The organism is Mesorhizobium sp. WSM4815, from assembly GCF_055811575.1.
Genome location: NZ_JBVVQS010000101.1, coordinates 456,558 through 513,675, shown reverse-complemented (window position 1 = coordinate 513,675; position 57,118 = coordinate 456,558). Strand labels below are relative to the sequence as shown.

The following is a 57,118-nucleotide window of genomic DNA, read 5'->3' as shown; positions in this document are numbered from 1 at the left end:
CGCTACCGCCGAGCTACACCATCTGTGGGGACGCGACCGTGATCAGTATCTCTTCATCGAAGCAAGCCTCCCGGAACCGGGATGACCGCTGGTCTTTCAAGACCTGGAAAGATTGATGCGTTGGTCCGTCGCTTCGACCAGACCTATCGTGACAAAGTCGCCTGGTGGCGGGATTACCTTGCAACGCGGGATCCGGAGCAGACCGTGGTCTGGGGTGCGGGATCAAAGGGCGTCACTTTCGTCAAGGTCGTCCCGAGGGCGCGCGGATGAGCGCTCTCGTCGACGTCAACCCGCACAAGCAAGGGCGCTTTTCTCCAGGCACAGGCACAACTGTGGTTGGGCCGGAGAGCCTGCGCGGCCGACCCGTGCGGTCAATCATCGTGATGAACCCGCTCTATCGAGACGAAGTTGCCCAGGCGGCACACAAGCTTGGTCTTGCGCCCGATATCATCCTTGCCTGATCCTGCGATCCACCCTTTGCGGCTGATGGCCTGACTTTATCACTCCATCGACGTCGATCCGTTGCAGGTTGACCGGCCTCAGCCAGCAGTGTCGCGTATAGTCGGTCGAGCGGCGCATAAACTGCGGCCATCTAAGTGGCGTCTTGGACAGCGCCCGCCAAAGGGACAGGGAGTTAAGGCCGATCAGAAAACGAGACTGGATGAGCTGCCCGCGCCGGTCCACCGCTGCATAGGTTACGAACCCGCGAAACGCAGCGCCGAACCTCTTCAGCACCGCATCCATCTGCACGTCATAACGCTCGTTGGCGGCGAAACCTTGAAGCGTCTTTGTCGTCCCGACCGGCCGCGTGTGTCTTACAACGACATCGTCAACGATGGCGTACCGCAACCAAGGCATGTCAGTCAGGCGGGTCCAAAGAAGGTCTATTCCCGTCTCGTAGCCGAGCCCGAACAATTTCAACGCCGTTTGCAGGCACCTGGCGCTGAACACCGGGCACATCATCTCGACCGTGTTGGTATATCGCAACAAGTATCGCTTGCCGCTGACAAGCGTCGCTGCGTAGGAGAAATAGCTGTCCCAAGACAGTGCTGGCTGAAACAGATCAAGTTTATAGCGGCGGCCGATGGCGAACAGACGATTCAAGTCCAGCTTCGTCGTCTCGATGTCATCGTCGATCAGTGCAATGAGATCATATCGCGTCACAATTTCAGGGTAGCATTGAAACAAGGCATGATAGCCGGCGATCTTGCGCCCCGGGAGAAATACACTGAAATCGTTCTGTCCATGGGAGACGCCAGCCTCGTAGGCGGCGACGAGAAGATCGAAGTCGGCGTCGCCCGCCCCCTCAGTCCAGCCGGCATGCAACGAGCTACGCCCCGCCCGGACGATCACCAGATTTCTCTTGCCCGAACCCTCTGGCAATTTTCGGAAGGCTGACACTGCTGCGGCCGCGGGCGTGACTTGGCGAAGGTTCATACAAGGCCTCCCGGCGGGTCACGTTTCTAGACAGGCGATCGGTTGGACGCGGCATCAATGCGCTTCAGCGCTCCCAAGCCAGCGCCGCGGAGCTTGGTACGAAGCTGCGGAGAAACAGCGCCTACAAGTTCCAGGAACAGTCTCGCGATAAGCAGCGGATCCAAGATCCACGCAACCAGATGAAGCAGTGTCATGCCCAACGGTGCTTTGCGCCTGTGCCGATAGGCAATTGCGACGAGGTGTTTTAGCCGCCTCGACAACTCAAAGGCATTCGCCGTGGAGTCACCAGGATTTTGCCAAGCCAGTCGCTCGGAGCTTGGCAATCGCACCGAGCGCGTCGGATGATCACGGCTGTATAGTATCGCGCTGGGCGCATGAACAAACGTCCCGAGAAGAGCCATCTCGGCCAGAAGCGCACAATCCGAGCCGTAGTAGGGCTCGTGCAGTGTCGTTTTAGCTAACGACGCCCGGCGCCAGAGGCCGAACATCGCAGCATCCCAACCGTGCGCAGCAACCATCAACCGGAAGCGGGATGCGGGCGTCGATCCTCCCATGTCCGGCAGCACCCTTTCGACATAGGAAGTCAGTTGACCAGTTTCGTCGATCCCCAGCAGTCGCGGGTAGGCAATGACGTGGCGGGCATTCGCGTCAAGCGCACGCACGCAGTCTGTCAAGAAACCACTGCTCAAGCGGTCATCGTGCGCGCACCATTTGAAATATTCGCCTGTGCTCAGTTGGAACGCTCGATTGAAATTGGCACCGGCTCCCAGGTTGCGAACGTTTCGGACATAGCGTATGCGCCTGTCCCGCTGCGCAAATTCCAAGCATATATCCGCTGTCCTGTCCGTCGAAGCATTATCGGTGATGACAAGTTCGAAATCGCCGAAATCTTGCTCGAGGATCGACTGAATCGCATCGGACAGGAAATTCTCGCCGTTGTAGACGGGTAAACCAAGGGATACCTTTGGCGACTTGGAATGTTCCATTTCTAGGCTCCTTCTGGGGTGGACGTCAGACCGCGACAACTTCCGGCCGCAGGTCCAGTGCAACCAAGGATTGCGCCACTTCGTTCACGTATATCGGGTTCATGACGATGACGAGATCAGGGGGAGCGTCCAACAAGTCGCTTGGCGCGATGACCGGGTGACCGGTCCCGGGCGTAAACTTGCCTTGCTTGTATGGGTTGATGTCGACTGCTGCCCAGACTTCGTCTCCAAGCTGCAAGGTCGTCAGGAACGACACTGCCTTGGAGCCGCCGCCCCACAGGACGACCCGCCGGCCGGCGGCGTATGCGGCGCGGATGCGCTCCTGCCAGAAATCCTGAACCGCACGCACGCGAGCGGGAAAGGTTTCCGCCAAACGGTGCATCACTTCCAGATCGTGCTCGAGCGGTAGTCTCGGCATCGTCCGGCCGGCTGACGGCCGGGCGTACTGAACGATGTACTGGTTGTCATAGACGAGCTCCAGATCAGTAACGTCGAAACCTTCCTGGCGAAACAGGCGTGCGTGCGCGCCAGGACTGAAATAGGAGCAATGCTCATAGTAAATGTCCCAGAACGCGCTCTCCACGAGCACACGTTTTGCATCAGGCGTCTCGAAGACCGCCCAATCCTGGGTCCTTTTGCCGATCATCTTGCGGATCAGCCGCACGAAACTCGACACCGAGCTGACGTGTTCGAGCGTGTGGCGACAGAGGACCGTATCCGCCTGGAGATGCTGGTAGTCCGGTCCGAAATAGTCGACGATGATCTTGACGTCGCCGTACTCATCATTGCGGCCTTTGTCGGCTCGATAGGCTGGATCAATACCGAGCCCGGTGGAGCCGCCCGATATGCAAAGTTCGCGGAGAAATTCACCCTTGCCGCAGCCGATCTCCAACACGTGCTTGCCGGCTATCGCACATTTTTGTGCAATCTCGCGTGCAAGTCCTTTCGCGAAACTGTTGAAGGTGCTGGAAAAATGCTGGGATTCCTCGAAATTGGTCGAGTAACCCATGATCGTCTCGTCAAAGGCCCTGTTGAATATGAATCCGCATGCGTCGCAGAATGCGAGGTCAAGGTCGCGGCGGGGAAAGGCGTGGGCTTCTCGGGCCGAGTTCAGCAGGACACAACTATGCACCGGGATGGATTCGACCCGGTAGATTGACCGGCTGACCGGCGCCGAGCAGCACGGGCACGCGGCCGGTCGAAGCGCTTTTCTGTTGCTTGCCATGTGAAGGTCAACTGAATTCATTGTAAAATTGGCTCGACAAGTGAACCGGTTATATCGCGCGTCGAGCTCTCGGCTCCGAAGAGTTCATTGTACTCGGTCGCGCGAGCGAGTTGGACAGACTGGGCCAGGCCAAGGGCGTCGAGTATCGCCAGGTCGAACCTTTCCTCGGAGAACCGGGTCGCGTTCACGCGACAGGCGTGCGGCGTAATGGACAGCGCATTTTTCTCGAATAGATCAATGGCCCCAGCTACGGAATCGATGGCCTGACGGTCGAAGAGCACACCTGTCGGATGGGCGCTCTCGCCAAGCGGCCGGACAATGTCGCGCGCGCCGCCGCGGCCGAAAGCGATCAATGGCGTGCCGCACGCCTGGGCCTCGGCAAGCGTTATCCCGAAGTCCTCGCATCCGGCGAACACCATCGCACGAGCCTTGGCGATTTTTTCGATGTATTCATGCCGCGGCAGATAGCCGGTGAAGACTATGTTGGGGCCGGCAAGCGATCGCAGATGTTTGGATTGTACTTCGTCGCCGACAACAACCAAGCGACGCGACGGCGTTTTGCTGAACGCCTCGATTATCAGATCCGTTCGTTTATACGGGGCGTGGAACGCGGCCGTGACGTAGTAGTCATCCTTGTTGACGACGAGTTTAAGATCCTCGGTGGCGACGGGCGGATGGACGACCCGCGCGTCGCGGCCGTAAATCCGTTCGATTCGAGAGCGGACATAATTCGAGTTTGCCAGCATCAGGTCAGGACCGTGCGCCGTTCTCGTGTCCCAGGTCCGCAGCCTGTGAAGCATGTAGCGAAAGACGAGACCCTTCGGCCCAAATCCCAAGCGGGCCTGCTGCAAATAGGAGAATTGCTCGTCCCACGCATATCGCACCGGACTGTGCACATAGCACAAATGTAGTTGGTCCGGGCGGGTCAGAACGCCTCGAGAGAATGCGGCCGAAGAGGAAATTACCGCGTCATAACCCGTGACATCAAATTGTTCGATCATAAACGGGCAGAGAAAGAATAGTGACCTGTAGTACTTTTCCACGAAGGGAAGTCGATTCATGCCGGAAACGTGGAAAATTACGCCTGGAAAATACTCTTCCTTGATCTCCTTCGGGAGAAAATCAAACAGGGTGAAAACCTCGGCTCTCGGAAAAATCTTGCAGATCCGGGCAAGGACCTGCTCCCCTCCCCGAAAGTTCGGGCACCAATCATGCACGACGGCGATGCGCGCGTTGCGGTCGATGCCGGCAAATGGCGTCTTGCTGATCGATCGCAAATGTTTGGTATCCCGGCCCACCATGGTGGTTGCTTTCGGCTGTCGCACATGGCGCATGCATTGCCCTCCCGGAATGTTGGCACCTTTTTCCGGAATTCTTTGTTGCCCGGATGCTCAGCGACTGTGTGTCGTCCGCCCCGTCCAAACAAGCTGCCTATCGGGTTAAGCGCCGCACCCTCCCGAGGCTGGATGTACTCCAACGAGGTACGCCTCCTACTTCGATGGGCCTAAGCACGCATCAACGCTAACCTTATGCGCAGGCTGTATCGGCGCGACCGGCGGATTAGGATCATGGCGCGCTCACTTCGCAAGCAGTGGTCGCGCGCCGTATCTGTACCCATTGCCCGCGAGGAGAGTTGATCGTCGATGATAGTGGTCGTGATCGTCGCAACGTTTGGTCGCAAGGAACAAGTGACTCGGCTTCTTTCACAGTCGCAAGGGGCTGGGTGGAGCCCGAGTAGAATCTGAAGATCTAGTGCAGAGGTAAGAGATGCTCCAGGAACTGCCTTTTTCCCTCGACAGCGGCGCTCGTTCAAATCATCGAGTTCGGCGCCTGGGCAACCTGTCGGCTCGGCGCGACGGTTGGCGCATTCTCCACGTCGTGGTGTATGCGGGGATGTCCCTGGCCTGCATGTTGGGTGCCTCGGCTGCAAACCCCACAGACTATGTGCTCGGCCCGCAGGACAAGCTCCGCGTCAAGGTCTACGAATGGCGTGCATCACGCGACAAGATTTTTGGCTGGGATGCTCTCAATGACGAATACATAGTCGGTCCCAATGGCTCCGTTTCGCTACCGCTGGTCGGCGAAATCAAGGCTGCCGGACTCACCACCGGTGAGATCGCGAACTCGATCGGCGACAGCCTCATGAAAAGCGTCGGCCTCTCGCGAAAACCGAACACCGCTGTTGAAATCGTCCAGTTCCGACCGTTCTACGTCGTCGGCAAGGTGACGCAGTCGGGAGAATTCGCATACCGGCCCGGGCTGACCATCTTGCAGGCATTGAGCATCGCGGGCGGGTTGCGGACTCGAGAGGACAGGGATGCCAGGTTCGAGCGCGAAGTGATCCAGGGCCAAGGGGATGTGAGCCTGCTTAGACTGAGCGAGGCCAGTCTCCTCGCTCGCAAGGCACGGCTCGAGGCGGAACTCTCGCATGCCAGCGACATTCAGTTTCCGGCCCAGTTGACGTCGCGTATTCAGGACGACGTCTTTGCCGTGCTCTTGAAGCAGGAACGCTTGATCTTCCAGGCGCGCAGCGAGGGATTGGACACTCAGGTCAAGGCGCTTCTTGGTCTCCGCGAGTTCCTCCAGAAGGAACTTGCCTCGCTGGAAGCGCAACTCGTTTTTCTCGACAAGCAGATCGGCTCAATCCAGAAAGAATTGACAGCGGTTTCGGCGCTTGTCGCCAAAGGTCTTGCGGCGGCGCCGCGCGAGTTTTCTCTGGAGCGGGCCCTTGCCCAGGCGCAGAGCGAGAGGTTGTCGGCGGAAACCAGTCTGCTGCGCGGGCGCCAGGAAATCAGTAAAACTGACATATCAATTCTCGAGCTCCAGGATGGGCGCGAAAATGAGATAACGGTCGATCTGCGTCAAACGCAAGCTGAGCTCGATGCTCTCGAAAGCAAGACAGAGACGACAAGGCGGCTATTGTACGAGTCCGCGGTATCTGCCCCGAGCCTTCTTGCCCGCCGAGCCGACGCGGAGCTGGCTGCGCCGATCTACACGATTTTCCGGCCGTCGGCGGACGGTGCGACAGTGCAAATCCAAGCTGACGAAACGAGTGCCGTCGAGCCCGGAGACACGATCAAGGTTGAAATACCACTGGCTGAGGATGAAACGGGCGCGCTGGACCTGACATCGACCGAGCGGCATGAGGCGCCGGGAATAGAACTCAAGGCAGAGACCGCCGGCGACACTGTAGGCATTCCGTAGCCTCCCTGCGGATTTTTGGCAGGATGAGGCAGACGACTTTGAGAGGCGACGAGGAGAAGCCACAAAAGCGCCTTCAGCCACCTGAGCAGGAGGGAGAAGCTCGGACCGAAGGAATATGAGCATGCCAACGCAGTCGATGATGTCTCCGTACATGCCGAAAAACAGCCAGCGAGTTGGCCCAGTTGACGCATTGAGAGGCTTAGCCATGACGGCGGTCGTGGCACAGCATTGCGGATTGTTACCATTTGGATGGACGGGTGTGTGGCTCTTTTTCGTGATCTCCGGATACGTTGTTACCCTTACGGTGATAAGCCGGGAAAGCGATCAACCGGCGCTAGAGAGGTTGGTAGGGTTTTTTCGCAGGCGCGCACTTAGGATCGTCCCTGTCTATTTCGCCTACATCTGCGCAGGTGTCGTGACCATCCTTGTGAGTGGGAGTAGCCTCGACCTGATCGCTCTTGGCTCGCTACTGGGGTTTATCAACAATCTGGCCATGACGCTTGGGCGAGGTGAGCTTGATTCTTGGCCCGTCGGGCACCTGTGGACTATCTCAGTGGAGATGCAGTTCTACGTCATCTACGGCTTTGCGCTGTTCCTGATGTCCCGCCGCACCGTAGTCTTGCTGCTACTTTCTATGCTCATCTTGGCGCCTATGTTGCGCCTAGCCGTATCGATTGGCCTAACCAGAATCGGATGGGGTGCCGAAACCAGCGCGTACGCGGTCTACGCTGGATCATTTCTTCATACCGACGCCTTTGGGACGGGCTGTTTGCTAGCTTTTTTAAGTAAATATGGAATGCTCCAAAGAAAAGCTCCATTTGTTGCAATAGTTGGAACCTGCTTACTTTTCATCTATGTAATACTTTACACAAGCATTAACTACTATGTCGTGGAAGCGCGGGGCATCGACATCCTAAAAAACGTCCTCTCCGGAATTCTGTGGGGGCAGTATCGCGAAGTATTCCTTTACAGTGCGCTAGCCGCCGCCTCTGCCGGCCTTGTAAGCCTTGCCGCTGTGGAGCACCATTCCGTTCACTGGCTTTTGAGACTGAAATCTCTCCAACATATTGGAGAGATTTCATATGGCGCATACATTTACCATGCGATTGCGGTCGTCGCGGCCAAGTTGGCCCTCTCTCCGATAATGGACTTTTCGGCGAACCCGAGGCCAATCCATACGTGGATCGCGTTGTTCTTGTTGGCATACCTTCTGACGATTGTCGCCGCAGAACTTTCATTCCGATTTTTCGAACGCCGCTTCCTGGGTATCCACAATCTGCGATCTCCCACCGGGCAAATTTCCGAGATGCCGACATGACAACGGTGCGTATTGCTCTTGCTTTCCTCTCGCTTTTGTTTGCCAACTCTGCCAGCGCGGCGCGGGAGCAACACCTTTGCAAAGAGCCGGCGCCCGTAAATGTGAACCGCCCCGAGTTGATCGAAGCTGTTTCGTTTGAGTCACGCGGCTATGGCTGGTTCATCCAACATGGCGTCGTAGCGTTCCTCGGCTTCGGCCGGCGGCATGTTGCCGATGGGCTCCAGCAGCCGGCGATTGTTGAACCAGTCGACCCATTCGAGCGTGGCGAACTCGACGGCCTCGAATGAGCGCCAGGGTCCGCGTCGATGTATCACTTCGGCCTTGTAAAGACCGTTGATCGTTTCGGCGAGAGCATTGTCGTAAGAGTCGCCGACACTGCCCACCGAAGGCTCGACGCCGGCCTCCGCCAGGCGCTCGGTGTATCTGATAGAGACGTATTGGCTGCCTCTATCGCTGTGATGGATGAGCCCGCCTCCCTGCACGGGCCGCCGATCGTGGAGAGCCTTGTTCCAGAGCGTCCAGAACGAAGCTGGCATGCGCCGTCCGGCTCACCCGCCAGCCAACGATCATTCGCGCAAAGGTGTCGATGACAAAGGCGACATAGACGAAGCCCGTCCAGGTCGCGACGTAGGTGAAGTCGGAGACCTGCGGGCAAATCTTGTCGACCCAGTCCCCTGCACTCCGGCCTCGGGCTGGGAGAAGGGCCAGGTCGAGAACCTGGTGGGGTTGGTGCGCGAGCGCTTCTTCACGCCGCGTCGGCGGGTCAAGAGCTATGACGAGTTGAACGTTGTGCTGCTCGATAAAGCCATGGCTTATGCCCGGGCGCATCGGCATCCCGAACTCCGAGACCGGACGATCTGGGAGGTGTTCGAGACCGAGCGGCCGAACCTGGTGCCATATGTCGGCCGCTTCGATGGCTTCCACGGCGTGACGGCATCGGTGTCCAAGACCTGCCTGGTGCGCTTCGACAACAACCGTACTCGGTTATGGCAAGTGCAGTCGGCCGACCGGTCGAGATCAGGGCCTATGCCGATCACATCAAGCTGCGCCAGGACGGCAGGATGGTCGGCGAGCATCCCCGCTCTTTCGGTCGCGACCAGACGACCTTCGATCCGTTCGCACTACGTGCCGGTGCTGGCCCGCAAGCCCGGGGCTTTGCGTAATGGCGCTCCCTTCAAGGACTGGCTGCCTGCCGGCATCGACAAGATCAGGCGTCGTCTCGCCGCTCTCGATGATGGCAATCGGCAGATTGTCTCGATCCTCACGGCGGTGCTGCAGGATGGGTTGCAGGCGGTCGAAGCCGCCTGCGCCGAAGCCCTGCGGGAAGGAGTCTGCTCGGCCGACGTCATCCTCAACATCCTGGCCCGGCAGCGTGAACCCACCGCGCCAGTGACCATCATGACGACGCCACAAGCCCTACGGTTGCGCAGTGAACCAGTGGCCGATTGTGCCCGCTACGACAGCCTGAGGAGGGCAATATGATGGAACGGTCCAAGATCCTGACCACAAGCTCTACGGCATGAAGAATGCCTACGACGAGATCATAGCCACCGCCATCAAGCGCCAGCACGATCCCCAACGCGTCGTGGCCGACCTGCTCACCTCCGAGATCGCCGAGAAGCAGGCTCGCTCGATCAAGTACCAGGGTGGCCAACTGCTATTCCACCTGGTCAGCCGCCTCTACGAGCAGACCTCGGTCATCGTCACTACCAACCTGACCTTCGGGGAATGGCCGTTGGTCTTCGGTGACGCCAAGATAACCATCGCGCTCCTCGACCGGCTCGCTCACCACTGCGATATCGTCGAGACCGGCAACGAGAGCTGGCGCTTCAAGAACCGCGCCTGAACCCCAACCCGCTGAACCGCCCAGGTGCGCAACCCCGAGCAGCCTCGACGGATCGGATCAGCTCACCGACCTTAGGGAGTCAATATTGTGATCCGGAAAATTCAAAGGTAAAGAGCGAGTATCGTCGACTTTGAAGCCATCGGTGGGGATACTCAAAACGTCGCCCCGTGCCATTCGGTATCGAGCTGTCACGCCTTACTAGGGATCCTCACATGGACAAAGCGACGACCATCATTGGAATAGACTGCAGCCCACGCGCGTCCAGTAACTCAGCGCGGATGCTCGGCGAGGTTCTTCGCTCGCTCGAGAGAGATCGGCGGGTGAAGGTCGTGGAACAGGTGCGTCTGGCCGATGAGCGTATCGACTGTCTCGGGTGCGAGCAGTGTTATCAAACGTTCGGATACCACGGCGACGGGATCGATCGTGTTCTGTCACTCATGAAAGAGTCGGACGTGATTCTGATGGCTACTCCCACCTGCTTCGGAATGCCGCCGGCCCTGGGCGTCGTCTTGCTTGACAGATCGGATCCCTTGTGGCGCGACGGACAACAGCTCAAAGGAAAACTCGGAGCGGTCATCGTCAACGGCGCCACCGATCCCGCGGACGATCCGAGTGTGCGCCTGTGCGCGGACAACATGATCAAGTTTTTCGAACAGCACGAGATGCCCTGCGTCAAGCCGGTCCATCTGGGGGGAACGCTCGCGTATCCCGAGCAACGGTTTCCGGACCCGCTCCCCGCCGGGACGATGGGCGTTCTCGAGCAATTGGCTGACGAGATCCGGCAGTGGGTCGGGAGCAGGTGATACCGGCACATCTCTTGCCTCCTCGCGTGGTGAGACACGACCGCCCAGGTGCGCAACTCCGAGCAGCCTCGACGGATCGGATCAGCTCACCGACCTTAGGGGTCAATATTGCACGCCGATAAGGGGTCAATCTTCAACGCCGTTTGACAGGGATCTCCGTATCAGGAGCCTTCAGGCGATCCGACCCGCCGGTCGCGGGCCGAACTAGGAGTCCTGCGTCGGGAGCCGCGTGACGGGCGTACTTGCGCCTAGAGCACGGACTCTGTTTACGCTGATGACCGCAACAGCAATGAAAAAGACGATACCCGGATCGGCGCTCCCACCGGCCAGAGAGCCGGCAACAATGGAAGCCAGAGCACAAGCTCGTACGCTTGACACCACTGCGTTGGTTTCTGGATCGATATACTGTTTGAGGCTTCCCATGCCCCGAAAAACCACCACCAAGAGTACTACCATCATCAGGCCGCCGACCAAGCCAAGCTGTGACGCAACTGCGATCGGCCAGCTAGATGCACGCGAACTGCCCAAGCCTACACCGAGACCGCTCGTCTCGAAGAACGCCTCCATACTTTTAGCGTTCCAGTACGCTCGCTCCTGGCCAGAGGAGGAATTTCCCTTATTTATAACCATAGAATCAAGTAGTTGGACGTATGGAGTGAAGAAACCCTCATCATAAAGGCCGATCGCCAAGGCCATGCAAACACCAAGCGAAACGACGGTGAGGACCAAGATTTCGCTCTTGTCGAAGCGGCCGGAAAGGAATGAGCGCAAGATAGAGATCGCAACAGGAATGCTCAGTATGGCTAGTCCCACATAGGCCACCGAAGACGTGGAAAGGGCCAAAAGGACAAGCACCAGAACTGCCAGTCCCCCCGCCAGCCGCGACTTAGTTTTGCGCCAGTAAACATAACAGAATGCTAAGCAGGCGAGTGATCCGCCGCCGAAGGCCGATGCCTCGGAGGCGGCACCCGTAATGCGCCAAAAACCACCCGTCTTAACTTCTGAGAGCATCGCGTAGTTGGCTGTGCGGATCGGCCGAAGGACATCTCCTGCTCCTGCTAGCTTGCCGATTAGGTCGATCAATCCCATCCCGCAGTGGAGACCGCACGAGAGAAGGAATGCGCGCCGAATTTGGTCCATTATATCCTTGTGCAGAAGCAGAACGCACAGGGCGATAGCAGTGAGGCCCCCCAAAACGAAATATCCGGTTTGTGAGATATTGCCCGACACGGGTGCAAGCGGAGCCTCCACGACTCCGCGTCGCATTGTCGATTGTACAAAGACAATAGTATCTCCCGCGAAGAAGCGCGGGAACAACCAGGCGCCGACAATGGCATAGAGCATCAGCCCGCAGAGGGCCCAGATCGGTCGGATTTCGCCGAATACATCGCCGAGGTGCCGCCAAATTCGTCGCCTGAAGGCGACGGCAGTCACCAGAAGCGCAGCGAAGAACGTGAAGATGAGTGGCGACGATCCCCCAAACGAACCTAACGTAACAACGGCTGTTGCACCGAATGTCAGCGACACAATGAGCCCGATGATTAATGGAGCCCGGAAATAGCATCCTAGAAGCAATATTCCAGTGCAAACTAAGAGACCGATGAACGAGACCTGCATGATGCTAGGTCCAACCCAGCGGCGTGAACCGATCGCTTTGACTTGCGTTTGGATAGTACGAACATTGCAGCGACGCGGGACATCGTTCAGGATAAGAAATCCAGATAGTCTGTACGCAAAATTCGAGCGCCGGGGCGGCAATATCGTTGCAGGCTCCGAACCCTTTTGCCGAAGCTATCTCGCCAGCAGCGGCGCGCAATGGCTTCATCTGCACAATGCCCCTAGAACTTGACCCGCTTAAAAACGCCCTCAGGCATCGCGGCGATTACCCCCATGACAAGACGCCAGCTTCTTCTCACGTAGATGATGTCGCGGTGCCGCGATTCCGCAGCCTCGTAGATGGCTTCGGCTACTTCATCAGGTTCTGCCGTTAAAAATGGTGACAGTTTCATCCCGTCTGTCATTCGGGTCCGGACGAAACCCGGCATGACCGTCACCACCCTCACGCCTGAGTGCCACAATCGACCTCGAAGCCCCGACAGGAAAGCAGTCAATCCGGCTTTGGCGGAGCCGTAGACATAGTTGGAGGCGCGGCCGCGGTTTCCGGCGACCGAACTGACACCAACGATGGTGCCGGTGCCCCGCTTCTCGAATCGGTCCGCCAGCATGCCAAGGAGAATTGCGGGCCCCTCAAAATTCGTACGGAGTGACAGTGAGGCGTATGCCGTGTCGGCAACCGCTCTCGACTGGGTTGGAAGCATTCCCACCACGCAGACGACTGTATTGGGCAATGTGCCGAGTGAATTGATGAACGGCCCGAACGACTCCGTATCCAAGATGTCGAGGCGGCAAAGTTCGGCCTTGGCCTGCGAGGCGGTGAGAAGGTGGTTGACCTCCCGCAGGCCTTCTTCGTCGTTTCGGGCCGTAAGGATCACTTTCCAGCCATGCTCGGCATAGACGAGGGCCGTTGCCCTCCCTATGTCCGAAGTGCCGCCTATGATCAAGGCGGTTCCCGGTTGTGTCGTCATACTGCGATCCTTTTCGATAACATCGACGCGAGCCGTCCTTCGGCCCCAATCGCGCGGCGCTGCTGACGAAATACAGAAAGGTTCGGATAGCCCGCCTCGAACGTTTCGGGCCGCTGGCGGGCGTCCTTAGCCAGATAGAGCCGCCCTCCCCCTTCGACGACCAAGCGGTCCAATCTATCCAGAAGTGAGAAGATGCTGTCGGATACGGGAAAATCGAGAGCCAGCGTGACTCCCGGCATAGGAAATGAAAGCTGGCCGCCACCCTTGCCCAACGTCTTGAGGACGGCAAGGAACGACGGGTCCCTCGTTGTGGCAATTTCTCCCATGATTTCCGGCAAGACGCGTGACGCTGTCTGATGGGGGAGAACGAATTGGTATTGCAGGAACCCGCGGCGGCCGTAGAGCCGGTTCCATTGGTCAAGGCCGTCCAGGGGGAAGAAATAGGATTGCCACGTCACCAGTTCATCCTTGGTGCGTGCGCGGGCGTAACGGAGCGCATTAAAGGCTCGGATGGAGTGCCTGTTGAGAAGAAATCCCGGGGCATCCAATGGCACAGCAATCCCGCGACCACGGGTATTCGGGTAGATCGGTGCACCCGGGTTTCTTTCCTGGAGAGCGTCAAGGCTGACATGTTCGCCGAGGTAAACCAGCGAGCGGCCAAGCGCGTTTCCCCTGGAAAGGCAATCGACCCAAGCTACGGCATAGCTGGCGCCTTCATTAGCTGTCAGTAGCTGCACGGCCGATAATATATTCTCGGCTCGTACAGTGTTCTGCCTCATCCATCCTGTTTCGACCTTGATCAACCGGATCGTAGCCTCGACAATCGTTCCAGTCAGGCCCATCCCCCCAATCGTAGCTTTGAAGAGGTCAGAATTATCATCCCGGGAGCATCGGACCGTCTGTCCCGAGGGAAACATCAGTTTCAGCGCTTCTACATGATCGCCGAAGCCCCCGACCCAATGATGGTTTTTGCCGTGAACGTCCGCAGCAATCATGCCGCCGATCGTGACAAAGCGCGTGCCCGGTACCACGGCAGGGAAGAACCCTCGAGGCAGGAATCTGTCGATTAGGTCAGCTAGTAACACACCAGCTTCGACTGTCAGTAAGCCCGAGGTTTCGTCGAAACCCTTCATTCGGTCGAAGCGACGCATATCGAGCGTCACTCCTGCACCGATACTGGCGTCGCCATATGAGCGTCCGTTGCCTCGCGCCACGTAGGTCGGTATGTGCCGCTGCAGCATCGCCAGTTCGCGAGGAGATCCCGGGCTGACGACGTTGCTGCTGTGCCTCGGATACCGTCCCCACCCGCTTAGCTCCACTGTGGCCTCCCGGAACGGAAGGTATATCTGCTGTCGAGGGCGAACTTGGTTGCATAGCCGATGGCAAGTCCGAGAATCGCGCCCGAATATTTGGCAAGAGACGTCCCCCAAATGTGCCAGAATCCTATTTCGAAGGCCCAGGAGATAATCGTCGTTAGTACGCTGAACACCCCGTAGAGCGTTACCTTGCGGGCTTCCTGGTACCTGCCTTCAAACGGATCAAAGAAGATGTAGTTTTTGTCGAGAACATATTTGACGACAAATCCCCCGACGGTGCCGACCGTGATTGAAACGAAGAGAGTGAAAAACGGTGCAGCGCGAACTGTTGCCTCCTGCAACAGGAGGTTGGCTGCCGTCGCGATGACTGCGAAAGCGGCATAACGGGTCGCGTATGTTGTGAATTGAAGGGAACGCATATCGTTACACCATTTCGCGTTGCCTAGACCGCCGCCACGACAGCTAGCCCGGCAATGAGGAATGACAGCAGGCTGTTGCGGTCGGTCATCGCAAACACAATCGGATCCTCGGTCATGCTGCGCCTGTGAGCAATCATCACCAGACGGCTGGTCCAGTAGATGAGCACGGGGCAGACGAACCAGAGCATTTGCGGCCGTTGGTAGAGCACGTTCACGTCCGGCGAGGATATGTACAGCGCGAACACGGTGACGGAATTGTAGCCCGCGGCCGCTGCAAACGCGGCAACCACGCCGAGATCCTCGAACTTGTAGTTCCGGTTCGAAGGCTCCGACAGTTGGAGATCTAGGCGTGTGGCAAGTTCGGCATATCTCTTGACCAGGGCCAGCGCCAAGAAAATGAAGATGGCGAAGGTCAGAAGCCACGGAGAGACGTGCACTCCGATCGCGATAGCCCCGGCAATGATGCGCACCGTGTAGAGCATCGCGAGCGTAACGACGTCGATGAGCATCTTGCGCTTGAGGTAGAACGAATAGGCCGTGGTAAGGACGAAGTACCCAAGGAGGACGGCAAAGAAGGCAGGAGACACACCAGTAGCGAGGATGAATGACGCGATTAAAAGCAGCGGCGCGGCGAGCAACGCGTGGATCAGTTGGATTCTGCCCTCCGCCAGCGGTCGATGCCGCTTGGTCGGGTGCGCCCTGTCGGCCTGAAGATCAACGAGGTCGTTGATAATGTAGACACTCGAAGCGCAAAGGCAAAAGCTGAGGAATGCGATTCCGAGCTCGATCAGGTTCTCGGCAGTGAACTGGTGGGAAGCCAGCAACGGAACCAGCAGCAGAAGGTTCTTCGTGTATTGGTGCACCCTCAAAAGGCGCGCCCATGTCCGCCAGCTTGGTTTCTGGTGGGGCAGGTATTCCTTTTCGACAGGCATTGCCGCAAGCCTTCTGGAAACCCGTCCAGATGTGCGGATTGCAATTGCCGTTCCGCATTTTGACCAGACAGCCAGGTCGTCGGCATCGTTGCCAATGTAGTCGAACCTTCCCTCGCCGAACACTGCGACCAGCTTGGCTGCTTTCGTCTTGCCCGAGCAGTTCGTGGTCGCATCCGACCCGATATACCCATCAAAAACGCCCAAGTGATCTGCAACAGCTCTGACGATGCGTTCGGAAGCGGCGGATGCAAGGTAGACTTGCCGCCCGTCCTTCTGCGCCGCCTCAATCTCTTTGAGCACAGCTTCGTCGTATGGAAGCGCAGACGCGTCGAACTCTACCGAGGAAGCAGCGCACTGCTTTAACGCAGCCTTGCCAAGCCTCAGTGCTTTTAACATGTCGACCGCAGATTGAGGTCGGCGTGCAAACTCCGACAGGGCGGTCTCTATCAACAGGTCTGAACGAACCAGTGTCCCGTCCATATCAACAACGAGCGGGCGACGGCAAGCCGGTAGCGGCGCCGCAACTTCGACATGTATCGATTCTTGCGCCATTTGCGCTTCGCCCACTCTGCAGGTTGCAGAGCTGAGCAGATCACGCGCTCATGACGAAGCGTAGTGCGCAAAACGGAGTAAACGATACCACCATCGTGTGAGTTTTGCGCTCATTGACGAAGCGTAGCGCGCAAAACGAAGTAAACGATACCACCATCGTGTGAGTTTCGACGAATTATGATGCGTTGCAGCGGGGGCGGCTGGGCCGCACAAAGCTTTGGCACATATGGAAATTCGTATCGAACTGGCCACAGCGATGTTCAAGAACTTGGTAGCGCACCGCGGGAGCTCCAGACGTGTAGACCGCGTTCAAAATTGCACCCATAACGGCAATAAATCTCTATGTTTGTCAATATTACAAATGCGTCCTGAATAACGATGGCGGGATCAGGGGCAATGGTGAGTGTTCTCAAAGTCGAGCCAGATAATAACATTCAGAACAATTCCATCGATGGTAACAGTGTCGCTTCAGAACCCAAGGACGGAATTGACAGGAAGTTCACCCTATTTTGCGTCTTTGCCGCCATTGCAATGGGGGCAATGTTGCGTTGGCTCGTCAACTCAGACGAGGCGTTTTGGTATGACGAGGTGTGGACCGCGACGATTGCACTGCAGGACTGGCGCGGGGCACGTGAGATTCTGGGGATCGATGTAAACGCACCCCTCTACTACCTGACTGTCTGGGGGTGGGGGCAACTCTTCGGCGTGTCTAATGTTGCAATTCGTGCGCCTGGCATGATTGCCACCGCCGCTGCGCCATTAATGGCATGGATGCTGTTGCGCGGACGGATGCCACTGCATCAAAGGGCCTTGTTCACGATCATCATCGCGCTGTGGATTCCCAGTTTGTATTACGCCGAAGAGGCGAGAAGCTACGCCTTCACGGTGTTCGGTTCCGTGTTGCAAACCGTTTTCTTCTTTCGTGCGCTACGGGGCAAAGACGAGACCGGGGACATCACCGGGTGGGCGCTGTCGGGGCTGTTTCTCGGACTGAACCATTACACGACCTTGGTCATGTCAGCAGTCCAGGGGGTGTCGCTTCTTCTTCTTTTTTGGCGAACGCGGCCCCTCGCGATTGCCTTTGCAGGTTTTGCCTACACGCCAGTTGCCGCGGTCTTCCTGAGCCACTACGAAGCCATTTTGCACATAACCACTTCCCAGAACTTCTGGCTCAAGCCGTTGTCGCTCTTCGATCTCGGACGTGCGTTGAAGTTCCTGGCAGGCGAAATCTATGTCGCCCTCCTCCTGGTCTGCGTTATTGGTGCGGCGCTTCTCATCGATGCCAAAAACGCGGCTGATGAAGGCACGCTGCGCCGCTATCGCGTGACCAACGTCGCGTTGTTGTGGATAGCGCGCCTGCGCAACTCCATCCGATCATCCCCGCTATTCCTGACCGCCTTGGTAAGCTTCCTTGGGTTATGCCTTTTTCTCGGCATTGCAGTACTTCGACCTACTTTCATGCCTCGCTTCCTGTTCCCCTTTGCACCTGGCCTTTTCCTCGGCTTGATATGGTTCATCGACGCAATGCCGAGCACTCGCTTATGCGCACGCTACGCGACAGTTGCCGTGTTCTTTGCAGGTGCCTTGATCTGGGGGGTCCAAAGCTCTACAGAAATTAACAAACACCTGACATGGGAGCACGAAAGCGCGATCTTGAAGGACGCTGGAGTCTCGGAAGTCCTTTTCATCCTCGATCAGGGCTTCCCAACTCCCTACCCCGAATTTTTGCATCCCAAAGTGTTCGGCTTTTATTTTTCCCGCGCCGGAGCCGACGTAAGGGTCCGGGAGTTCGTTCCCGATTATCAGGGATACTCCGATCCGAGGCCGCATCTCATCAGCTTTCTCAGTGAGAAGCCTGGACGTGGTCTGATCTGGAGCATTTTTCCGGGGCCCTCTCCCGACCCCATACCGTCTGACCTCGAAGGCAAGATCAGGCGAATTCGCGAGCGCGGATTCTCGGCAGTATATGATCATACCGTCATGGAGGATATTGAGGGCGTTGATTGCCACGCGACACAAACCGGACCCTGGTCAAAGTATACCTGCTACTCCGCTCACGATCCGACGGCACAGGGTGAACTACTCGATGATTAAGGTTTGACCTTCGGCGTGCCATACCAACGCAGCAGGCGGCTTGCGCGTGCCCGAACGGCGCCTGTTAATCCTTTGCAGTTTCGAAGCAAGCGGACATTCTCCTGAGTGCAGCTCCGAAGCATGGGGCAGGTCGACCGAAATATGACATTGCTTTTTTGCGTCAGCTTCGACCTGTCGAAGCCGACGCGCATGCCGCAGGCTGAGCCACGGGCCGCATTCTACGGTGAAGCGCGACCGCTCCTTGCTGTCGCCGGATCCCGGCATTTTCTTTTTGTTGCGACGTCTACCCTTCGCGGCAGGCTGTTCAAAAAGTGCCTCCAGCCGTTTTGTGGACGGCACTCTCTTAGCCCCGACGATCGCGAGAAATCGCGAGATTGCGCAGAATGCAAAGCGACGGAAACTCGCCATTGGAGAGGGCGACAATATCGAGATCGCCGTCGACATCGAGGTCAACGGCTCGCGCGGCCACAAAACTGCCGGAGCTAATATACTGCAGGCCTCGACGACCGTTGCCATGGTCGGCGAGGATATAAAGGCCGCCCAACCCAGTAGTACCCGCCGCGATCACATCCGGCGCATTGTCGCTGTTGAGGTCAGCAGCCGACAGAGGCGCAAGATCGGGTGACACTAGCCGCGGCCCATTCGATTCATCGTTTGCGGAGTTTTTGACCCTGGCGTTGACTGCTCGTGGCCAGCCCTCTGCAAGATCGCCTCCAGTGTTGCGCCATGCCAATGCGCCGCAAGCCACATCGGTCACACCATCTCCATCGACGTCGTCTGTTGAGAGGGTGCATGTTTGCTGCCCTGTGTCTATTGAAGCCGCGAGTTCCCATCGGTCCAGAGGCAACCGGTCGCGGGGCAAATCGAGCGCATTGACCCAGATGTGAACTGGCGGATTCGTCACCCAATTGGAGCCGTAAACATCAAGATCACCATCAGCGTCGAGATCAGCGAGAACGCCATTGTGGACTCCACCCTGACCGATGACCTGGACCCTCCACATCTTACCACGCCCGTCGATATTGTAGACAGCGGCGATCAATCGGTCGCTGGAGGTATGCATCTGACCCACCATGAGGTCTGGATCGCCATCTCCGTCCAGATCGCCGACGGCCAGGGTGTGCGCCTTCTCGACGAGAGGCAATATTTTGTTGCTTTTCCAATATCCTCGGGGATTTCCATCCTTGGCTTTGTACCACACGATGTCTGCAACGTCCTCCGAGGATGAATACAAGACGTCGGGTTGGCCGTCTTGATCGATATCCGCAACGACCGTTTTGAAGTTTTCAGGTGCCGGCCCTATCGAATAACTCTCCCATTTGTCCACTCGTGCTTGTGCATATCCTGGATTTTTTAGCCAGGCTCCACTTACGACGATGTCCTGTATGCCGTCAGCATCTATGTCCCCTATACCCAACCCTTCCTGACCAAAGTCGCGGCTCGTCAAAGGGCGGCCCATCCATGATCCGTCAGCATTCTGGAAAAAGATGATGACGCTATCTTGCGACCGCGTTGCAATATCTAGACGTCGGTCACCATCGAAATCGGCGAGTTTGACATCCTTGCCCCAACCTCCGATCTCTCCGATCTCGCGACGGAGCCATTGTGCGCCGTCGGTAGGGTCTCCGCTTGGCAGTGGATTCTGGAACCCCACTAGATTGGCACCTTCCGGCCCATCGGGAACGACTATGTCAAGATCGCCGTCACTGTCGATGTCGCCCAACGCACCGTCGGTCGTAAACTGGTTTTTGGGCCGTCCGATCAGATATGGACGCCAACCCGGTGCACGATACCAGACCAACGCTTCCTTGACTTCGCCTCCGATCACGAGGTCGAAGAGGCCGTCGCCGTCAATGTCACCAACGATCTTTACGTCGCCGGATCGATCGTCGACGACTTGCATTCGAAATTCGAGGCCATCCCACAGCGCAGCCGACGACAGCGACACCGGCTCGCTGGCCGTGAACTTCGTGCACCCCACTATCACGGCCATTGCCAGCAAGCAGGTCCACCAAGCGGCACAGTGCCGTCTCCGCCGTTCCAATGTGCTCAACAGCATCTGAAAGACCTCAATGCTCATGACATCGGCTCGAATAGGAAAACCTCGACTAGGCCTTTTTGGCCACCGTTTCTCCGAGAATGATCCGGCCTCCAAGTCGCCCGAGCAAAGCACGTGAGGCTAGGCGGCCGTTAGAGGCCCAAAGGGAGTATGTGTACCACGTTTGAGGGCGCGGTCCTGGCAAAGCCGGGACCGTGGTTGAGGTGAAGGCGATCGGCTCCTTCGCGAGTTGGTTAATGAAGGGTTCCCCCTTTCGGTCAAGTACCGGAAATATTAAGATCCACTAATGTTGTTCGGCGATGAGCAAGGACAACATCATTTCTTTGGATGGGGCCATCAGGGCCGAAATCCGCAGGAACCTGGCCGATGTCATGGGATTGCACGACTTCGACTTCGAAGTCGACACCATACTCTCCAGTTGGGAAGGCACGATAGATGATCGTCAGGTGATGGAAGCCCTACGCATCATTAAACTCGCCGGCTTCATGTTCGACGAGGTTCCGTTCAGAGCAGACTGAAGTGGCTGCGTTTGCCCGCCAAAAAAGCCAGATCGTTGGCCTGATGAGGGTTCGGCTGCGGATCAAGCGCGGACACTCGACGCGATCGCGTCGACCTCCGCGGCCACCCCGCCCCCCCACCGGCATTGCCAACAGAAGAGCCGCCAAGCGAGGCTCGAGGCTATTGTCCCGATTGCCGTCGCACCAAACGCCAGAGAGGCTATGAGCGCAGTGATCATCGACCAGCGCATATAGACGACGAGGGCTAGGATTCCCGTGCAAATCAATGCCACAACGACGGAAACCTGCATTTCACACCCCGACGATCGATGATCCAACCCTGACTGCGCCGCCGTAACCGCTGAGCTAAAATGTTGGGCTTCACAAAAACGAGCGACTCTGATTTCCTTGGGACAGGGTTCGTCTTGCGCGGCGTCGATTGACCCTGGGAGGAGGTCGCCGTGTTGCTTGCCATTGTCGGCGTTGCGGGTCTTGCCCTGGCAATAGGGTTTACGTTGCGCGCGCCGGCGCTGATCGTGGCGACCTTGGTGGTGATCGTCGGCAGCGTTGCTGTAGGCAGTTTTCTTCACCTGTCTGTTCCAAACACCATCCGCTCGACGTTTTATCTCGTTGTCGTCACCCAAATTGCCTACCTGGTCGGCCTTGCAATTGCCGTGCTGCGGCATCGCCCAAGACGACAATAGAGTGGGCGACAATCCGTTGTGGGCGACAATCGCTTGAGGCCGTTTCTGCCGCGCCCCCTGACATAGCCAAGGTCAGGAGGTCTGATCGAACTTCATCATGGCCGGTATCGTCCGCATCAGGATCGAAAGATCGCGGCGTAGAGACCATGTCCGAACGTACTGCGTGTCCAGCAATACGCGATGCGAATACTCGGTCGTGTTTCTCCCGTTTATCTGCCAGAGGCCGGTCAGTCCTGGCCGCGTCTTCAAATATTCATGCGATGCTGCGCCATAGCGTTGCAATTCGTCGGCAACGACAGGACGCGGGCCGACGCAACTCATGTCGCCCCGCAAGATGTTGAACAACTGCGGCAGCTCATCCAGGCTCGATTTGCGAAGCATCCTTCCGAAAAACAGGATACGCGGATCGCAGCTCAGCTTCTGATTGGCCGCCCACTCCTGGGCGGCTTGTGGATTGCAACTCAGATGCTGTTCGAGCACCTCCTCGGCATTCCGCACCATGGTGCGGAACTTGTAGCAGTCGAAGGCCTTTCCATCGAAACCAATGCGCTGGTGAACGAACAGCACCGGACCGCCTGTGGTCGCCTTGATCAGAAGCGGGATCACAATCAGGATCGGACCGGCCAGGATGAGCGCTGTCGAGGCTACCATCAGATCCAGCAGCCTCTTGGCCCAACCGCCGAGCGGCTGTCGGCTTTCGCTCCGCGCATCGTCCTCAATGCTTGCCGTGCGCATATCCGGCTCAAACGGAACGGCGCCATGGTCATGGCTTGCGTTGATTTGAGGCGAAGAAAGGTCCGGCGTATTCGATCTCGCGGCCGCGTCGCTTTCGCGCCGAAGAAGCGAAGTCGCGGCAGGCTTGGCTCCGCTCAGTATAACCCAGCCTTCAATAGCCAGGTCTTCGCACTGCCGCAGGTTACTTTCGATCACGTTGGACATTTTCCGCTTGCGCTCGATTTCGACTTTTCGTTTGCATTTTGGCGACGACGGTTGATCTCCGGCAAGCAGGGAAAAGGTGGTAGATCGGGGGTGTTTGGCAGCGTGGCCTACCCCTTAGTTGCTAGGCCGGGTACGGACGAATGGCTGCTCCGTCCAATGCCTGGCACGATTTCGGAATCGATTGTTCGGCTCGCGACGCCCTGAAGGGGCGCGGATTCACTTTGACAGGTGCCGGATTGACGGGGCGGTGTCGAGACTTGCCGCTGGGCTCTAAAGCGCGTCGCGTTTGAACGGATTCATGCGACGCGCTTTAAGTTCTTGTCTGATGCATGTCGTCGTCGCGCGAGACCGCTGCGCACCCTCGGTTCGAGCCGGAGGGCATGCTTTTGCGCGACATGCATTAGCTCGACGCCACCGCAAGGAGGACAGGATGTCAGCGCGGCGCCTGACCTGCGCGCTTCCGGTAACGCCGAGCCGAAACAGTACGAACACGTGTCATCAACACGCCAAGGACGGAAGAATTGGTGCTTTTGAGTGTCTGCGTCAGGTCTTCCAGTTGATCAAGCGACGTCACGCCCCACTGCGCCACCACAATCACGCCATCAAGAAGCGGGCAGAGAGCAAGGCCTTCGGCTCCTGAACTAAACGGCGGGAGTTCAACAATGACGATACTGTAACTACCAACTTCGTTCAGCAATTTCTCCATATTATCGGGAACAAGCAAATTCGCCGAATTCGACGCATCGTTCTTCAAGTAATAAAACGATGTCTTTTCAATGTATCGGATTTGCTTGCCGATGTCTTTGGGGCTGCCGGAATCCCGATCGATCATATTGAAATCGGCGGAAAAGAGACGTTCGTTGGCCAGTGCCGACTTATCGTCGGCGTTGATCACGAGGGTCGCTGTGCCCGCTCTCCCACACAGCGCCGCCAGATTGCTTACAATGGTGCTCTTTCCGTCGCCGGGGGACACGGATGTAATTCCGATGCGACGCCTTGAAGGGTTGGCCCCGGCCAGGCCCATGATCGCCTTGACGCTCCTGAGGCTGCCGCTGAATGAAGAGTCCGGGTTCCTGAGCACCTCGTCAAGCCGGCCAAAACCACCCCGCCTGAAGCTGACCGGCGGCAATTCTCCAATACAGGCCAGGCCCAGTTCGCGACGGATCTGACGCGGGGTCCTCACGTTCCGATCGAGCCCGCGTCGCGCCACGGCGAACCCGATGCCAGCTACCATCCCGGCAAGTGCGCCAAAGGCGAGGATCAGCGTCTTGCGCGGCCGACTTGCCGTCTTGGGGCTCGTCGCGGACGTGATGACGCGAGCATTGGCGATCAGATAAGGCTGTTGGTCGACCGAGTTTGTATACGCCGCGAGCAGGCTCTCATACATCTTTCGATAGGTGTCGGCGGTAACCTCCAACTGCTCCAGCGTAATCTGGTGTGTTGGCTGTCCTTCGCTGTGTGCGAGGTCCTGTCCGGCGACGGACGTCTCGTCCTGACCGATGCTGTAGTCGTGTTTTGCGCGAAACTCCTGGGCGACCCGGGTCGCCCGGTTCATCTGATCACCGACCTCCCGCATCCGCCTTTCCAACCATGCGATGCCTTCGCTAGCCGTTGCCGTTGTCGTTTGCACTTGCTCGCGCACGAACGCTTCCGCCGTGGCGTTCGCGATGCGTGCCGCCAATGCCGGATCCTGAGACTGGAATGTGATGTCCATTGCATAGGAGACACCGACACGCTGGACATCCAGGCCATCGCTGAACATCTCCACCGCCTGACGCCGACGCTCGGATTCCAGCTGCGGGCTGTTCGCCTCCATTCGATCCGGCCAGGGAAGCACGCGATGGAAGAAATCCGTCAGCGCAGCATTGCCGGCATGGAGCCCGCCGGCATCGACGATGCTCATCCAGGCTCTGCGAAACCTCTCGCCTATGGTCGGACCGTCCAGATCTCCGAAAGTTGGTTTGTCCATGAGTCCAAGGTCATCGATCACCATCATCGCGATCTTCTGGGAGCGCAGAACTGCAAGTTGGCTCTCGACCTGAGCGGTATCGAGCGACAGGTTCACTTCGGCGGGTTGCTGCTGAAGGTTTTTGGGTATCTTCGGTTCGATCAGGATCTGGGTGCGCGCCGAATAAATCGGATCCGAGGTTGCAAAGTAGAACGTGGCGAAAACGATTCCGGCGACGACGAACGCCAGAATCGAGAAAAGATACTGCCGAGCAAATGAGACAACGTCAGCGAGGCTGATAAAGTCCTGCGGTGCGTCCGCCCCGAGCCATGGCTTGTGAGCAATTGCCGCCGACGGCCGGTCTAGCATGGCTTCAATCCATATCTGCAACAAAAAGAGCGGCGAACTGCAACGGTCGAGCCGCATCGCCACCGATGGGTCCCGGTTCGAGCATGCAGCCGCGCCACTGTTATGATGACAACCGTTAGCTCGATCGGCCCAACAGGTGGGCGCCAGGAAACATCTCATTGAGCTTGTAGACGACCTCCGTCCTGTTCGTCGCCTTCAGCTTCTTCATGATGTTGCGGATATGGACCTTGACCGTGCTCTCGCGGAGGTTGAGCTCATGAGCGATTATCTTGTTCGCCTTCCCACGCCTGAGAGCCTGGACGACCTCTTCTTGCCGCTCCGTGAACACACTCGCCATGGGCCTTGTCATTTCGACTGACGTGTCGATTGCCTTGTGCTGGGCAAGCACGCTGCTTGCAGGGACAAATGTGCCACCGGCAAGGACAAGATTTACGGCTTCAACACAGATCTCGAACCGGATCGATGAAGGGATGTAGGCTTTTGCGCCATAATTCAACGCCTTCAGAATCTGCTCCAGATCGTCGGTATCGGCCAAAATCACCACCGGAACCGGGTGGGCCTCATTCACAAGATCGGCAATTTCGCTGCCGGTCCTTGCATCTGTCACCTTTCGGCTGCCCACGTTCAGCAGAATGGCAGATATCGACAGTGCATTCTCTTGATGCCGCCACTCTTCGATCGAACCGAACGACAGGATTTCCTTCCCGATGCCATAGGCGGTCAGGCATTGTGCAAGACATTGTCGGTCAAGCACTCGCTCGTCCAGCAGAGCCAGGCAGGATTCGGTCAAGCCATGTCTATGAAGATGTATTCCATTCCCGGCCTTGCGCGATACGAATTCCAGTGCACCGGGTAATTTGCTATCCAGTTGAATTGTCGGAACCATGAACTTACTCCCCAAACTCTACCCAACGTTTCGAGATCAGTACGATATGTACTGCAGGCAAATACAATTTCCCGCAAACGATGCTCTGTTCGCGTCGCCTTCACTATAACTTCGGGATTTTCCCAAGCCCCAACTTGGACAGCACTACCCCGTCAATAATGTTTATCGCCTAAAAGGTGTGCCTTCACTAATTTAGGTTAATAAAACGTAAAAAATTTTTACTCCTTCACTTGGCCCTAGCAATTTGGTCTAGGAGGGAGGGTAGCCAGAGAGCACACCGACTGGACCCTGGGCCTCGCGTTGTTTGCCAGGGGCGGGTGGTCCGCCGCTAAAGACAGCCGGCGTCGCCGATGGCAGTGCGGCTTCAAGGCGCGTCGCGCCGCCTTTGCATCGAGCGCCAAAGTGAGTGTCAACCATCGATATACCTGTCATCGAACTCGGCAAACTTCGTTACGCCCAGCCGATCCAGCACGCGGACATGACCCTGGCGGAACTCCAGAAACCCGCGTTCCCGTAATTCCCGCAGCATTCGATTGACATGGACCGGCGTCAGGCCGAGCGCGTCCGCGAGGTCGTACTGGGTGAGAGGGCATGCAAAGCCAGTGCGGCTGGCAGCGCCGACGCGCTCCAAGCGCGCTCTCAGTTCGAGCAGCAAGTGCGCTGTACGCGCCAAGGCGCTGCGTCGGCCTATATTGGTGAGGTGTTGGGCAACAAGCGCTCGCTGGCGCGCGAGCGTTTCAAGAAAAAGCGAGGCTATGTGGGGCGACTTCGCTGCTCCAAGAGCAAGCGTCTTGGCGGAGGCCTCCAGCACCGCAAGGTCGGTTTGAGCCACAAATGTCTGGAGAGCAGCGCCCGTGTACGTCTGCGGCAGGACAATGTCGCCCTTCAGGGCAAAGTCCAAAATCTGTCGCTGTCCACCGGCAAGGTCATGAGAAATGCAACCCCAGCCAGACTCGATTATGAAGACGCGATCGCCGTCCTCCCCCTGATTGACGATAGCGGTCTCCGCCGCATATCGCTTCGGCACGAAGCCTAGCGCCTTGATATACGCCTTATCGTCGCTTTTGACAGCGACTGAGGTCGGACGGTTTTCATTCTCACTCAATGAAAGGCTTGTAGCATACGTCATTCGAACCCCGCCAATCCTCCCCTGATACCCTCCCTACGCAAAAACGTACTCCAGCTTTGATGTGTTGAGTACCCTGCACGGGCTACAACCATTGGGTGATATTGCACTGCACTCTCACAAAAAAGCAAGGATCACGCCTGATCGAGCGCAGTGGCACCCGAATTCATCATAAAGTTCGACCGCCCTTCTGCACCATCCATTCGAATGGCGAGGTCTCCGGCGGTCGGAAGCGCTTGGCGACACCGTGCAACTTTCGAACACGCCACCCTTCCGGATCGCTTACGGCTTTCGGCGTGACTGGCTCGCCCTACCGACAGCAAGGCCAGGCATTGCTGCTGGCTTGCGATCGCGTTGACGTTGTCGGGGGCGAACCGGCGGTCGTTCAAAATCGGGCGGAACGTGCCGCTACCCATCCATGCAACCTACTGATTTCACTCGCAGATTGCACCCTGTGGGTTCCGCCAGATCGAGCAACACCGGGTCACTCGAGTGCAACCGCCGCAGGCCAGATGCGTCACAAAACCGGCAGATCGCGCTGGGTCCGGTTCGAGATTTCCTCATTGCGGTGACGAGGTTTGAACGGACAAGAGCGTTCGTTCACAGGTCCGGCGACTCGATGAGTAACCTTCGCTGCAGTTCCAGGACCGGAACAGGTCGATCCTTCGAGCCAAATTGTCTCCGGGTTCAGCCGCGACACAGGCGCGAGGTATACTCCATTCGCGTTAGCTTCGCCCCCGATTGCCTCGCACCTGCGAAGAGACCACTCGCCACGTACCCTGAAGAGGGGGTATGTCTGACGCTGCGAGCGGCCGCTTCAACCGCACTGGATTGTTCGGCGCCTTGATATGTTGAGCAGCGTTGCGTCCGATCGTTGCCATTGACGAAGAATGCTACGCGCCGTCTTCAAGGTGCCCGCATGGCTGTTGCTCATCGCCGTCTTGGCCGCGACCTCGCAAGGATAGCTGGTTGAGACGGTGGATGGCGGTGAGGCTCCTACGGCTCCACCCGCCCTGCTCTACTCCTAATTGGTGTCGCCCTCCTAAATGATGCCGTGCTAATGTTCTAGCCGGCTTGGGAGGTTCCAATCGACCTCATTGCGAATGTTTTCGCCGGCACGTGGGCTGCCGGGGTGCTTGCCGCCATCTGGTATGTCTGGAGGCGGCCCTCGCTGCCCGTTGCCGAAAACAAGCAGGACCGCGATTTGCGGGAATGGCTGGACGGGCAGATGTAGAGGGCGCTTGTGCCGGGGCGAAGCAGCGCCCGACCCTGGTCGAAACGATACGGGCCGTCCCGGCGCCCGCGAAGAGCGCGCCCAACCCGGTGTTCGGCGAGGTCGTGCCGCGAAGACCGGACGTCAGCGCGGGAACCCCAAGCGGCGTTAGGCATCGCCACCGCCAGCCGCTGGGGCTTTTTGACTGGGCTACCGGCTCGCCGAGCGCGAAAGAGCAGCCTCTGCTTGATCGGCACTGCTCAGGAATTCGTCGCGTTCGGCTATCCACAGATCCGCATAGTCGACATTCTGCCACTCGGCAAACCACGGACCGCCACTTGTATAGTGGACCGCCTTGGGTGTGCCATGCGCCGGCTTTTCGTTCCAACCTTCAAGCCAGTTCCACTCTACCGGCAGCGAGCCCAGATCCTCATCGGCGACCCACTGCATTCGGTGGAGGTAGGCGCCGCTTTCGCGGTTCACGACCTCCGGCGTAAGCGATTTAACCGCAGGATGCGCGCAATTGAACAGCATCAGCGAGGACCAGTTTTTTCGAGGGTAGGATGTCTGGACAACGCCATCCATCTTGGTGGTGGCCTTCGGCGTGTAGTCGTGCTGGACACAATAGACCGCCTTGTTCGACTTCGTGTATTCCAGCAAACCTGCGACGTCACCGAGCCACAGGAAGTCGCAATCGCAGAACAAAGCCCAGCCCGTATAGTCGGCGAGAAAAGGCGTGAGAAACCGCGTATAAGTGAACTCTGTTGACGCGAGCGGATCTTTCTCCCTCCAATACAGTTCACGGGCACGCAGCTCATCCTGCTTGATTGGAATGACGGAGACAGGCAGCGAAGCGTTTTTGAGCAAAGAGTGCCGCGCCACGTCGTAGGCGATCGGCTCACGGCTGTCCCATCCAACGAATACCCTAAACGCATCAGTCATATTCAGTACCTTGGCTCCAATTTCAAAACGGGCACACACTAACTGTCTGGCAACAACTCGGCAACAATGGCGCGGAAATTAGCCAGGGCGATTTCTGAAACCCGCGGATTTGCCGTTCACCCCGGCCCGGCTTTCCTCGGCGCACCTCAACTTGCCACCCAACGCGACAAGCGCCCATTTCTGATAGGTGTAGCCGGCCGAATAAGCGGCGACCATCGCACCGGTCGAACCGTCCAGAAACCCCAGCCTGAAGACATAGCTGTTCATATAAGCCCAGACCGAGCGCAAAACCGCCTTGCTGATCGAGCTTTTTTTCCCCTCGGCAAGCATCCGCGCCGCGGACGCCTGCGCGTATCTGCCGATCTTGTCATGCGCGTCCGCCAGGTCGGCGATGGAGTCATGCTCCATGGGATGGGACAATCGCGAGACCTTGCCATTCACCACCACCTTCTCATGCACGGTGTCATTGCTGAAGCGGCCGGACTGGCGACGGAAAAGCCTAAGCACCAGATCGGGCGACCAGCCGCCATGGCGGACAATGCGCCCGCAAAAGCGCGATCGTCTTGGTATTTCGAAGCCGTCACAGCCTTTCGGGTTGGCGATGGCGGCCATGATTTCCGCGGCCAGCGGCGGCTCGACCCATTCGTCGGCATCGAGCGAAAGGACCCAATCGCCTGTCGCCGCGGCGAGGGCGCGGTTTTTTTGCGCGCCGAAGCCCGGCCAATCGAGGGTGATCAGCACCTTGGCCCCGAGCCCGCTGGCGATGTCCCTGGTCTGATCGGTGCTGTTATTGTCGAGGACGACGATTTCGTCGGCAAAATGTACCGAGCGAAGGCAACGTGCAATGCACGCTTCCTCATTGCGGCTGATTATGACGACTGAGAGCGCCGGCACGGTCAGACGGTTCCGGCATCAAAACTGCGACTGTTGTTCAAATGAAACTGTCCCCCGGCCAGTTGGCACTCCGGTGATACTAACGGATTCAAAAAATATGTCGAAAATCATTTCAGGTCGAGACTTTCGTAGAGCGCTATCATTCTCCTGATCATGACGTTGAAATCGTAGTGTTCGGCTGCCGCCCTGACCCTGGCCGCAGTCTCAAGCCGTGACGACAGTTGCAACGCGCGGGCAAGCCCGGCGGCGAGCTCGTTTACGCTGGCTGTGTCGCAAACAAGCGCCGGCTCGAAGCGATCGACAAGCTCGCGCGCCCCACACCCGGTGCTGACCACGGCGGGCAAGCCACTGGCCATGGCTTCGATCACGACTGTGCCGAATGGATCATAGATGGAAGGCAGCACGGCAATGTCGGCGGCGCCGTACCATGGCAGCGTATCTTTTTGCGGCCCCAGCATGCGAAGCCTTGCACCAAGACCAAGGCTGTCGCCGGCCTGCTTGAAGGCATTGGCGCGCGAATCGTGGCCAATGACCCATAACTCCGGCTCACCATCGAGCATTGCGACAGACTTCATCAATGGAAGAAGCCCTTTTCGCGCAAAGCCCGAGCCAACAAACAGGACGACCGACCTGTTTTCGTCGACGTCAAGCCGCGCGCGGACCGCCGCCCGATGCTGCTGTCGCAACTTAGGGTTGAAGCGGTCCAGGTCGACCCCGTTGGGAATATGGTGCACGCGTTCGGCCGGATAGTCGTAGTGACGGACAACGTCCTCAGCCACCATTTTCGAAATGGCAATCACCGCTTTAAGCCGTGAGCTGGCATAGGTCGCGCGCTCGAGGCGCAGCGTCTGGCGGTGAAACGGACTCAGCGCCATCGCTGCCCTGCCAAGCCGCGTCTCGAAACGCCGTCGCTCGGCAAGATAGGCGGCATGGACGCCTTCCCCGGCCCGGAAGACGTCGCAGCACGGAAGGCGATCATTGCTCTGCACCAGGGCCGGCGGCATTTCGGCGATCTTGCGGCAGGCGGCTCGAGCAAAGGACGTCGCCCGCAGGTAGCGGGGAAAGCGGCGGCCGGCGCACTGGATGAACTCTATGCCTTCGTGTCGCGGCCAGTCGCCTGACAGCACGGCCACCGGCCGTTGACGCGCGGCGAACGCCGCCATGATGTTTTCCAGCATGATCTCGCCTCCGCCAAAGGGCGCGTAACGCTGGCGCACGAACAGGATAGGCTTTTTCGGGTCAGCTTGAACCCGTTGATCATGCCGTGACAAATCCATGCGACCTCGCTACGCCCTTTTGCACCCCGATCAAGCTTTCGAACTTGGCGGGACTTTGCTCGCAGTCTATTAAGCGTGGCAAGCCGGTCCTGGATAGGGGCGCTGGCGTATAGTTCCGCGTGGTTGCGGCTATGCCACGACGGTAGACTGCTTTCAAGGCGAGGGTTTTTGCCGATGACCACCAGCCATATCTCGCCCGCCGACAAGGCCGTCTCGGGCAAACGCAAAGTCGGCGTGGTCCGCCGCCTGGAGCGCTCGTTGCGACCGGGGCTGCGAAATCTCCGCGGTCTGGTCAAGGAGCCGTTTCTAGCTTGGGCGCATCCGGAAGCTCTGGCTTTCTACCGCAGAGCGATGCAAACCGCTTATCTGCCGGACGACCTGATCGACGTCGTCCCGCAACTCAAGATCCTGTATCTCGCCACGCCGAAGGCGGCGAGCAGCCGCATTCGCAGCAACCTTGCAGCCATGATCGGCAATGACACCGTGTCGGAGTGGCGCAGCGACCAGAACTGGAAGGTGCACAACCGAAAAGCGTCGAGCTTGCAGGCGCCTCGCCATGGCATCGTGCAGTTCCATCGCATGGCCACAAGTCTCGAAGCCTTGCGGTTCACCTTCGTTCGCAATCCCTATACAAGGCTGTTGTCGTGCTGGGCCGACCAATATCGCGACCGCCCCCTTGTGCCTGGCTATGGCAGGGTGGAGGTCTATCTGGCCCATCGCGAAAGGGCGGATCCGTCGCTGCCTGTCGGTGCTGACAAGAGCCTGTCGTTTGCTGATTTCGTCGCCTTTGCCTGCACGACCTCGACATGGCGCATCGACAAGCATTGGCAGAGGCAAAGCGACATCGTCGACCTTCCAGGCGTTGTGTTCGACCTCATCGGCAAAACCGAGACTTTCGCACGGGATTTCGAACGGGTTCTCGATCATGTGGGTGCAAGCGAGGAAATGCGACGCGCGGCGATGCCACCTCTGCACACCTCCTCGCGCCGCAGGCTTGCCGACTATTTCACGCCAGAACTGGCCGATACGATCTACCGCGCCTATGAGCGCGACTTCGATCAGTTTGGCTATCCGCGCGCGCTTCCAGAGTGAACAACCCACTCGACGGAACCCTCAAACATACCCGAACGCCTGCATCAGCGGTTTGCCGCGTCCCTCGGTAAGCTCCTTCAATTCCATTTGACCCAGTTCGGTCTTCCAGCGGCCGCGGCCATCATAGATCGGCTTGTTGACCTGCTGGTTGCGGAGCGCGGCATGTTGGGGTTGCGCATCGAGTGTGAACCATCGTTGCGGGTTCCGATGATAGTCGAGCAAACTCTGGTCGAACGACAATCCCAGGAAGGTGCAGATCTTTTCGATGGTCGCTTCCGGGTCATTGACAAGATCTTCGTAGCGGTAAATCAGGACGTCCGTGCTGCCGCGCTCGGCAAGCACCATTGTGTTGTCCGAAATCCAGCGGTCCAGGCTCTCGGTCGCATCGCCAAGCCGCTTGGTCAGCGAAGCAACGGTATCGCGCCCATCGCGTACCGGCATCACGAACTTCGCGCCCGGCACCAGACGTCGTATCCGGTCGACACGCCTAATATGACGCGGTGTCTTTTCAAGCAGCACCGACTTGCCCGCCCCAATGGCCGCCTGTTTCAGCTTCGAGTAGCGATACAGCGCAAGTGGGGTCCATTTGAAAAACACGTTGGTTTCTTCGAATGGCAAAAAGACATCGGCATGCGAGGCAAGGATGGTCGCTATCAGCGTGGTGCCGCTATGCCCGCATCCGCAGACAAAGCCTTTGCATCGGATCAATTCACACCTGCCCTGTCGTCGGCATGAGATATGCCATGCCGCTGAAAGGCTTCATCGAGCCATTTCCAGTAATCGAGCCGCGCAAGCATCGTTTGTATCCCGCCGCACATCTTCATAGCGCAGAAGCGCAATCTTTCGCACGTGACTTGCGCCTGAAATATCAGACACCGCAGTGTCGCGCTAGGAGCCGTTTGCAGCGAGATTTGTCGGGTCGATTTGCGCAATGTCCCTCAGGCTTTTCTGTTCGGCGACGGCCAGATCGTCAAGCACTACGCGCAGCCATGTCCGCCCGGATTTGGGAAAACGAGACGACAAGGAGGGGGCGGCTTCCTTGCAAAAAGGCGGACAACAAACTCAACTTATGGACTCCGATTGCGGCACTTTGATCGAGCGGATCAGCGATTGTAAATATCGATTAAGGCTTCGGCGATCCGTTGCGAAGCCGGCACCTTTGGATCAATCGACAGATTGGCATTGAGGAAATCCCGGCTTTGCTCAAAATAGGTCGGTCTTGACCTGACCGCAGCGCGGATATCCTCGACGAGGTCATGCTCCGACAATGTTGGTTTGAAGGCGCCCATGGGCCTGTCGAACTCGACCATGGGCGAAACCGGCGGAAACAGCACCACCGGAATGCCGCAGGCGATTGCTTCGTAAACAGTGGTGCTTGGGCGCGTTACGAGCGCCAGAGCGTCCGGGAGCAGCTGTGCGAAATCCAGCGGCGATTTGTTCGGCATATCGACTTTTGCGAACATCGTGGGGTGGACGCTAACGACATGGGCAAGGCCGAGTTTCGCACATGCGGCTGCCACGGCTTCAATCGCCTGGCGATCTGCGGGGTCCTCGATATTCCCCTTGAAGTTCACCAGCACAAAAAGCCCTTCGTCGTGCCTGGCACCAGCGCTTGCGGCGGCACGCTCAATGACCGGGGAGCCGACAACATATGTCGGCTGTCGCCTTTGCTGCAGCGCCGCTGGTCCCATCGACAGGATGTAGTCAGCTCTCACAAATCGATGCGGCCGCAGCTCTCGCGCACCTCCAATGAGGCCGACCACACGGACCATGCCGAAGTTGATGGCGTCGATGAATCGCCTAAAAAATTGCGGCGCAAAGTCACTTCCAGTCACCAGCATGTCACCGGGCCTGATCATCCGCTCGAGGTCAGCAAAGCCGATATGCGATATTCCTCGGGCGTTGAGTTCAGGTCGCGCTACGCCGCCGCGTTTCAATCCATCGAGATGCGCGAACACGCAGCGGATGCCGCGGTCACCCAGAATTTCTGCCGCGTCAGCCAGCAGCCGAACATTGTTGCGGTTGTGTGGGACGAAGTAGACCGTCCTCGTCGCTGCCCTGCCGCGAGCGTAGATACGCCCGCGCTTGAACAGATTTCCTGGATGCACAAGCCGGTACGCCGCGAGGAGCCGCTGCGCAAAGCCATCGCTGACAGGAGAAGACGCCTTGTTTCCCAAACTACTACCCAAAGATATGCATCGCCTCTTGCCCGTGAAATTTAGAACGGCTGCCCGCCGGTTAGTTTACACTGGTCTCGCCGTCAAGAAGGCGCTTGACTGTCCGCTGGTTGTAACCTGCCTGGGACACTCGCGATGCCTTGGGTGGTGGATTCAAACAGTGCTGATGAGTGAGCCCATCTGGTTTTGTGCGTCTTCCATCACCGCAGCCCAGGGTCGTTCCCGCTTCGAGACCAGCACGGCGGAAGGATAGTAAGGCGTGCGGTCGCCCTCGACCGGCCAGGAACGTTTGAAGCCGTCACCAAGGATGAAGACCGAAGGGATGCCGAGTGCGCCGGCCAGATGCGCCCCGGTGTTGCTGATGGTTACGACGGCGTCCATCGCCGCGACCTGCGCGGCGAAAAGATCCATGTCGACGAGTTGATCCACCAAGACGTCGTGCAGGATGCGCGCGGGATCACCATCGGTCAGGATTTTCAGGTCGGGCTCGATCCGGCCATATTGCAGCGAAACGAACTGCAGGTCCTGTCGACCGAGCAGGCCGCGCCATGCCGTGAGTGGCGGCAGGTCCTTGCCGGGATTGGAGCTGCCCCATGCGACGCCGACCAACGGCCGGCCGTTCCTGCGATAGCGGGCGCGAAGGTCAGCGACCCGCGCCGGGTCCGGCTTCAGGGGAACAAAATGCTCCCGGATCGTGGTCTCATCCGTCTCGAACACGGCGGTCAGATGCTGGACGCCGGCAAAGAGATGGGCCTCGCCATAAGCTGCCTTGGTCCCCTGACCGACGGCCCGCACATCGGCGGCGGGAAATGTCCGCTGAAACAGCGGCACCAAGCGGTGCTCGACCAGGACGATCAGACGAGCGGCCCGGGCGAGCGCGCGGCCGACGGAACTCGCATGGTGGATCGCGGTGGCCAGACCCTGCTTTTCGGTTTCCATCAGATCGACGAGCAGGACCTGGCCCGAGATATCCTGGCCCAGCCATTCGCCGTCGGCGCGGCCCTCGACGATGTGGCGCCGGGCGATCTTGAGTTCGGCCGCCGGGCCGTAGGCGCCCATGCGCATCAGCGCCTTGCTGAGCTCGTCCAGCAGGTGGACCTCGCGCCTCGACTTCGCGATCGATCCCAGCGCCAGGGCTTTCGGCAGCGCCGCCGACCAGTCGCGCGCCTCGATGCTTCGCCTATAATCCGCCATCTGATCGGCAATGTCGCCATCGCGCCAGCGCAGGAAAAGCTGCCGCCGGTGACGACGGAACCAGACCTTGTAATTGTAGCCTGCGAGCGCGACAAAGCGGCGAACCCGGCGAAGCAGTTGACTAGCTTCCATCACCAACTCCACCGATGATTTGCGCAACCCGTCCACGTGCTTCCCGCATCGCGGACGCCCACGCCTGGCCGCCCTTTCGCACCAGTCGAACGCTTGGATATGTGGCGACGGTCTCGCCGAAGGCAGGCCACGACAGCCTAAACCCATCGTCGAGCAGGACGACGGTCGGCACGCCGAGCGCTCCCGCCAGATTGGCACCGGTATTGCTGATCGTCACCACCGCGTCGAGGGCGGCGATTTGCGCGGCGAAGCGGTCCATATCCGACAATTGGTCCACGGACGCGTCATGGATGATGCGTCCCGGCGCCCACCGCTCGAATTCGGAGAGCGCCGGCCCGACATCGCCATATTGCATGCTGACGAAATGGCCCGGCAGACCGCCGAGCAGCGCCCGCCAGTCATCCAGAACCGGCAGGTCCTTGCTTTTGTTCAGACTTCCCCAGGCAAAGCCGATCAGGGGCCCCGGGCCATGATCGAGATAGGCGCCGCGCAACTCGGCGACAAGCCGGCGGTCCGGCTCCAACGGAACGAAGGGCGCACGCGCTGTCGGCTCATCCGGCCAAAAATGCCTCGCCAGTGTCTCGAAGCAGGCGAAGACATCGGCGTCGACCGCCGCCGCCGCTTCCGCCTCTGGTCTGACATCGAGCGCGGGATATGTTCTGCGATAAAGTGGCGCCAGTCGCGGCTCGATCAGGACGGTGCACCGGTCGGCGGCCGCGACCACCGGGCCAAGCAGCGACGCGAACTGGAGGAAGATTGCGAGATCGCCTTCGCGCCGCTCGACGGCAAGCCTGCGACCAGCAAGATCACTGCCATCCCATTCGGGCCGGCCGGGCACTTGCTTGCTCGACGCAATCAACTGCCAGGCACGATTGCCGCCGCGGAGGCGTCTCAGTCCACGCCCGGCTTTTTTGACAAGCCCGCGATCGCCAAGCTGCTCACCGAGCAGGCCGAGTGCCAGCGCATGTTCCCGGGCCGCCTGCCAGTCACGCCGTTCGACACTCTGCGCCATCAGGCTCGCATGCCGTTTGACGCTTTCGTCAGCATGGCGCGAGGGGCGCTTAAAAAACTTCCTTGCCCGATCGAGAACCTTCTGCAGCCGCTTGCCGTCAACACCTTGCGGGCGCAGGTCGGCGGCTTTTGCCTTTTCAAGGATGGACCGTCTGCTCGGCACAGCGACCCTCAACTATCGCTAGACAGCGTCGAACGCGCCGTCAGAATCGACGAGAGCCGCCGGCCGACGTCGTCGAGTACCACCGGCCACGGACGACCTTCCTTGCGCATGACGATGCCGTTCGGATACCAGGGCGTTCGATTGCCAGTCACCGGCCACGCTGTTTGAAACTTGTCGTCGATCAGGAAAATGGTCGGCACGCCGAGTGCTCCGGACAGATGGGCCGCCGTATTGCTGATCGTCACCACGGCATCGAGCGCGGCGATCTGCGCGGCGAAACGGTCCATATCAAGCATCTGGTCGACACTGTCGTCATAGATAAGCCGTGCGTCATTGCCGTTGCGCAGGCGCCGCAGCGCCGGCTTGATCTGTCCGTATTGGAGGGAAACGAACGTCGCCTGTGTCCGGGCGATGAACCGTGCCCATTCGGGGAAATCAGGCACGTCCTTGCTATGGGATTTGCTGCCCCAGGAGAGGCCGACCAATGGTTGATCCGTCATCGAGCGATAGCGTTTGCGGAAGATCTCGACGAGTTCAGGATCGGCCCGCAGCGGCACGAAGTCGGCGGCTAGTCTTTCGGCATCGCGGCCGAAAATCCAGGCGAGATTTTCGAAGGTCGCAAATTTGTCACCAACGACATTCTGCTGCGCTGGGACCACGGTTGCGTTGGGGAACGTCCGCTGCACAAGCGATACGAGGCGCGGCTCGACCCGAATCGTCGCACTTTGCGCACATGCAGCGGCGGCGCCGGCCAGTCGCGCATGGCGGATAACCCGGCCAAGACTGCGAGGGTCATCCTCCACAAGATCGATCAGCAGCCTATCCGAACCGAGGTCTTCTCCAGTCCACTCATTGGCGCCTTTCCCTTTTCGTTGCCGGCGAGCGGAAAGCCGAAGCTCGGCCGCCCGCGCGAAGTTGCCCAGCCGTTCGAACGCCTGGCCTGCCTTCTGCATCATCTCAGGGTCGCGGGCACGATCGGCCATGATGGCCATTTCATTGGTACTTGCTTCAAGCCCTGTCCAGTCCCTGCGCGCGATCAGCGCGTCGACCTTGGCCTGCTGCTCAAGAACGGAACGAGGCCTGGAGCCGGTAAACAGCGTCCGCACGGCCTTTGTGTATCTGCGCAACCGCAGGCCCAATCCACCAATCACATACCGGATGTAGGAACCGTGGTAAAAACTGGTCATCGGCCTTCAGCGCAATACGCTCTGCCGCAGCTTTTTGCCGCTTTCGACGAGCGGAGCGGACGTCTCCAGATGGAAGATCGAGCGATAGATTTCGCTGCGCCTGGCAAGCTCTTCATGAGTCCCGGAGTCCGCGAGGATGCCAGCGTCGAATACGAGAATGCGATCGGCCGCCTTGATGGTTGAAAGCCTGTGCGCAATGCAGATCACAGTGCGCTGAAATGCATCGTCGAAGGCAGCCTCCATGACCGCCCGTTCGTTTTCGCCGTCGAGCGCGGATGTTGCTTCATCGTAGACAATCACCGGAGCGTCTTTGAGCAGGGCGCGCGCGATGGCAACGCGTTGCTTCTGCCCGCCCGACAGGTTGGCACCGCCCGGCCCGACAAGCGTGTCGAGCCCGCTTTCAAGGTTCGATGCAAAACTTGTGACCCGGGCGAGTTCCGCCGCGGAATCGATTTCTTGATCCGTGGCGTTCGGGCGTCCGTCGCGAATATTGTCACGGATAGAACCTTCGAACAGGAAGATATCCTGTGACACCAGTGCGATATTGTCGCGAACGTCGGCCAGGCTGATCTTGGCAATGTCCTTGTCGTCGATGAAGATCCTGCCCCTGTCCGGCTCCATCAGGCGCAAGATCAGATTGACGATGGTGGTCTTGCCAGCGCCGGAGCGGCCAACGATCGCCAGCTTCTCACGAGGTCGGACCTCGAAGGAAACACCGTGCAGCGCCGGGCTGTTGCCTCCATAGGAGAAGGCCACATCTTCAAAACGGATACCGCCCTCGACGCCGGTCAGTCGCTCGCCTGCGGTTGCGAGTTGTCGCTGTTCGGGCGTGTCGATCAAATCATACATCTGCTCGACGGCAACCATTAGCTTCTGGATATCGACATTGACCCGGGCCAGCCGTTTGGCGGGCTCATAGGCAAGCAGAAAGGCGGTTATGAAGGCCATGAATTCGCCTGGTGTCTTGCCGTTTCCGAGAGTCTGCCAACTGGCATAAATGAGGAAAAGCCCGATGATGAAGCCGCCGCCCGTCTCCATCAATGGACTCATCAACGCCGATGTCCGGTTGATCTGGACGCCGCGCCTTTCCATCTTGCGGACAGCCTTAGCGAAACTGGCGATCGCCTTGTCCTCGAGCTGGAACGATTTGATGGTGCGAATGCCGTCTATGGCTTCCGTGCCGATCGACTGGACCTGTGCCGCCAGCTCTGTTTCGCCCCTTGCCAGCGACTTGATCTTTCGCGTGATCGTGCTCACCGAGAGGAAGATCACCGGCAAAGCCGCCGCCGATATAAGCGACATGGTCGGGTCCTGCACGACCATGACACTTGCCAGTCCGACCAGGGTCAAAACGTCAGAGGCCGTGTTGCTCGTCAGCGTGATGATGACGGACGCACCGGCGCGTGCATTGAACATTATCTTGGAAATGAATTTGGCCGGATGCTGATTGACGAAATGGCCAATGTCGAGGCGCATCAGCCGGGAAAACTGCCGGTGTTGGAGGTCCGACACGATGGCCCTGCGGACGTTTCCGGTCGTAATGGTTTGACCGTATGCCGCGATGCCCTTGACAGCGGAAAGTCCGATGATTGCCGCGCTGATACCCCAAACGGCGGCGGCGTTCCTGTCGATATAGATGCTGTTGATCATGTCACGCATGATCCAGGCAAATCCGGACGTCGCCGCCGCACCGGCAATCGTGCACAGCAAACCGGCGAGATACAGCTTTATGTGCGGCGGCAGGTTCTCGAGGATCAAGCGCTTGACCAGCGGGTACGCCAAGGCCGCTGAAATTCGTCTCTTTGCGCTCATTCGGTTTCCTGCTGCGATGTGTCGTCGGTGTCAGTTGGCCTTTGCCGATCCATGCGACTTTCGCGACACCGCTCGCACATCTGCTATAAATCTATGTCGGATTGCTTGTCTGTGACTTTGTTCGGACCCGCAGTCAATGCCGAATCCGGATGCCAGCCCGCGTTGACGGGATCGGCGACTATGGGAGCATACACAACTCTCCGAAGGGTCCAAGAGGAATGATCGCCTGGGCTTTGGAATAGAGCCTCTAGCAAAATCGGGCTCCCAACCGCGAGAATTGGTGAGCAGCCAAGGACCGGGTTGTCGATCTAATCATTCCAAGAAATAGCTTGGGTCAGGCCCGTACCGATTATATCCTGAATACCCGAATACCTTTGCGAAATTTCGCTCATCACATTGAAGTCCGGCTTGCCGATAGTGGCGGAAAGGTATTCCTTGTATTTTGACGCACCGTTCCAATATTGGCCTTCATCGACCGCGACCTGAGCCTTCGTCGTGAAATTAGAGAAAAATTTAAAATGAAGAAGAGCGCCATAACTCTCCACGTGGTTACGCCAATAGGGTAGCGGAGCGTGAATTGAATTTAAGATCGTCAATCTATCTCCGTATACGAACGGATATTTGGTTAGGGTGTGCGTACCAAACGCCCGGCTTCTCGGGCCACCTCGGATTTTGATATTTTGCGGGCTCGTCGAGTAATCGTATCCTGAAGCATCGAAATGATCGGCTATCTCCCAAGGAGCGCGTTTTGGGTCAAACGGAAAGTCCCTTAAGTCTCCTGCCGGATACATGTCGATCATCGGCGCCAGCAGGTGCTTCATGCCTCTTTTTTGGATCCAACCGGCGAGGTCATGCAGATCGTGGCGATCCATGCCATCATAAACCAGGTATTCATCCGCATCCACGATCACGTACCACCGGTTGAACCCGTATCTGCGGATTATATCCTGTCGCCAGAAAGTTCCGCGCCCTGCTTCTCCATAGGTCTTTCGTGAGATGAATACGTCCACATCTGGCTGGCTCAACAGAAATTCCCGTGTCCCGTCCTCAGAACGGTCATCGACAATGGCAAATCTGGAAACGCCGATCGATCGATAGTGATCAAGGAATGGAATTATCTCAGGGTATTCGTTCCTGACGACTGCCACAAGCAAGATTTCTTTTTGAGAAACTGGCGATAGATTTCCACGCGCTTCTAAATCGTCTTTCCTCAGCGCATTGCGAAATCTATACTGAATTGTGTCGGCAATCGATCTACGGAAAATATGAAACTGGCTTCTTTTCTTCATTTGAGCTCACAAATTTCAAGGGGCTGTCCGCACAAGGTCGCAGCGGCCATGTTCGGATCGCCATGTTTTTTTCGAACGTCGCTCATCACTCGACTTGTTACAGGTGATGGCAAAGGTGGTTATGAAGGCGCGATCCAACTCGTCAACATCCAGTGGAGATGACTAGTGCCAGTCCAAGTTGATTTTATTGGCCCAATCTCGTTTGATTGCTTCGCGGAGCGCGCGCGTACGTTCTGCAAGCTGTGGGATTTTTTTCTCGTGGGTTTCAGCAAAGATCATATCGATCTTGTTCATCAATCCGCAGGATAATATCGATTCGAGCATTGGCACTTCCGCGCCCTCTACATCAATCTTCAGTATCCGCACTGGAGATCCAAGCCCTCTAACGAAATCAACTATGCTTAACTGCTCAACCTCAGTGTAGTCGTCTTTCGAGATGTTAGATTTGTCTGCATACAAGGAAGAGGATTGCGACCAAAAGTCTGGGTCAGAACTGAATTTACGTGACCGGTAGAGCTTCGCAGTCCCGGATTGGTCGGCAAGCGCCTGCTGATAGAGATGGACATTTTTGAATGCTCCAACGTTCTTGCGCAGCCGTTCGAAGGTGTAGGGGTCTGGCTCGAAGGCATGAACCGTCGAGCCCGTCTTAGCCAAGGCCGAGGTGATCTCACCCAGATTCGCGCCGGCATCTATGACAATATCGCCTGGCTTCAGCCGCCGGCAGGCCCGTCCGAACAGATACGAAGCATTCCATGAGGGACGCCCGAACCAACGGCTGTAAGCGTGATATTTTAGCAATTTAACGTTCATAGTCACACAAAAAGATCCTGTCGACTCCACTGAACGTCGGCACCAAAATCCTCTATGCGCAAAATCCAGATGAGAGGGAGACGTTCTATGCCAATTTTGGTGCTGCTCTGCAACAGCGTCGCCGCGATTCTTGGCGTGTCTTAGAGCAGTCGCTTTAATGATCGGGGCTTAGGGCCTATTTTCGGTTGGCTTTGAAGAGAGCGTTTGCGACGATAATGGGCTTCCGCACGACGGCAGTGATTGCGAGCTTTGGCGGCGTGCCGGCCGGATTGCGGCCAGCGGGGAAGCGGGCTAAACGTCGGGCATTGCTGTCAGCGGCCAACTATGACGATCATGGAGCGATGTGACATTGCTAGAGCGAGTTCGACGAAAGTATCTTCGGCTCCGCAAGCGACTCGGGTACATTCAACCTATCCATTTGGCGGCTGCGGACAAACTGAATAACAAGTATGGCGATTTTTCCAGTTCAGGCGTCATTACAATCCGTAAAAATGCAGTATTCACTCGAAAAGATATATTCTTCACGATGGGAAGTTGCTTTGCGGAGGAAATTCGTCTTGCGTTAACAAGCAAGCAGGTCGCCTGCGTTCCGTCTTACAGAAATATCAGTTTCGACCCAGCGCAAGCCATTGTAGATGAGCTGCCCGGGCGAGAGCATATGAACTTCTATAACACGTTCACTGTTCGCCTTCAGATTGAGCAAATGCTCGGCTTGTGGGATCAAGCCAATGACGACTGGTGGCAGATCAAAAAACCTGCGCCTTGGGGTCCGATCTGCTTTCAGGACCCCTACCGCCGTCTCATCCTCGCCAAATCTCCGGAAGTTCTCAAAGAGGTGATCGAGAGCATGAACAGGGAGATGCGGGTTGGCTTCGATGCGGCCACGGCATTCATATTTACCTTCGGAATGACTGAGGTCTTCATCAACAGGGCCAGTGGCAAGGTAGCAGCACAGAAACCGCTTTATCGTGGCGGAGGCGGAATGCAGGAAACGACGCTTCACGTCAGCAGCTTTCAGGAAAATTATGCCAACGTGATGGCTACCGTGGACATGGTCCGTCAACACAAACCCGATGCACCGATAATTCTCACAGTCTCACCGGTTGCATTGGCTCGGACGTTTCAAGACGCGGATGTCGTCACGGCGAACACTGAAGGCAAATCCGTTCTTCGGGCTGTGCTTGGTCAAGTCTGCCGGGAACGGGACAATGTCCATTACCTTCCCTCATTCGAGCTTGTCACCTATGGAGGCCTCACTCATAGCTACGAAGAGGACTTACGGCACGTAAAGAGATCGGTCGTCGACGACATCGTTGAACAGTTCTTCAACGCGTACTTTGCTCCGTCGTAGGCGTCATCGTACAGACACCCCGTGCCTTGCCGCCGTGACATCGTCTCTTCGTGTCGATGGAGAGTAGCCGCAGCCATTCAGCGCTAGACGTTTGTGGACGGAAACTAGACTAGCACAGCGCGCTCTTGACCGATATAACGCCGCCGACCTGGTCCAGCCACGAGAGGCTAATTCATGCTATTTTGGAACACCCGCAAGAAATTCGCAGGAACGTGGGAGGATCGACTCGACGGGCTGTTTTCGTGTGGGGTAGACTACGCCGGCAAGACGATCCTCGACGTCGGCTGCAACATGGGCATCGTCGCTTATGAAATCGCCAAGCATAGGCCGGCTTACATCCACGGCATCGACATCCTGAAACCGCATATCGGCGTGGCTCGCTCGATCTTTCTGGGATCTGGCGTCGAAAGCCGATTTGATGCCATGAACTTGGGGAGCCGAAAGCTTCCATCCGTTCTCAGGGACAGCTATGATGTCGTTCTGCTCCTCGCTGTTTACCAGCATGTCCGCAGGGGATTGGGCCAGGATAAGGCTGATCGCATCTTTGCCGACATCGTCAACCGCGCACAGACCGTTGTGGCGCGGGTTCCAAAAGAAAAAGATACTCGTCTTCAGTCTTTAATCGAGGGCGCTGGATTCAGCTTATCTCATCGCCACCAGTCGCCGCGCGGTTGCACGGTTCAGGCTTATCATCGCCACTAGGGCTTGTTGCGTTCAGTCCCGCCTTGTCGCGCAGCGACACCTTGCGCTTTGGCGCCCGATATTTCGCCACAGACTGACCGTTCCTATGTCGACCGTGACCGCGAGGTCCGATCGTGACCTTGACGCCCTCATCGTCTATCCGGGTGTCTCCGGTAAGGTTGATCTTCTGGCCGCGCTTGACCTTTAGACGTGCTGTCTCGAATGCGGGAAATTGTAGCTCGGGATCGAGACGCTTACGCCGCCCTCAGTGACACGCCGGCGCACCGTGGCAGTCACAGCCACCTCGTCGCCAATGCCTATCTCCCGCGCCATGCCAGAGATTCTGCAGCCGGCGTGGGCAACCGTCAAGGGGCGAGAATCTTTCGCTGCTTGAAGTAGCTCAAGGGTGCGGGCGCCCCGCCGGGTCCTGCAATGGAATCAAGGGACGAGGTGAGAGCCATTTCTCTGCTAAGTCCTTTGCCTGCCTCAAAGTGCGACAATTCTCGACCGCACCAGTTTTCCCAATAGCTGCTACTTTTGTTGCGCAATTTTTCTGTTTTCCCCAGTTCTTCGTGGGACTGTTTGTGCAAGCTGAACACCGCGCGAACCTGCGGTTGGTTGGCGCGGAATGCCGCGCACTAGCTTGCCTTTACGACAATCGCCTGCCCCGTTGGAAGTTCGATGACGCCTTCCGGGCGGTTTTCGAAAAATTGATCAAAGGCCTTTCGGGCTCCAGGACAGAGCGCAGAGCCGTAGTCGTCACATATGATCATGCCATTCGCGCACACTCGATCGTAGAAGAAGGCGAGCGCGTCACGTGTCGGCTCGTAAAGATCGACGTCGATATGGACCAGGGCGAAACGTCGGTCAGATACGTTGGAAAGAGTTTCCGGTATCCATCCGACATGAAAAGTGGTGTTGCTGAAGTCGGAAATATTCTCTCTGGCTACCTTCTCGTCGGTGCTGAGATCGCCGGACTTCCATGGCGTTCGGCCGTTAGGCTTGCGATCCTCTGCGGTCGGTTCCGAGAGGCCAGCGAACGAGTCAAAAAGGTGGTAGTGCCGTGGCCGAAGATCGCTCATCAGCATGAATATGGTCGAGCGGCCTTGCCTTACGCCGCATTCGGCCACATCGCCGTCGATACGCTCGATCGATCGCAAGCAGCTTTGCAGGACGAAAGCCCGGGGATCTGGAATCCCACGGATGTTTTTGACCCGCTGCAGCGCCTTTCGGAAAAACGGCTGGTCTTTCCAGACCATATGACTGGAATAAACATAGAAGCCGTATTTGTCGGCCTTCTTCTGAGAGACCTTATACCAGGCCACGCCTCTGCGTTTTTTCGAAATGACAGCAAGTGCCGCGTCTCTCAATTTCATCCTGTATCCTCCAGCATTCGACATGTCCATAACACGGGCAGAAGAGTAAGCTCTACCGGCATCAGGCGCGGAATGAAATCGAGTTCCGGCTGAGGGACATTAGCTTATCGAGCGCCGCAAGGAAGCGCTTCCGGGTGCTCGTAATAAGCCTATGCCTGGAATGGAACTCCCATGCAGTGCGACTCAAGATCACGGGTCATGTGCCTGGGCCGGTGCGGAAACAGGCGCGCAGCCGGGCTTCCCTGGCCGTTCTCCGGCATGAGCGCCAGCGCCAGGCATTGTCGATCCGCTAATTCGGGAGGTTCAGTCGACTGCCCCGACCAGTACATCGGGGTGTTCGATTATCGCGACCCAGCGCCCGGTATGCGTAGACGACTGCCTTTTTATAAATCGATATCCAGTTACCGACCAAGGCTTCACATCGTCGTTGAGGTTGTCGAGCACATAATCGCCTTTGTCGGTCTTGACGGTCAGCACCGCGTGCCCCTCGCCGTCCTGCTTCCTGACGACGGTGATCAGAAGGTTCGACAGCGATATGCCCTGCTGCCTGAGCAACTGGCGCTTGAGCAGGACATAATCCTCGCAGTCGCCGAGCGCGCCGTCAGGATAGGACCAGAATTCCATCATGCCGTGGACGTCCAAATCGCTCGCGGGCCTGATCGATCTGTTCACCAGCTTGTTGACGGAGGCGAGCTTGCCTTCCATGCCCGCGGACAGAAGGACTGGGGCGCTCCTGCCTGATCGTATTGCGCACTCCGCGGCCCGCCGTCTGCAGAATTCGATGTAGCCGACAGGGACGGAGGTTGGCTGCCCGGTGGCCATGGCGCCAGGCACGACGTCGGCCGAAGCCTTCTCCATCGGCGTCGCGGACATCATCAAGCCTATCAGTAGGCCGGCACACAGCCATGCCCGCGGTACCACCAATCCCATTCGCCCCGCCCCAGAGGTAACAACCCGAAACAATCTTTAATACCGCGTTACCATCTTTTCATAAGCGCATCAACACAGCCGCCGCACAATTTAAAGCGACGGTCGCGAACCACCTGATGGTGGGCGCCGCGCGGTCGCCCGATCAGCAAATTATGCGTTCACCCGATCAGGGGAATTGTCCCGCTTTTACGTCATCGGCGTTCTTCGGCAGCTCCGCTTACCTGGACCTGATGACCGGCGCCCGACAGGTATCTGGCCGCGCAAACGCCGACAGGAGGCCAAAAAAAATTGTAGCCAAATTTGTCGAAGTCCAAGGGCTGCGGGACCTCGCATGGATTCTCATACATTCGGATACACTTCGATAGCACTCGGGCAAATCTCTGCGACAGGCCCAGCCTAGTTTCATCCATGAGCGGGAAGCCTCGTCATGATGGCGAGACAGAGAGCCGACGGGATTTCGCAAAGCAGGAGTCAATTCCGCGCGAGCCGCCGTCGGCGGGTCTGCTCATTATTGAAAGGAACAGTACGATGAACAAACTTGTAACCGCTATCGCCCTCCTCGCCCTGTCGACAGGAGTCTCGCTCGCTGCCAATCAAAACCCGGACCGCGACCCGACCCGCGGCTTCCCTACTGGCGTCGACAACAGCGGAATGACCTTGGATACCAGTCACACAGCTTCCTTGCCTCAACCGGTGGTCGCTTCGCAAGAAGAACAGCCACAGCCCGGCAAGGTCCTTAGGGGTCGTGCGCCATGGGCGGGCAACCGTTGATGCGCTGAACTTTTCCTCCCATGCAAAATTGTCCAATCACCCCGCATTCAGCGGGGGTGGTTGGACAAGGGCGCCCGGGAAAATCGCGCCGATAGGGTGAATTCAATGTCTCAGGCGAGCGTGTCGAGGCGCCATGGCGAACAACCATGCGACAAGGCAGGCTCGGGCGACTTCTTCAGCGTCTCGGAAATGACCCTGCCAGCAGGGGAAGATCAAAGCTCAGGTCCCGAATCAACCTGCCGAGCGCCCCGGATCGTCGCTTCAAGGTCGATTTCGACGCCATAAGCGCTAGCGATACGCGCGTAGAACGTCGACGCCGGCTCACGACCGGCGTGCCGGACCTCATAGGATTCAGCGCGCGCTCAACCACGTCGGCGATCGAGCGGTTCTCGCGCCGAGCCAGCCGGTGCGCAAGATCACGCGCCTTTGCGCTGCGCACGGAAAGCCGCGGTTCGACCATGTGGGACTCCCTTTGCCGTTGATAGAGCTTAATGGCTTTGCTAGCGAGACGCCAGTTGATGGCGTTCTGATGGGGGGCCATCCGGGATGCCGTCGTTCAAGCGATCGCCGCAAACCGGCGCCGCGCCGTTTGGTGGCACCCCCGCAATAGCGCAAGATGTATAGACAACCGGCCGCAACTGGTGTTCGTTTCCAATCCGACCGCATGGTTTTTTTCGGGAATGCAGGAAACCGCCATGGACGCCGCTCGCCTGTTCGACCTGACGGGAAAAAAGGCGCTGGTGACGGGCGCCAGCCGCGGCATCGGCCAGGCCATGGCGGAGGCGCTCTCGGCGGTCGGTGCCGATGTGGCGGTGACCGCCCGCGACGAAAATTCCCTTCGTGAAACGGCGGACCGAATTAGCGCACATGGGCGAAGGTCGCTTTGCCGGTCTCTCGACGTGCTCGACACCGATCGCATCCGCGTGGTGGTCGACGAGATCGCGGATGCCTTTGGTCGGCTCGACATTCTGGTCAACAACGCCGGCTACGAACAAGTCCAGCCCTCGCTCGACGTGGACGAGGCGGTATGGGACCGCATCGTATCGACCAATCTGAAGGGCGCCTTCTTCTGCGCGCAGGCTGCGGCGCGGCGGATGGCTGACGACAACAGCGGTGGCGCGATCATCAATCTTTGCTCGCTGACCTCCTATGTCGGCATTCCGACCGCGGTACCCTACGGCTCGTCCAAGTCCGGGCTTCTGGGCATGACCCGCGCACTCGCCGCGGAATGGGCATCGCTCGGCATCCGCGTCAACGCCATCGCTCCGGGGTATTTCCATACGGCGATGACGGACGCCTTTTACCAGGATCCCGACTGGCAGACGGCGATGCTGGCCAAGATCCCGCAGCGGCGCTTCGGCACGATGCAGGATCTGGCCGGCGCCGTCGTGTTTTTGGCGAGCGGGGCATCCGCCTATGTCACCGGGCATTGCCTCCCGGTCGACGGCGGCTATCTCGCATCCATCTGAGCGACTGAGATGCGGCGCAACGAGGACTGTGTAGACCGAGCTTGTATATGGTTGTATATACCACCTGACACGCTGGACGTTCTTGCATGCGACCGGCGACAAAAGGGGAACCACAATGCAGGAGCGTTTTCGGGCCGCAGCTTCGCACGAAGCGGAAGGCGACAGGGAAATCGCCGTCACGGTCCGCAACGTCGGGATGGACTTCGATGGGGTTCAAGCCGTCAAGAATGCGTCCTTCGATCTGCCGAAGGGCCGGTTTCTCACCATTCTCGGGCCGTCTGGGTCCGGCAAGACAACCCTCCTGCGCATGATCGCCGGGTTCCAGACCCCGAGCAGCGGCGAGATCTTCATCAACGGTGAAGCGGTGAGCGCGGTGCCACCGCACAAGCGGTCGATCGGCATGGTCTTTCAGAGACTTGCCTTGTTTCCTCATATGACGGCGGCCGAGAATGTCGCCTTCCCACTGAAGATGCGTCGGCGCGACGCACGCACCATTCCCGACCGCGTCGAGCGATATCTCGCGCTGGTCCGGCTCGGAGGCTACGGCGGCAGGCGCATTCACGAACTGTCCGGGGGGCAGCAGCAGCGCGTCGCGATTGCGCGCGCGCTGGTGTTTGAGCCCGACCTGCTGCTTCTCGACGAGCCGCTCGCCGCACTCGACCGCAAGCTGCGCGAGGAAATGCAGCTCGAATTCCGCCGCATCCAGCGTGAGCTCGGCGTCACCACGATCAATGTCACCCACGACCAGCGCGAGGCGCTGGTGGTTTCCGACGATATCGTCGTCATGGATCAGGGCGAGATCCAGCAGAAGGCACGGCCGATCCACACCTACCGCCAGCCACGCAACGCCTTCGTCGCCAATTTCATCGGCGTCACCAACTTCATTGCCGGCACGGTACGGGCCGTATCGGAAATGGGCGATGTTTCCATCGTTCGGGGTGACCTGATGCTTGCCGGAAAGGTCGGCGATCCGGTCAATCCGCCTGCCGAGGGCGACAAGGCATCGGGAGCGATCCGCGCCGAACAGATCCGTCTCGCCGGCGATGCTGCGCAGCTGTCGAAGCTTGATTGCATGCTGGCCGGGACTGTGACCGACACCATCTTCGAAGGCGAGCGCATGGTCTACGAGGTCGCCTGCGCCGCAATTGGCGACGAGGTCATTCGCGTTTTCGACCATGATCCCGCCGCGCACACGCAGTTCGACATAGGCGAAAGCGTGTTCCTGGGGTGGAATGCCAGGGACATGCTTGTTTTTCGATAGAACCGGAGACCGGTCAAACCCAGAGGAGAATGCAGATGAAGCGCTTTAAGCCGAAGATATCCCATCTTTCCCGCAGAACCTTCCTTCAGGCCACCGCCGCGCTTGGCGGCGCCTCGGCGCTCGGCCTGCGCGGCGCCTATGCGCAGGAACCGGAAAAGCCGGCGGAGATCATCGTGCGCGCCTGGGGCGGCAGCTGGGTGGATAGCCTGAAGGCCGGGGTGTCCGACAGCTTCACCAAGATGACGGGGATTGCTGTCCGTCACGACCTGACCGAAGACAACGAGATTCAGCCCAAGGTCTGGGCGGCCGTGGCGCAGAAACGCGTCCCGCCGATCCATATCAACTGGGACACCACCACCAATGCCACGAAATCGGCACTGCGCGGCGTGACGGAAGACCTCTCCGACCTGCCGAACCTCGCCAATGTGACGGACCTTGCCAAGCCGGCCGGCCTGGAAGGCTTCCCGATCGTCAATACCTACGGTTATGTCTATGTGCTTGCCTATCGGCCTGCGGCATTCCCGGATGGACCGCCCAAGTCCTGGAAAGATCTGCTCGACCCGAAGTTCAAGGGTCGGCTTGCCTTCTACAATGACGGCATCGGCTTCCATTTCCCCGCCCAGGTCGCCGGTGGTGGCAAGCTGGAGGACATTCCCGGCAACATGCAGCCGGCATGGGATTTCATCACCAAGATGAAGGCACAGCAGCCGCTGCTGGGCGAAGATCCCGACTTCACCACCTGGTTCCAGAACGGCGAGATCGACGCCGCCTGCACCATCTCGACCAACGCCCGGGAGGCGCGCAAGAACGGCGTCAAAATCGAATGGGTGGTGCCGGAAGAGGGTGCAAAATTCGACACTGACGGTCTGTGGATCCCCAAGGGCCTGCCGGAAAACGAACTCTACTGGGCCAAGCAGTACATCAATCACGCCTTGACCAAGGAAGCCCAGCAGATCTGGCTGGACGGGCTTGGCTTGCCGGGCGTGGTGCCGGGCCTCACGCCGCCGAAGGATCTGGTGGGCGATCCGTCCTATCCGACCACCGAAGCGGATTTCCAGCGCCTCATCCGCATCTCGTCGAAGATCCAGGTCGAGAATGAGAGCGAGTGGTTTTCCAAGTTCAAGGCGATCATGCAGGGCTGACGCCGGTCGGCCGGTGCTGCGCTAACTCTTTGTTTTTACGCAATTCCGGACGGAAAACCGCTAACACTTTTCCTGGAATTGCTCTAGCGCGGCACCGGTTCCTTCACGACGTCGGATACGGATTTTTCATGCGGGCAGCCAGGACAGCCTATCCCCTGACATGGCGCATCATGGATGCGTTGGAAGGCGTTGCCGCCGCTATCTGGCCGGCGCGGTTCAGGCGCGCTACGCCCTATCTGATGCTGCTTCCGGCGGTGCTGCTTGTCGGGCTGCTCGTGCTTGGTCTCATCCAGATCGCGGATGCCAGCCTGCGCACGCTCGACACCACCACCTTCCAGTTCTCCGACGACTATTCCATCGCCAATTTCCGCCGCGCGCTGACCGAGCCACTGTTCCTGGTCGTCGCGCAGCGCAGCCTCGTTGCCGCCCTGATCGTCACCGCGGTGACGCTCGTCTTCGCCTTTCCCTACGCCTATCTGATGGTGCGCACGCGTTCGCCAGGATTGCGCAAATTCCTGCTGATCGCGCTGTTCCTGCCGTTCTTCATCGGCCAGGTGGTGCGTGCCTATGGCTGGCTGATCATCCTCGGCAACCAGGGCATGGTGAACGAGGCGCTCGGCCTTGTCGGGGTCGCCCCGATGCGGCTCATCTATAACTACCCCGCCGTGCTGTTCGGCCTCGTCCAGTACATGCTGCCGTTTGCCGTACTGATGGTGGCGCCGGCGCTCACCGCCATTCCCGAAGAGCTCGAGGCAGCCGCCGGATCGCTCGGCGCGAACTGGGTTCGCACGTTCATCCACGTCGTGCTGCCACTCGCTCGTCCAGGCTTCGTCGGCGCCGGCGTGGTGGTGCTGACGCTTTCGCTCACCGATTTCGCAGTCCCTGCGATCCTTGGCGGCGGCTCGCAGGATTTCATCGCCAACGCCATCTACGACCAGTTCTTCCGCACCTCCGACCAGGGTCTCGGCGCGATGCTGGCGCTTATGCTGGTCGCGCTCGGGTCAATCCTTGTCGGCTTGGTGTTCGCGCTGTTTGGAGCCGGAACGCTCGCCATGGGAAGGTCGCGGACGTGATCGGCTCGCGCAGCAAATCGATTGTCCTGTGGACCCTGGTGACGATCGCCCTGGTGACCCTTTCGGCGCCGACGATCGTGGTGCTCGGCGCTTCCTTTACCGACGGCAACATCATCACGTTTCCGCCGGATGGACTGTCGCTCCGGTGGTACGCGCGTATTTCGCAGGCCTCCGACCTGCGCAATGCTTTCATGCGCACGCTCCAGGTCGCGACGGTCTGTACGATCGTTGCCATTCCAGTGGGCACGCTGGCCGGCATCGCGCTGGCGAAATATGCGGTGCGTTTTGAGAAGACGATCCAGATCTATCTGCTGCTGCCATTCACCATCCCGCTGATCGGATCGGGCATCGGCCTCATGCTGATCTTCGGCAACGCCGGCATTCTCGGCCAGCTCTGGCCGGTCGGCATCGCCTGCTGCGTCATCAACCTGCCCTTCATGATCTGGGCGGTGACGGCGAGCGCCACCGGGCTTGACCTGGACCTTGAACTGGCCGCCGCCAATTGCGGCGCGCCGCCGCTCCAGGTGTTCTTCTCCGTCACCTTGCCGGCGGTCATGCCGGGGGTGATCACCGGCTCGCTGCTGATGTTCATTCTTGCGCTCAACGAATTCCTGGTCAGCCTGCTGCTCGTGGATGCGCGAATCGTGACGCTGCCGGTGCTGATCTACAACTCCATCCGCTCGATCATCACGCCGGATCTCGCCGCGATCTCCGTGGTCTTCATCGCCTGCTCGGCTGTCGCCGTTTTCCTGCTCGACAGGTTGGTCGGGCTCGACATCTTCCTGAAATCGAAATGAGGAAAGCCGGCTCGTCGGGCCGCAAAGGAATCCTATGCCAAACGTATCATTCCACGATCTGAGCCAACTCAACGCCGCCGCTCGTTCGGCATTGATGCGGCGCTCAGAGACCGATCTCTCTGGCTTTATGGAGAAGGCCGCACCGATCATCGAGGCGGTCCGAACAGAAGGCGACGCCGCGCTCGTTCGCTTCGCCCGCGACTTTGACAAGGCAGATCTCGATGCCACGCGACTGAAGGTCAGCCCCACCGAGTTTGACGCCGCCTTCGGCATGGTCGACGAGGACGTGATCGCCGCCATTCGCTTCGGCATCGACAACATCCGGCATTTCCACGAAGAGCAGAAACCGGAAGCGATGTGGCTCAAGGAAATGCGGCCCGGCGCCTTTGCCGGCGACCGCTTCACGCCGATCCGCTCGGTGGCGCTCTATGTCCCGCGCGGCAAAGGGGCGTTCCCTTCGGTAACGATGATGACCGCAGTGCCCGCAGTGGTGGCGGGCGTTCCGGAGCTTGCCATCGTCACGCCGCCGGCGCCCGATGGTTCGGTGGACGCAGCGACGCTGGTTGCGGCGCGCCTCGCCGGCGTCGAAACGGTCTACAAATGCGGCGGCGCGCAGGCGGTCGCCGCGGTCGCCTACGGCACAGAGACAATCAAGGCCGCGCTCAAGATCGTCGGTCCGGGCAGCCCCTGGGTAGTCGCGGCCAAGCGGCTGCTTGCCGGCGTCATCGATCCCGGCCTCCCCGCCGGCCCGTCCGAAGCGATCATCCTCGCCGACGACAGCGTGCATGGCGGACTGGCCGCGCTCGACCTCCTCATCGAGGCGGAGCACGGACCGGACTCGTCTGCCTATCTGGTGACCCACAGCCGCCGCGTGGCGGAGGAGGCACTGGCCGCGCTGCCGGAGCACTGGGCGCGCATGACCGAGCAACGGGTCGCGTTCTCCACCGCGGTGCTGACCGGGGCCTGTGGCGGCATCGTGCTGACGGCCTCGATCGAGGAGAGCTACCGCTTCATCAACGACTACGCACCGGAGCATCTGGAGATCCTCTCCACCGACCCGTTCGTGCATCTTGGCCACATCACCGAAGCTGCCGAGATCCTGATGGGGCCGCACACGCCGGTTTCGATCGGCAATTTCGGGCTAGGCCCCAACGCCGTGCTGCCGACCAGTCGCTGGGCGCGTACTTGTGGACCGCTCTCGGTCACGGATTTCGTCAAGCGCTCTTCGATCGGCTACGTGACGGCCGCGGCCTATCCGGAATTCGCGCGCCATGCCCGCACACTTGCCCGCTATGAAGGCTTCTCCTCGCATGAACACGCCGTCTCCAGCGTGCGCGACCGATATCTGGCGCGGTAGAGGATGATGAAGGCGGCCAGACTCCATGCGGCGGGCGATTTGCGGGTTGAGGACGTGCCATCTCCCGGCGAACCAGCGCCTGGCTGGGTGCGGCTCAAAGTGACGGCCGCCGGCATTTGCGGCTCCGACCTCCACAACTTCCGCACCGGTCAGTGGATCAGCCGCGCGCCGAGCGTCGCCGGGCATGAGTTCGCCGGCGAGGTGAACGCGGTGGGGGCCGGCGTGTCCCAGTTTGCGCTCGGAGACCGGGTTGTGGCCGATTCGCGCTTCTGGTGCGGCGAGTGTCCTGCCTGCCGCGCCGGCCGGCATAATGTCTGTGCCAGACTTGGCTTTGTAGGCGAGGTCTGCGACGGCGGCTTCGCGGAAGAGACGCAGCTGCCGGCGCGGCTGCTTGTGCGCCACGACCCCATGCTCGATCCCGCGATCGCCGCCATGGCGGAGCCGCTGGCGGTCGCCCTGCACGCAGTGCGGCGGCTGTCGGCGCCGGCCGGGGCGCCGGTGCTTATTGCCGGTTGCGGCCCGATCGGCGGGCTGGCGGCGCTGCTCCTGTCGCGGCCGGGCGAGAGACAGGTCCTCGTCGCCGACCACAATGCAGCGCGTGCGGATCTTGTGGCCGAGGTGAGCGGCGCGACCGTCGTCGACCTGGACGCCCTGCCCTGCGATCCCAATCTGCGCCATGCCCCCGATCTACGCTATGCCGTCGACGCGACGGGCAGCGTGGCGGCGATGGCGCGGTTGCTCGATGTCTTGGCCGGCGGCGGCACGCTGGCGCTGGTCGGCATTTCGCATGGCCGCCTCGACCTCGACCCCAACGTGCTGGTCGAGCGCGAGATCGCGCTTGTCGGCTGCCATGCCTTCGCCGACGAGCTTGCGCCGGCCGTCGCGATGCTAGGCGATCTCGCGCCCGCGCTATCGCGCTTCGTGTCCGACGAGATCGCGATCGGCGAAATTCCCGCCGCTTACCAGCGCCTGATCGACGGCGTGAGCGGCGGGTTGAAGACCATCGTCCGGATGGAGAGCGGACGATGATCAGGCTTACCGAAACCGCCGGGCCGCTCTACGAAAAGGTCAAGGACTACGTGCTCGGCAATATCGGCAGCGGCAACTGGCCGAAGGACCGCAGGCTGCCTTCCGAAAACGAGCTGGTCAGCACGCTCGGCGTCTCGAGGATGACGGTGCACCGGGCGCTGAGGGAACTGACCTCGGAAGGCCACCTGCTGCGTATCCAGGGCGTAGGCACCTTTGTGGCGCCGCCGAAACCGCAATCGGCCCTCATCGAAATCAGGAACATCGCCGGCGAGATCGCCGCGCGCGGCGCACGCCACAGGGCCGAGGTCATCGTCCTCGAGAAGATCCGCAACCCGGCGCTGGACCTCGTCGTCGCCTTCGAGTTCACGCGCCGCAGACCGGTCGCCCATTCGATCATCGTGCATTTCGAAGACGATGTGCCCGTCCAACTCGAGGAACGCTTTGTCAATCCGGCGCTCGCACCCGACTACCATCGGCAAGATTTCGTGGCGACCACCACTTACGACTACCTCCAGCGGGCGACGCCGCTGACGGAAGTGGAGCATGTGATCTCGGCCGTCGCCGCAGAAGAGATGGCGGCCCGCCATTTGAAGATCCGACCCGGCGACCCCTGCCTGCTCCTGCATCGGCGGACCTGGTCGGGCGCGGCGGTCGCCACCGTCAACAAGCTCACCTATGTCGGCAGCCGCTATTCGCTGGGCAGCCGCTACGCGCCCTCACCCGCCGCATGAGCAGCGATGGCCCGCCAGGCAGGGCGGGCGGCGCTATCGGCCAAACGGCTGCCTTGATAGGCAATCAGCTCCGCCTGCGCCGCCGTTTTTCTTGTTAACGCCGATCAGATCATTTCGGGTCAAGCCTGGCCGCCGGTCAAATTGCACCGGAGCGGCCAGACTGATTGGCCGACCGTTCAAACCAAACCGGGGACCACGAAAACCAGCCAGGCGATGACAGGGCCGATAATGGCGATTAGCGCGCTGTAGATCAGCAACGTCTTCAGCACGCCCTCGCGCTCTGCTTCCCGGGCATTGGCGACGACCAGCGCACCGTTGGTCGAAAACGGGCTGGTGTCGACGATGGTGGTGGAGATCGCGATCGCCGCAACCACACCTATGGCACTGATCTGTCCCTGCAGGAGGAAGGGCACGGCCAGTGGAATGATGGCTCCCAGCAATGCCGTGGACGAGGCGAATGCCGATACAATGGCGCCGGTGAAGCAGAGGAGGAGTGCAACCAGCAGCGGCATGCCCAGGCTTGAAATGCCTTGGGCGACGTAGTCGATCGTGCCGATCTTCTCCATGACGCCGACATAGGTGATGATGCCGGCGATCAGGAGCACCGTCGACCAGCTGACCTTGTCGATCGCTGCCTTTTGGGACTTCGGCGAGAGAAGCGCGAGCGCGACCGCGACGGTGATCGCCACCAGGCCGACATTGAACTTGAAGA

At 59.0% G+C, this 57,118-nt stretch carries 51 protein-coding genes and 3 pseudogenes (2 of these 54 only partly in view); 22 read left to right on the top strand and 32 right to left on the bottom strand.

Translation table 11 applies throughout. The features are described 5' to 3' along the window. Positions 1-85, top strand: the 3' portion of a protein-coding gene (locus AC0L2B_RS27935) for a hypothetical protein (protein ID WP_473747625.1). Its footprint begins 62 nt before the window's first position; the window shows 85 of its 147 coding nt (coding positions 63-147); its start codon lies off the left edge, out of view; its stop codon occupies positions 83-85. Between the two features lie 181 nt (positions 86-266). Then, positions 267-461 carry a hypothetical protein gene (locus tag AC0L2B_RS27930; RefSeq protein WP_473747624.1) on the top strand — a complete coding sequence of 65 codons (195 nt, stop codon included), beginning with the start codon at positions 267-269 and terminating at the stop codon, positions 459-461. Here AC0L2B_RS27930 and AC0L2B_RS27925 read toward each other — a convergent pair. The 4 genes from AC0L2B_RS27925 to AC0L2B_RS27910 form a co-directional block, all read right to left on the bottom strand. Continuing rightward, positions 448-1,437 (bottom strand): hypothetical protein, encoded by a 990-nt coding sequence (locus tag AC0L2B_RS27925; RefSeq protein WP_473747623.1) that lies wholly within the window; start codon positions 1,435-1,437, stop codon positions 448-450. The two genes, AC0L2B_RS27930 and AC0L2B_RS27925, sit on opposite strands and share 14 nt — an antisense overlap. Before the next feature lie 26 nt (positions 1,438-1,463). Then, positions 1,464-2,423: a glycosyltransferase family 2 protein gene (locus AC0L2B_RS27920; protein WP_473747622.1), complete on the bottom strand. Its 960-nt coding sequence runs from the start codon at positions 2,421-2,423 to the stop codon at positions 1,464-1,466. A gap of 25 nt (positions 2,424-2,448) precedes the next feature. Further along, positions 2,449-3,432 carry a class I SAM-dependent methyltransferase gene (locus tag AC0L2B_RS27915; RefSeq protein ID WP_473509533.1) on the bottom strand — a complete coding sequence of 328 codons (984 nt, stop codon included), beginning with the start codon at positions 3,430-3,432 and terminating at the stop codon, positions 2,449-2,451. Positions 3,433-3,665: 233 nt separating this feature from the next. Further along, positions 3,666-4,949, bottom strand: coding sequence for a glycosyltransferase (locus tag AC0L2B_RS27910; protein ID WP_473516219.1), 1,284 nt, complete (start codon positions 4,947-4,949; stop codon positions 3,666-3,668). 466 nt (positions 4,950-5,415) lie between these two features. Here AC0L2B_RS27910 and AC0L2B_RS27905 point away from each other — a divergent pair, with 466 nt between their 5' ends. Then, positions 5,416-6,852, top strand: a complete 1,437-nt coding sequence (locus AC0L2B_RS27905) for a polysaccharide biosynthesis/export family protein (protein ID WP_473747620.1) — start codon at positions 5,416-5,418, stop codon at positions 6,850-6,852. 121 nt (positions 6,853-6,973) lie between these two features. After that, the gene (locus AC0L2B_RS27900; protein WP_473747619.1) at positions 6,974-8,170 is read left to right on the top strand and encodes an acyltransferase family protein; all 1,197 of its coding nucleotides are present in this window, start codon (positions 6,974-6,976) and stop codon (positions 8,168-8,170) included. A gap of 140 nt (positions 8,171-8,310) precedes the next feature. Here AC0L2B_RS27900 and AC0L2B_RS27895 read toward each other — a convergent pair. Continuing rightward, positions 8,311-8,815: pseudogene (locus AC0L2B_RS27895) on the bottom strand (IS3 family transposase); the annotation flags it as partial. Positions 8,816-8,827: 12 nt separating this feature from the next. On the opposite strand from AC0L2B_RS27895, the pseudogene AC0L2B_RS27890 reads away from it, so the two are divergent. The 3 genes and pseudogenes from AC0L2B_RS27890 to AC0L2B_RS27880 all read left to right on the top strand — a co-directional run. Then, positions 8,828-9,652, top strand: a pseudogene (locus tag AC0L2B_RS27890) (Mu transposase domain-containing protein); the annotation flags it as partial. 37 nt (positions 9,653-9,689) lie between these two features. Then, on the top strand, positions 9,690-10,016 hold the full coding sequence (locus AC0L2B_RS27885) for an ATP-binding protein (protein ID WP_473747618.1): 327 nt from the start codon (positions 9,690-9,692) through the stop codon (positions 10,014-10,016). A 212-nt stretch (positions 10,017-10,228) separates the two neighbouring features. Then, complete coding sequence (locus AC0L2B_RS27880) at positions 10,229-10,819, top strand: flavodoxin family protein (protein ID WP_473747616.1); 591 nt, start codon at positions 10,229-10,231, stop codon at positions 10,817-10,819. A gap of 204 nt (positions 10,820-11,023) precedes the next feature. Here AC0L2B_RS27880 and AC0L2B_RS27875 read toward each other — a convergent pair whose 3' ends face one another. The 5 genes from AC0L2B_RS27875 to AC0L2B_RS27855 all read right to left on the bottom strand — a co-directional run bounded on the left by AC0L2B_RS27875 (position 11,024) and on the right by AC0L2B_RS27855 (position 16,623). Then, positions 11,024-12,436, bottom strand: a complete 1,413-nt coding sequence (locus tag AC0L2B_RS27875) for a hypothetical protein (RefSeq protein ID WP_473747615.1) — start codon at positions 12,434-12,436, stop codon at positions 11,024-11,026. Positions 12,437-12,657: 221 nt separating this feature from the next. After that, positions 12,658-13,404: an SDR family oxidoreductase gene (locus tag AC0L2B_RS27870; protein ID WP_091590014.1), complete on the bottom strand. Its 747-nt coding sequence runs from the start codon at positions 13,402-13,404 to the stop codon at positions 12,658-12,660. Then, entirely contained in the window at positions 13,401-14,645 is a 1,245-nt protein-coding gene (locus tag AC0L2B_RS27865; RefSeq protein ID WP_473747614.1) for an FAD-binding oxidoreductase, read from the bottom strand. The genes AC0L2B_RS27870 and AC0L2B_RS27865 overlap by 4 nt, the downstream gene beginning before the upstream one ends. A gap of 68 nt (positions 14,646-14,713) precedes the next feature. After that, complete coding sequence (locus AC0L2B_RS27860; protein WP_091590011.1) at positions 14,714-15,139, bottom strand: GtrA family protein; 426 nt, start codon at positions 15,137-15,139, stop codon at positions 14,714-14,716. Positions 15,140-15,162: 23 nt separating this feature from the next. Beyond that, complete coding sequence (locus tag AC0L2B_RS27855) at positions 15,163-16,623, bottom strand: UbiA family prenyltransferase (protein ID WP_473747613.1); 1,461 nt, start codon at positions 16,621-16,623, stop codon at positions 15,163-15,165. A gap of 396 nt (positions 16,624-17,019) precedes the next feature. On the opposite strand from AC0L2B_RS27855, the gene AC0L2B_RS27850 reads away from it, so the two are divergent. Then, positions 17,020-18,717 (top strand): glycosyltransferase family 39 protein, encoded by a 1,698-nt coding sequence (locus tag AC0L2B_RS27850; protein WP_473747612.1) that lies wholly within the window; start codon positions 17,020-17,022, stop codon positions 18,715-18,717. On the opposite strand, the gene AC0L2B_RS27845 is transcribed toward AC0L2B_RS27850, so the two are convergent. Continuing rightward, entirely contained in the window at positions 18,703-19,056 is a 354-nt protein-coding gene (locus AC0L2B_RS27845) for a hypothetical protein (RefSeq protein ID WP_473747611.1), read from the bottom strand. The genes AC0L2B_RS27850 and AC0L2B_RS27845 overlap by 15 nt on opposite strands. 4 nt (positions 19,057-19,060) lie before the next feature. After that, on the bottom strand, positions 19,061-20,797 hold the full coding sequence (locus tag AC0L2B_RS27840; RefSeq protein ID WP_473747609.1) for an FG-GAP repeat domain-containing protein: 1,737 nt from the start codon (positions 20,795-20,797) through the stop codon (positions 19,061-19,063). A 278-nt stretch (positions 20,798-21,075) separates the two neighbouring features. Here AC0L2B_RS27840 and AC0L2B_RS27835 point away from each other — a divergent pair, with 278 nt between their 5' ends. Both AC0L2B_RS27835 and AC0L2B_RS27830 read left to right on the top strand, forming a co-directional pair. Continuing rightward, positions 21,076-21,294, top strand: coding sequence for a hypothetical protein (locus tag AC0L2B_RS27835; protein ID WP_473747608.1), 219 nt, complete (start codon positions 21,076-21,078; stop codon positions 21,292-21,294). A gap of 440 nt (positions 21,295-21,734) precedes the next feature. Beyond that, entirely contained in the window at positions 21,735-21,977 is a 243-nt protein-coding gene (locus AC0L2B_RS27830) for a hypothetical protein (RefSeq protein WP_287318382.1), read from the top strand. A 72-nt stretch (positions 21,978-22,049) separates the two neighbouring features. On the opposite strand, the gene AC0L2B_RS27825 is transcribed toward AC0L2B_RS27830, so the two are convergent. The 7 genes from AC0L2B_RS27825 to AC0L2B_RS27795 all read right to left on the bottom strand — a co-directional run bounded on the left by AC0L2B_RS27825 (position 22,050) and on the right by AC0L2B_RS27795 (position 31,571). Further along, on the bottom strand, positions 22,050-22,916 hold the full coding sequence (locus AC0L2B_RS27825) for a sugar transferase (protein ID WP_473747607.1): 867 nt from the start codon (positions 22,914-22,916) through the stop codon (positions 22,050-22,052). 433 nt (positions 22,917-23,349) lie between these two features. Further along, positions 23,350-25,290 carry a GNVR domain-containing protein gene (locus tag AC0L2B_RS27820; RefSeq protein ID WP_473747757.1) on the bottom strand — a complete coding sequence of 647 codons (1,941 nt, stop codon included), beginning with the start codon at positions 25,288-25,290 and terminating at the stop codon, positions 23,350-23,352. Between the two features lie 58 nt (positions 25,291-25,348). After that, positions 25,349-26,119, bottom strand: a complete 771-nt coding sequence (locus tag AC0L2B_RS27815; protein WP_473747606.1) for a response regulator transcription factor — start codon at positions 26,117-26,119, stop codon at positions 25,349-25,351. Between the two features lie 409 nt (positions 26,120-26,528). Then, entirely contained in the window at positions 26,529-27,248 is a 720-nt protein-coding gene (locus AC0L2B_RS27810; protein WP_051505893.1) for a Crp/Fnr family transcriptional regulator, read from the bottom strand. A gap of 1,420 nt (positions 27,249-28,668) precedes the next feature. After that, positions 28,669-29,400, bottom strand: a complete 732-nt coding sequence (locus tag AC0L2B_RS27805) for a glycosyltransferase (RefSeq protein ID WP_473747605.1) — start codon at positions 29,398-29,400, stop codon at positions 28,669-28,671. A 78-nt stretch (positions 29,401-29,478) separates the two neighbouring features. Next, positions 29,479-30,294: a glycosyltransferase family 2 protein gene (locus AC0L2B_RS27800; protein ID WP_473747604.1), complete on the bottom strand. Its 816-nt coding sequence runs from the start codon at positions 30,292-30,294 to the stop codon at positions 29,479-29,481. A 107-nt stretch (positions 30,295-30,401) separates the two neighbouring features. After that, a complete protein-coding gene (locus AC0L2B_RS27795; RefSeq protein WP_473747603.1) occupies positions 30,402-31,571 on the bottom strand; it encodes a glycosyltransferase family 4 protein in 1,170 nt (389 codons plus the stop codon). A gap of 174 nt (positions 31,572-31,745) precedes the next feature. On the opposite strand from AC0L2B_RS27795, the gene AC0L2B_RS27790 reads away from it, so the two are divergent. Further along, complete coding sequence (locus AC0L2B_RS27790; protein ID WP_473747602.1) at positions 31,746-32,663, top strand: sulfotransferase family protein; 918 nt, start codon at positions 31,746-31,748, stop codon at positions 32,661-32,663. Between the two features lie 21 nt (positions 32,664-32,684). On the opposite strand, the gene AC0L2B_RS27785 is transcribed toward AC0L2B_RS27790, so the two are convergent. The 8 genes from AC0L2B_RS27785 to AC0L2B_RS27750 all read right to left on the bottom strand — a co-directional run bounded on the left by AC0L2B_RS27785 (position 32,685) and on the right by AC0L2B_RS27750 (position 42,438). Continuing rightward, entirely contained in the window at positions 32,685-33,281 is a 597-nt protein-coding gene (locus tag AC0L2B_RS27785) for a sulfotransferase family protein (protein ID WP_167366276.1), read from the bottom strand. 485 nt (positions 33,282-33,766) lie between these two features. Beyond that, positions 33,767-34,840: a hypothetical protein gene (locus AC0L2B_RS27780; protein WP_473747601.1), complete on the bottom strand. Its 1,074-nt coding sequence runs from the start codon at positions 34,838-34,840 to the stop codon at positions 33,767-33,769. A gap of 153 nt (positions 34,841-34,993) precedes the next feature. Beyond that, a complete protein-coding gene (locus tag AC0L2B_RS27775; RefSeq protein WP_473475222.1) occupies positions 34,994-36,166 on the bottom strand; it encodes a glycosyltransferase family 9 protein in 1,173 nt (390 codons plus the stop codon). Then, complete coding sequence (locus AC0L2B_RS27770; protein WP_473533785.1) at positions 36,156-37,340, bottom strand: glycosyltransferase family 9 protein; 1,185 nt, start codon at positions 37,338-37,340, stop codon at positions 36,156-36,158. Before AC0L2B_RS27770 ends, AC0L2B_RS27775 begins: the two co-directional genes overlap by 11 nt. An 8-nt stretch (positions 37,341-37,348) precedes the next feature. Continuing rightward, positions 37,349-38,527, bottom strand: coding sequence for a glycosyltransferase family 9 protein (locus AC0L2B_RS27765; RefSeq protein ID WP_473533786.1), 1,179 nt, complete (start codon positions 38,525-38,527; stop codon positions 37,349-37,351). Between the two features lie 6 nt (positions 38,528-38,533). Beyond that, positions 38,534-40,339: an ABC transporter ATP-binding protein gene (locus AC0L2B_RS27760; protein ID WP_473475216.1), complete on the bottom strand. Its 1,806-nt coding sequence runs from the start codon at positions 40,337-40,339 to the stop codon at positions 38,534-38,536. A gap of 308 nt (positions 40,340-40,647) precedes the next feature. After that, entirely contained in the window at positions 40,648-41,628 is a 981-nt protein-coding gene (locus AC0L2B_RS27755; RefSeq protein WP_473747600.1) for a glycosyltransferase family 2 protein, read from the bottom strand. A gap of 162 nt (positions 41,629-41,790) precedes the next feature. Beyond that, positions 41,791-42,438 (bottom strand): FkbM family methyltransferase, encoded by a 648-nt coding sequence (locus AC0L2B_RS27750; RefSeq protein WP_473475395.1) that lies wholly within the window; start codon positions 42,436-42,438, stop codon positions 41,791-41,793. 418 nt (positions 42,439-42,856) lie between these two features. Between AC0L2B_RS27750 and AC0L2B_RS27745 the strand changes: the two genes are divergently transcribed. Then, the gene (locus tag AC0L2B_RS27745) at positions 42,857-43,789 is read left to right on the top strand and encodes a GSCFA domain-containing protein (RefSeq protein WP_473533787.1); all 933 of its coding nucleotides are present in this window, start codon (positions 42,857-42,859) and stop codon (positions 43,787-43,789) included. A gap of 174 nt (positions 43,790-43,963) precedes the next feature. Then, positions 43,964-44,491 carry a class I SAM-dependent methyltransferase gene (locus tag AC0L2B_RS27740; RefSeq protein ID WP_023799625.1) on the top strand — a complete coding sequence of 176 codons (528 nt, stop codon included), beginning with the start codon at positions 43,964-43,966 and terminating at the stop codon, positions 44,489-44,491. Positions 44,492-44,674: 183 nt separating this feature from the next. Here the strand turns inward: AC0L2B_RS27740 and AC0L2B_RS27735 are convergent, their stop codons facing one another. The 3 genes from AC0L2B_RS27735 to AC0L2B_RS27725 all read right to left on the bottom strand — a co-directional run bounded on the left by AC0L2B_RS27735 (position 44,675) and on the right by AC0L2B_RS27725 (position 46,776). Further along, positions 44,675-44,803 (bottom strand): hypothetical protein, encoded by a 129-nt coding sequence (locus tag AC0L2B_RS27735; protein WP_287138750.1) that lies wholly within the window; start codon positions 44,801-44,803, stop codon positions 44,675-44,677. Positions 44,804-45,108: 305 nt separating this feature from the next. Continuing rightward, positions 45,109-45,846: a TylF/MycF/NovP-related O-methyltransferase gene (locus AC0L2B_RS27730; RefSeq protein ID WP_023799626.1), complete on the bottom strand. Its 738-nt coding sequence runs from the start codon at positions 45,844-45,846 to the stop codon at positions 45,109-45,111. A 303-nt stretch (positions 45,847-46,149) separates the two neighbouring features. Continuing rightward, positions 46,150-46,776 (bottom strand): transglutaminase-like cysteine peptidase, encoded by a 627-nt coding sequence (locus tag AC0L2B_RS27725; protein ID WP_473747599.1) that lies wholly within the window; start codon positions 46,774-46,776, stop codon positions 46,150-46,152. Positions 46,777-47,304: 528 nt separating this feature from the next. On the opposite strand from AC0L2B_RS27725, the gene AC0L2B_RS27720 reads away from it, so the two are divergent. Beyond that, complete coding sequence (locus AC0L2B_RS27720) at positions 47,305-47,547, top strand: hypothetical protein (protein ID WP_473747598.1); 243 nt, start codon at positions 47,305-47,307, stop codon at positions 47,545-47,547. A gap of 212 nt (positions 47,548-47,759) precedes the next feature. On the opposite strand, the pseudogene AC0L2B_RS27715 reads toward AC0L2B_RS27720, so the two are convergent. Further along, positions 47,760-48,007 (bottom strand): annotated as a pseudogene (locus AC0L2B_RS27715) (plasmid stabilization protein). A 235-nt stretch (positions 48,008-48,242) separates the two neighbouring features. Between AC0L2B_RS27715 and AC0L2B_RS27710 the strand changes: the two are divergent. From AC0L2B_RS27710 to hutC, 8 genes are all read left to right on the top strand, one after another. Further along, on the top strand, positions 48,243-49,016 hold the full coding sequence (locus AC0L2B_RS27710; protein ID WP_473747597.1) for an SDR family NAD(P)-dependent oxidoreductase: 774 nt from the start codon (positions 48,243-48,245) through the stop codon (positions 49,014-49,016). Between the two features lie 115 nt (positions 49,017-49,131). Then, positions 49,132-50,277, top strand: a complete 1,146-nt coding sequence (locus AC0L2B_RS27705; RefSeq protein WP_023799631.1) for an ABC transporter ATP-binding protein — start codon at positions 49,132-49,134, stop codon at positions 50,275-50,277. A 35-nt stretch (positions 50,278-50,312) separates the two neighbouring features. Next, on the top strand, positions 50,313-51,419 hold the full coding sequence (locus AC0L2B_RS27700; protein WP_473509484.1) for an ABC transporter substrate-binding protein: 1,107 nt from the start codon (positions 50,313-50,315) through the stop codon (positions 51,417-51,419). 128 nt (positions 51,420-51,547) lie between these two features. Then, positions 51,548-52,492: an ABC transporter permease gene (locus AC0L2B_RS27695; protein ID WP_473747596.1), complete on the top strand. Its 945-nt coding sequence runs from the start codon at positions 51,548-51,550 to the stop codon at positions 52,490-52,492. After that, positions 52,489-53,289: an ABC transporter permease gene (locus AC0L2B_RS27690; RefSeq protein WP_473747595.1), complete on the top strand. Its 801-nt coding sequence runs from the start codon at positions 52,489-52,491 to the stop codon at positions 53,287-53,289. The genes AC0L2B_RS27695 and AC0L2B_RS27690 overlap by 4 nt, the downstream gene beginning before the upstream one ends. Before the next feature lie 34 nt (positions 53,290-53,323). After that, positions 53,324-54,646 carry a histidinol dehydrogenase gene (gene hisD / locus AC0L2B_RS27685; protein WP_473747594.1) on the top strand — a complete coding sequence of 441 codons (1,323 nt, stop codon included), beginning with the start codon at positions 53,324-53,326 and terminating at the stop codon, positions 54,644-54,646. A gap of 6 nt (positions 54,647-54,652) precedes the next feature. Then, a complete protein-coding gene (locus AC0L2B_RS27680; RefSeq protein WP_473747593.1) occupies positions 54,653-55,675 on the top strand; it encodes a zinc-dependent alcohol dehydrogenase in 1,023 nt (340 codons plus the stop codon). Continuing rightward, positions 55,672-56,406 carry a histidine utilization repressor gene (hutC, locus tag AC0L2B_RS27675; RefSeq protein ID WP_023799637.1) on the top strand — a complete coding sequence of 245 codons (735 nt, stop codon included), beginning with the start codon at positions 55,672-55,674 and terminating at the stop codon, positions 56,404-56,406. Before AC0L2B_RS27680 ends, hutC begins: the two co-directional genes overlap by 4 nt. Before the next feature lie 176 nt (positions 56,407-56,582). Here the strand turns inward: hutC and AC0L2B_RS27670 are convergent, their stop codons facing one another. Further along, positions 56,583-57,118 carry the end of an SLC13 family permease gene (locus AC0L2B_RS27670; RefSeq protein ID WP_473747592.1) on the bottom strand. Its footprint extends 814 nt past the window's final position, so the window shows 536 of its 1,350 coding nt (coding positions 815-1,350); its start codon lies beyond the right edge, outside the window; its stop codon occupies positions 56,583-56,585.

Excerpts from the sequence above, each read along its gene's own strand:
- AC0L2B_RS27930 (WP_473747624.1), top strand. The coding sequence starts at position 267 with ATGAGCGCTCTCGTCGACGTCAACCCGCACAAGCAAGGGCGCTTTTCT.
- AC0L2B_RS27925 (WP_473747623.1), bottom strand. The coding sequence starts at position 1,437 with ATGAACCTTCGCCAAGTCACGCCCGCGGCCGCAGCAGTGTCAGCCTTC.
- AC0L2B_RS27920 (WP_473747622.1), bottom strand. The coding sequence starts at position 2,423 with ATGGAACATTCCAAGTCGCCAAAGGTATCCCTTGGTTTACCCGTCTAC.
- AC0L2B_RS27915 (WP_473509533.1), bottom strand. The coding sequence starts at position 3,432 with ATGGGTTACTCGACCAATTTCGAGGAATCCCAGCATTTTTCCAGCACC.
- AC0L2B_RS27910 (WP_473516219.1), bottom strand. The coding sequence starts at position 4,949 with ATGGTGGGCCGGGATACCAAACATTTGCGATCGATCAGCAAGACGCCA.
- AC0L2B_RS27905 (WP_473747620.1), top strand. The coding sequence starts at position 5,416 with ATGCTCCAGGAACTGCCTTTTTCCCTCGACAGCGGCGCTCGTTCAAAT.
- AC0L2B_RS27900 (WP_473747619.1), top strand. The coding sequence starts at position 6,974 with ATGCCAACGCAGTCGATGATGTCTCCGTACATGCCGAAAAACAGCCAG.
- AC0L2B_RS27885 (WP_473747618.1), top strand. The coding sequence starts at position 9,690 with ATGAAGAATGCCTACGACGAGATCATAGCCACCGCCATCAAGCGCCAG.
- AC0L2B_RS27880 (WP_473747616.1), top strand. The coding sequence starts at position 10,229 with ATGGACAAAGCGACGACCATCATTGGAATAGACTGCAGCCCACGCGCG.
- AC0L2B_RS27875 (WP_473747615.1), bottom strand. The coding sequence starts at position 12,436 with ATGCAGGTCTCGTTCATCGGTCTCTTAGTTTGCACTGGAATATTGCTT.
- AC0L2B_RS27870 (WP_091590014.1), bottom strand. The coding sequence starts at position 13,404 with ATGACGACACAACCGGGAACCGCCTTGATCATAGGCGGCACTTCGGAC.
- AC0L2B_RS27865 (WP_473747614.1), bottom strand. The coding sequence starts at position 14,645 with ATGCTGCAGCGGCACATACCGACCTACGTGGCGCGAGGCAACGGACGC.
- AC0L2B_RS27860 (WP_091590011.1), bottom strand. The coding sequence starts at position 15,139 with ATGCGTTCCCTTCAATTCACAACATACGCGACCCGTTATGCCGCTTTC.
- AC0L2B_RS27855 (WP_473747613.1), bottom strand. The coding sequence starts at position 16,623 with ATGGCGCAAGAATCGATACATGTCGAAGTTGCGGCGCCGCTACCGGCT.
- AC0L2B_RS27850 (WP_473747612.1), top strand. The coding sequence starts at position 17,020 with ATGGTGAGTGTTCTCAAAGTCGAGCCAGATAATAACATTCAGAACAAT.
- AC0L2B_RS27840 (WP_473747609.1), bottom strand. The coding sequence starts at position 20,797 with ATGAGCATTGAGGTCTTTCAGATGCTGTTGAGCACATTGGAACGGCGG.
- AC0L2B_RS27835 (WP_473747608.1), top strand. The coding sequence starts at position 21,076 with ATGAGCAAGGACAACATCATTTCTTTGGATGGGGCCATCAGGGCCGAA.
- AC0L2B_RS27825 (WP_473747607.1), bottom strand. The coding sequence starts at position 22,916 with ATGTCCAACGTGATCGAAAGTAACCTGCGGCAGTGCGAAGACCTGGCT.
- AC0L2B_RS27820 (WP_473747757.1), bottom strand. The coding sequence starts at position 25,290 with ATGCGGCTCGACCGTTGCAGTTCGCCGCTCTTTTTGTTGCAGATATGG.
- AC0L2B_RS27815 (WP_473747606.1), bottom strand. The coding sequence starts at position 26,119 with ATGGTTCCGACAATTCAACTGGATAGCAAATTACCCGGTGCACTGGAA.
- AC0L2B_RS27810 (WP_051505893.1), bottom strand. The coding sequence starts at position 27,248 with ATGACGTATGCTACAAGCCTTTCATTGAGTGAGAATGAAAACCGTCCG.
- AC0L2B_RS27805 (WP_473747605.1), bottom strand. The coding sequence starts at position 29,400 with ATGACTGATGCGTTTAGGGTATTCGTTGGATGGGACAGCCGTGAGCCG.
- AC0L2B_RS27795 (WP_473747603.1), bottom strand. The coding sequence starts at position 31,571 with ATGGATTTGTCACGGCATGATCAACGGGTTCAAGCTGACCCGAAAAAG.
- AC0L2B_RS27790 (WP_473747602.1), top strand. The coding sequence starts at position 31,746 with ATGACCACCAGCCATATCTCGCCCGCCGACAAGGCCGTCTCGGGCAAA.
- AC0L2B_RS27775 (WP_473475222.1), bottom strand. The coding sequence starts at position 36,166 with ATGGAAGCTAGTCAACTGCTTCGCCGGGTTCGCCGCTTTGTCGCGCTC.
- AC0L2B_RS27765 (WP_473533786.1), bottom strand. The coding sequence starts at position 38,527 with ATGACCAGTTTTTACCACGGTTCCTACATCCGGTATGTGATTGGTGGA.
- AC0L2B_RS27760 (WP_473475216.1), bottom strand. The coding sequence starts at position 40,339 with ATGAGCGCAAAGAGACGAATTTCAGCGGCCTTGGCGTACCCGCTGGTC.
- AC0L2B_RS27755 (WP_473747600.1), bottom strand. The coding sequence starts at position 41,628 with ATGAAGAAAAGAAGCCAGTTTCATATTTTCCGTAGATCGATTGCCGAC.
- AC0L2B_RS27750 (WP_473475395.1), bottom strand. The coding sequence starts at position 42,438 with ATGAACGTTAAATTGCTAAAATATCACGCTTACAGCCGTTGGTTCGGG.
- AC0L2B_RS27740 (WP_023799625.1), top strand. The coding sequence starts at position 43,964 with ATGCTATTTTGGAACACCCGCAAGAAATTCGCAGGAACGTGGGAGGAT.
- AC0L2B_RS27735 (WP_287138750.1), bottom strand. The coding sequence starts at position 44,803 with ATGGCGCGGGAGATAGGCATTGGCGACGAGGTGGCTGTGACTGCCACG.
- AC0L2B_RS27730 (WP_023799626.1), bottom strand. The coding sequence starts at position 45,846 with ATGAAATTGAGAGACGCGGCACTTGCTGTCATTTCGAAAAAACGCAGA.
- AC0L2B_RS27725 (WP_473747599.1), bottom strand. The coding sequence starts at position 46,776 with ATGGGATTGGTGGTACCGCGGGCATGGCTGTGTGCCGGCCTACTGATA.
- AC0L2B_RS27720 (WP_473747598.1), top strand. The coding sequence starts at position 47,305 with ATGAACAAACTTGTAACCGCTATCGCCCTCCTCGCCCTGTCGACAGGA.
- AC0L2B_RS27710 (WP_473747597.1), top strand. The coding sequence starts at position 48,243 with ATGGACGCCGCTCGCCTGTTCGACCTGACGGGAAAAAAGGCGCTGGTG.
- AC0L2B_RS27705 (WP_023799631.1), top strand. The coding sequence starts at position 49,132 with ATGCAGGAGCGTTTTCGGGCCGCAGCTTCGCACGAAGCGGAAGGCGAC.
- AC0L2B_RS27700 (WP_473509484.1), top strand. The coding sequence starts at position 50,313 with ATGAAGCGCTTTAAGCCGAAGATATCCCATCTTTCCCGCAGAACCTTC.
- AC0L2B_RS27695 (WP_473747596.1), top strand. The coding sequence starts at position 51,548 with ATGCGGGCAGCCAGGACAGCCTATCCCCTGACATGGCGCATCATGGAT.
- hisD (WP_473747594.1), top strand. The coding sequence starts at position 53,324 with ATGCCAAACGTATCATTCCACGATCTGAGCCAACTCAACGCCGCCGCT.
- AC0L2B_RS27680 (WP_473747593.1), top strand. The coding sequence starts at position 54,653 with ATGAAGGCGGCCAGACTCCATGCGGCGGGCGATTTGCGGGTTGAGGAC.
- hutC (WP_023799637.1), top strand. The coding sequence starts at position 55,672 with ATGATCAGGCTTACCGAAACCGCCGGGCCGCTCTACGAAAAGGTCAAG.